Annotated in this window: 54 protein-coding genes (2 of these 54 only partly in view); 20 read left to right on the top strand and 34 right to left on the bottom strand. The window is 41.1% G+C overall.

The annotated features are described in order from the left end of the window. Both MKS83_RS15905 and MKS83_RS15900 read right to left on the bottom strand, forming a co-directional pair. On the bottom strand, window positions 1-336 hold the 5' portion of the coding sequence (locus tag MKS83_RS15905) for a PolC-type DNA polymerase III (protein ID WP_240580405.1). 888 nt of this gene lie to the left of the window's left edge; the window shows 336 of its 1,224 coding nt (coding positions 1-336); the start codon lies at window positions 334-336; its stop codon lies off the left edge, out of view. A 132-nt stretch (window positions 337-468) separates the two neighbouring features. Further along, window positions 469-1,995 (bottom strand): helicase HerA-like domain-containing protein, encoded by a 1,527-nt coding sequence (locus MKS83_RS15900; protein ID WP_240580404.1) that lies wholly within the window; start codon window positions 1,993-1,995, stop codon window positions 469-471. A 269-nt stretch (window positions 1,996-2,264) separates the two neighbouring features. Between MKS83_RS15900 and MKS83_RS15895 the strand changes: the two genes are divergently transcribed. The 7 genes from MKS83_RS15895 (at window position 2,265) to MKS83_RS15865 (ending at window position 10,515) form a co-directional block, all read left to right on the top strand. Next, window positions 2,265-3,674, top strand: a complete 1,410-nt coding sequence (locus tag MKS83_RS15895) for an MBL fold metallo-hydrolase (protein ID WP_240580403.1) — start codon at window positions 2,265-2,267, stop codon at window positions 3,672-3,674. A 481-nt stretch (window positions 3,675-4,155) separates the two neighbouring features. Then, the gene (locus MKS83_RS15890) at window positions 4,156-5,004 is read left to right on the top strand and encodes an RteC domain-containing protein (protein ID WP_223711846.1); all 849 of its coding nucleotides are present in this window, start codon (window positions 4,156-4,158) and stop codon (window positions 5,002-5,004) included. 256 nt (window positions 5,005-5,260) lie between these two features. Further along, on the top strand, window positions 5,261-5,614 hold the full coding sequence (locus MKS83_RS15885; protein WP_223711847.1) for a helix-turn-helix domain-containing protein: 354 nt from the start codon (window positions 5,261-5,263) through the stop codon (window positions 5,612-5,614). Window positions 5,615-5,626: 12 nt separating this feature from the next. Continuing rightward, window positions 5,627-5,935, top strand: a complete 309-nt coding sequence (locus MKS83_RS15880; RefSeq protein ID WP_223711848.1) for a helix-turn-helix domain-containing protein — start codon at window positions 5,627-5,629, stop codon at window positions 5,933-5,935. Window positions 5,936-6,021: 86 nt separating this feature from the next. Then, window positions 6,022-7,539: a DUF3945 domain-containing protein gene (locus MKS83_RS15875; protein ID WP_223711849.1), complete on the top strand. Its 1,518-nt coding sequence runs from the start codon at window positions 6,022-6,024 to the stop codon at window positions 7,537-7,539. 19 nt (window positions 7,540-7,558) lie between these two features. After that, on the top strand, window positions 7,559-9,640 hold the full coding sequence (locus MKS83_RS15870; RefSeq protein ID WP_223711850.1) for a type IA DNA topoisomerase: 2,082 nt from the start codon (window positions 7,559-7,561) through the stop codon (window positions 9,638-9,640). Continuing rightward, window positions 9,637-10,515 carry an ORF6N domain-containing protein gene (locus MKS83_RS15865; protein ID WP_223711851.1) on the top strand — a complete coding sequence of 293 codons (879 nt, stop codon included), beginning with the start codon at window positions 9,637-9,639 and terminating at the stop codon, window positions 10,513-10,515. Before MKS83_RS15870 ends, MKS83_RS15865 begins: the two co-directional genes overlap by 4 nt. Before the next feature lie 10 nt (window positions 10,516-10,525). Here the strand turns inward: MKS83_RS15865 and MKS83_RS15860 are convergent, their stop codons facing one another. Continuing rightward, the gene (locus MKS83_RS15860; RefSeq protein WP_223711852.1) at window positions 10,526-11,293 is read right to left on the bottom strand and encodes a methylamine utilization protein MauJ; all 768 of its coding nucleotides are present in this window, start codon (window positions 11,291-11,293) and stop codon (window positions 10,526-10,528) included. Continuing rightward, window positions 11,280-12,113, bottom strand: coding sequence for a hypothetical protein (locus MKS83_RS15855; RefSeq protein ID WP_223711853.1), 834 nt, complete (start codon window positions 12,111-12,113; stop codon window positions 11,280-11,282). The genes MKS83_RS15860 and MKS83_RS15855 overlap by 14 nt, the downstream gene beginning before the upstream one ends. 146 nt (window positions 12,114-12,259) lie before the next feature. Between MKS83_RS15855 and MKS83_RS15850 the strand changes: the two genes are divergently transcribed. The 5 genes from MKS83_RS15850 (at window position 12,260) to MKS83_RS15830 (ending at window position 20,328) form a co-directional block, all read left to right on the top strand. After that, window positions 12,260-12,694 carry a DUF1896 domain-containing protein gene (locus MKS83_RS15850; RefSeq protein WP_223711854.1) on the top strand — a complete coding sequence of 145 codons (435 nt, stop codon included), beginning with the start codon at window positions 12,260-12,262 and terminating at the stop codon, window positions 12,692-12,694. Beyond that, the gene (locus tag MKS83_RS15845) at window positions 12,684-18,194 is read left to right on the top strand and encodes an N-6 DNA methylase (protein ID WP_223711855.1); all 5,511 of its coding nucleotides are present in this window, start codon (window positions 12,684-12,686) and stop codon (window positions 18,192-18,194) included. The genes MKS83_RS15850 and MKS83_RS15845 overlap by 11 nt, the downstream gene beginning before the upstream one ends. A 205-nt stretch (window positions 18,195-18,399) precedes the next feature. Beyond that, entirely contained in the window at window positions 18,400-19,341 is a 942-nt protein-coding gene (locus tag MKS83_RS15840; protein WP_223711856.1) for an AraC family transcriptional regulator, read from the top strand. A 47-nt stretch (window positions 19,342-19,388) separates the two neighbouring features. Further along, a complete protein-coding gene (locus MKS83_RS15835) occupies window positions 19,389-20,012 on the top strand; it encodes a MauE/DoxX family redox-associated membrane protein (protein WP_240580402.1) in 624 nt (207 codons plus the stop codon). Window positions 20,013-20,088: 76 nt separating this feature from the next. Further along, window positions 20,089-20,328: a hypothetical protein gene (locus MKS83_RS15830; RefSeq protein WP_240580401.1), complete on the top strand. Its 240-nt coding sequence runs from the start codon at window positions 20,089-20,091 to the stop codon at window positions 20,326-20,328. A 44-nt stretch (window positions 20,329-20,372) separates the two neighbouring features. Here MKS83_RS15830 and MKS83_RS15825 read toward each other — a convergent pair whose 3' ends face one another. From MKS83_RS15825 to MKS83_RS15815, 3 genes are read right to left on the bottom strand one after another with little or no spacing between them, the layout of a single operon-like run. After that, window positions 20,373-21,722 carry a RagB/SusD family nutrient uptake outer membrane protein gene (locus MKS83_RS15825; RefSeq protein ID WP_223711859.1) on the bottom strand — a complete coding sequence of 450 codons (1,350 nt, stop codon included), beginning with the start codon at window positions 21,720-21,722 and terminating at the stop codon, window positions 20,373-20,375. Between the two features lie 11 nt (window positions 21,723-21,733). Next, window positions 21,734-24,934, bottom strand: a complete 3,201-nt coding sequence (locus MKS83_RS15820) for a SusC/RagA family TonB-linked outer membrane protein (RefSeq protein ID WP_223711860.1) — start codon at window positions 24,932-24,934, stop codon at window positions 21,734-21,736. Between the two features lie 15 nt (window positions 24,935-24,949). Next, complete coding sequence (locus MKS83_RS15815) at window positions 24,950-26,278, bottom strand: TlpA family protein disulfide reductase (protein WP_223711861.1); 1,329 nt, start codon at window positions 26,276-26,278, stop codon at window positions 24,950-24,952. A gap of 311 nt (window positions 26,279-26,589) precedes the next feature. Here MKS83_RS15815 and MKS83_RS15810 point away from each other — a divergent pair, with 311 nt between their 5' ends. The 3 genes from MKS83_RS15810 to MKS83_RS15800 are packed head-to-tail and all read left to right on the top strand — an operon-like array spanning window position 26,590 to window position 28,176. Then, window positions 26,590-27,012, top strand: a complete 423-nt coding sequence (locus MKS83_RS15810) for a helix-turn-helix domain-containing protein (protein ID WP_223711862.1) — start codon at window positions 26,590-26,592, stop codon at window positions 27,010-27,012. An 11-nt stretch (window positions 27,013-27,023) separates the two neighbouring features. After that, on the top strand, window positions 27,024-27,440 hold the full coding sequence (locus tag MKS83_RS15805) for a helix-turn-helix domain-containing protein (protein ID WP_223711863.1): 417 nt from the start codon (window positions 27,024-27,026) through the stop codon (window positions 27,438-27,440). Between the two features lie 10 nt (window positions 27,441-27,450). Next, a complete protein-coding gene (locus MKS83_RS15800) occupies window positions 27,451-28,176 on the top strand; it encodes a hypothetical protein (protein ID WP_223711864.1) in 726 nt (241 codons plus the stop codon). Window positions 28,177-28,296: 120 nt separating this feature from the next. On the opposite strand, the gene MKS83_RS15795 is transcribed toward MKS83_RS15800, so the two are convergent. From MKS83_RS15795 to mobC, 25 genes are all read right to left on the bottom strand, one after another. Beyond that, window positions 28,297-29,136: an RteC domain-containing protein gene (locus MKS83_RS15795; RefSeq protein WP_223711865.1), complete on the bottom strand. Its 840-nt coding sequence runs from the start codon at window positions 29,134-29,136 to the stop codon at window positions 28,297-28,299. A 77-nt stretch (window positions 29,137-29,213) separates the two neighbouring features. Continuing rightward, a complete protein-coding gene (locus tag MKS83_RS15790; protein ID WP_223711866.1) occupies window positions 29,214-30,629 on the bottom strand; it encodes a bifunctional metallophosphatase/5'-nucleotidase in 1,416 nt (471 codons plus the stop codon). Window positions 30,630-30,662: 33 nt separating this feature from the next. Then, on the bottom strand, window positions 30,663-31,121 hold the full coding sequence (locus tag MKS83_RS15785) for a DsrE family protein (RefSeq protein WP_223711867.1): 459 nt from the start codon (window positions 31,119-31,121) through the stop codon (window positions 30,663-30,665). An 18-nt stretch (window positions 31,122-31,139) separates the two neighbouring features. Beyond that, window positions 31,140-31,766 carry a TlpA family protein disulfide reductase gene (locus MKS83_RS15780; RefSeq protein WP_223711868.1) on the bottom strand — a complete coding sequence of 209 codons (627 nt, stop codon included), beginning with the start codon at window positions 31,764-31,766 and terminating at the stop codon, window positions 31,140-31,142. Between the two features lie 18 nt (window positions 31,767-31,784). Continuing rightward, window positions 31,785-32,363, bottom strand: a complete 579-nt coding sequence (locus tag MKS83_RS15775; protein ID WP_223711869.1) for a TlpA family protein disulfide reductase — start codon at window positions 32,361-32,363, stop codon at window positions 31,785-31,787. 17 nt (window positions 32,364-32,380) lie between these two features. Beyond that, on the bottom strand, window positions 32,381-34,063 hold the full coding sequence (locus MKS83_RS15770) for a protein-disulfide reductase DsbD family protein (protein WP_223711870.1): 1,683 nt from the start codon (window positions 34,061-34,063) through the stop codon (window positions 32,381-32,383). Between the two features lie 10 nt (window positions 34,064-34,073). Next, the gene (locus MKS83_RS15765) at window positions 34,074-34,520 is read right to left on the bottom strand and encodes a protein-disulfide reductase DsbD N-terminal domain-containing protein (RefSeq protein ID WP_223711871.1); all 447 of its coding nucleotides are present in this window, start codon (window positions 34,518-34,520) and stop codon (window positions 34,074-34,076) included. Window positions 34,521-34,544: 24 nt separating this feature from the next. Next, window positions 34,545-35,111, bottom strand: coding sequence for a TlpA family protein disulfide reductase (locus MKS83_RS15760; protein ID WP_223711872.1), 567 nt, complete (start codon window positions 35,109-35,111; stop codon window positions 34,545-34,547). A 4-nt stretch (window positions 35,112-35,115) separates the two neighbouring features. After that, window positions 35,116-36,225, bottom strand: a complete 1,110-nt coding sequence (locus tag MKS83_RS15755) for an efflux RND transporter periplasmic adaptor subunit (protein WP_223711873.1) — start codon at window positions 36,223-36,225, stop codon at window positions 35,116-35,118. A 23-nt stretch (window positions 36,226-36,248) separates the two neighbouring features. After that, the gene (locus MKS83_RS15750) at window positions 36,249-39,425 is read right to left on the bottom strand and encodes an efflux RND transporter permease subunit (protein WP_223711874.1); all 3,177 of its coding nucleotides are present in this window, start codon (window positions 39,423-39,425) and stop codon (window positions 36,249-36,251) included. Between the two features lie 10 nt (window positions 39,426-39,435). Beyond that, window positions 39,436-40,806 (bottom strand): TolC family protein, encoded by a 1,371-nt coding sequence (locus MKS83_RS15745; RefSeq protein ID WP_240583200.1) that lies wholly within the window; start codon window positions 40,804-40,806, stop codon window positions 39,436-39,438. 127 nt (window positions 40,807-40,933) lie between these two features. Further along, window positions 40,934-41,353, bottom strand: a complete 420-nt coding sequence (locus tag MKS83_RS15740) for a hypothetical protein (RefSeq protein WP_223711876.1) — start codon at window positions 41,351-41,353, stop codon at window positions 40,934-40,936. 430 nt (window positions 41,354-41,783) lie between these two features. Further along, entirely contained in the window at window positions 41,784-43,256 is a 1,473-nt protein-coding gene (locus MKS83_RS15735) for an MBL fold metallo-hydrolase (protein WP_223711878.1), read from the bottom strand. A 131-nt stretch (window positions 43,257-43,387) separates the two neighbouring features. Continuing rightward, window positions 43,388-43,888 (bottom strand): DUF6691 family protein, encoded by a 501-nt coding sequence (locus MKS83_RS15730; RefSeq protein WP_223711879.1) that lies wholly within the window; start codon window positions 43,886-43,888, stop codon window positions 43,388-43,390. An 11-nt stretch (window positions 43,889-43,899) separates the two neighbouring features. After that, entirely contained in the window at window positions 43,900-44,463 is a 564-nt protein-coding gene (locus tag MKS83_RS15725) for a YeeE/YedE family protein (protein WP_223711880.1), read from the bottom strand. A gap of 8 nt (window positions 44,464-44,471) precedes the next feature. Then, the gene (gene trxA, locus MKS83_RS15720; protein ID WP_223711881.1) at window positions 44,472-44,765 is read right to left on the bottom strand and encodes a thioredoxin; all 294 of its coding nucleotides are present in this window, start codon (window positions 44,763-44,765) and stop codon (window positions 44,472-44,474) included. Next, window positions 44,740-44,964 carry a DUF6132 family protein gene (locus tag MKS83_RS15715; protein ID WP_223711882.1) on the bottom strand — a complete coding sequence of 75 codons (225 nt, stop codon included), beginning with the start codon at window positions 44,962-44,964 and terminating at the stop codon, window positions 44,740-44,742. The genes trxA and MKS83_RS15715 overlap by 26 nt, the downstream gene beginning before the upstream one ends. Beyond that, window positions 44,948-45,151, bottom strand: a complete 204-nt coding sequence (locus MKS83_RS15710) for a hypothetical protein (RefSeq protein ID WP_240580400.1) — start codon at window positions 45,149-45,151, stop codon at window positions 44,948-44,950. The genes MKS83_RS15715 and MKS83_RS15710 overlap by 17 nt, the downstream gene beginning before the upstream one ends. A 26-nt stretch (window positions 45,152-45,177) precedes the next feature. Then, window positions 45,178-45,507 (bottom strand): rhodanese-like domain-containing protein, encoded by a 330-nt coding sequence (locus MKS83_RS15705; RefSeq protein ID WP_223711884.1) that lies wholly within the window; start codon window positions 45,505-45,507, stop codon window positions 45,178-45,180. Between the two features lie 11 nt (window positions 45,508-45,518). Further along, on the bottom strand, window positions 45,519-46,937 hold the full coding sequence (locus MKS83_RS15700) for an MBL fold metallo-hydrolase (RefSeq protein ID WP_223711885.1): 1,419 nt from the start codon (window positions 46,935-46,937) through the stop codon (window positions 45,519-45,521). A gap of 97 nt (window positions 46,938-47,034) precedes the next feature. Next, the gene (locus tag MKS83_RS15695; RefSeq protein ID WP_240580399.1) at window positions 47,035-48,294 is read right to left on the bottom strand and encodes an FAD/NAD(P)-binding oxidoreductase; all 1,260 of its coding nucleotides are present in this window, start codon (window positions 48,292-48,294) and stop codon (window positions 47,035-47,037) included. Between the two features lie 12 nt (window positions 48,295-48,306). Continuing rightward, window positions 48,307-49,104 carry a sulfite exporter TauE/SafE family protein gene (locus MKS83_RS15690; RefSeq protein WP_223711887.1) on the bottom strand — a complete coding sequence of 266 codons (798 nt, stop codon included), beginning with the start codon at window positions 49,102-49,104 and terminating at the stop codon, window positions 48,307-48,309. 60 nt (window positions 49,105-49,164) lie between these two features. Next, window positions 49,165-49,788 (bottom strand): Crp/Fnr family transcriptional regulator, encoded by a 624-nt coding sequence (locus MKS83_RS15685; protein WP_223711888.1) that lies wholly within the window; start codon window positions 49,786-49,788, stop codon window positions 49,165-49,167. 18 nt (window positions 49,789-49,806) lie between these two features. Next, entirely contained in the window at window positions 49,807-50,730 is a 924-nt protein-coding gene (locus tag MKS83_RS15680; RefSeq protein WP_223711889.1) for a ketopantoate reductase family protein, read from the bottom strand. A 53-nt stretch (window positions 50,731-50,783) separates the two neighbouring features. Further along, window positions 50,784-52,784 (bottom strand): conjugal transfer protein MobC, encoded by a 2,001-nt coding sequence (gene mobC, locus MKS83_RS15675; RefSeq protein WP_240580397.1) that lies wholly within the window; start codon window positions 52,782-52,784, stop codon window positions 50,784-50,786. A 196-nt stretch (window positions 52,785-52,980) separates the two neighbouring features. Here mobC and MKS83_RS15670 point away from each other — a divergent pair, with 196 nt between their 5' ends. The 4 genes from MKS83_RS15670 to MKS83_RS15655 all read left to right on the top strand — a co-directional run bounded on the left by MKS83_RS15670 (window position 52,981) and on the right by MKS83_RS15655 (window position 55,680). Next, entirely contained in the window at window positions 52,981-53,859 is an 879-nt protein-coding gene (locus MKS83_RS15670) for an AraC family transcriptional regulator (protein ID WP_223711890.1), read from the top strand. 102 nt (window positions 53,860-53,961) lie between these two features. Further along, complete coding sequence (locus tag MKS83_RS15665) at window positions 53,962-54,471, top strand: OsmC family protein (RefSeq protein WP_240580396.1); 510 nt, start codon at window positions 53,962-53,964, stop codon at window positions 54,469-54,471. A 32-nt stretch (window positions 54,472-54,503) separates the two neighbouring features. Then, on the top strand, window positions 54,504-54,917 hold the full coding sequence (locus tag MKS83_RS15660) for an OsmC family protein (protein WP_223711892.1): 414 nt from the start codon (window positions 54,504-54,506) through the stop codon (window positions 54,915-54,917). Window positions 54,918-54,978: 61 nt separating this feature from the next. Continuing rightward, window positions 54,979-55,680 carry a DsbA family protein gene (locus MKS83_RS15655; protein WP_223711893.1) on the top strand — a complete coding sequence of 234 codons (702 nt, stop codon included), beginning with the start codon at window positions 54,979-54,981 and terminating at the stop codon, window positions 55,678-55,680. 62 nt (window positions 55,681-55,742) lie between these two features. On the opposite strand, the gene MKS83_RS15650 is transcribed toward MKS83_RS15655, so the two are convergent. Together MKS83_RS15650 and MKS83_RS15645 are read right to left on the bottom strand one after the other, a co-directional pair. Beyond that, window positions 55,743-56,951, bottom strand: coding sequence for a MalY/PatB family protein (locus MKS83_RS15650; RefSeq protein WP_223711894.1), 1,209 nt, complete (start codon window positions 56,949-56,951; stop codon window positions 55,743-55,745). A gap of 29 nt (window positions 56,952-56,980) precedes the next feature. After that, window positions 56,981-57,364, bottom strand: a complete 384-nt coding sequence (locus MKS83_RS15645; RefSeq protein ID WP_223711895.1) for a Rid family detoxifying hydrolase — start codon at window positions 57,362-57,364, stop codon at window positions 56,981-56,983. A gap of 166 nt (window positions 57,365-57,530) precedes the next feature. Between MKS83_RS15645 and MKS83_RS15640 the strand changes: the two genes are divergently transcribed. Beyond that, window positions 57,531-57,671, top strand: the start of a protein-coding gene (locus MKS83_RS15640; RefSeq protein WP_223711896.1) for an Lrp/AsnC family transcriptional regulator. 330 nt of this gene lie beyond the right edge of the window; the window shows 141 of its 471 coding nt (coding positions 1-141); it begins with the start codon at window positions 57,531-57,533; its stop codon lies beyond the right edge, outside the window.

The following is a 57,671-nucleotide window of genomic DNA, read 5'->3' as shown; positions in this document are numbered from 1 at the left end:
ATCCAGTGTATTGATTTTAAAATCATATCCCAGCCTCTGAAAAGACTGACGCAGCATCCTGTAATCAAAATCGATATTATGCCCTACCAAGGTTGTATTTTCGGTAATTTCAACAATTCTCCGGGCAATTTCATGAAATTTCGGAGCCGTTTTAACCATTTTCGGAGTAATACTGGTCAGTTTCTGAACAAAAGGAGTAATATCACTTTCCGGATTCACCAATGAGATAAACTGATCTACAATCTTCTGCCCATCATATCTGTAAACAGCTATATCTATAATGCATTCTTTTCTATAACCTGCACCATTACTCTCTATGTCAATAATTGAATACATTTAAATTTTATACACTTTCTTTTAAGATTATTATTAAGTCCTAAACTTTATCATAAAACAACAGAATTTGTGCCATTTTAATCAAATTTAAGATACTGAAATCCCGCTAAAATACTAAAATTTATTAATTTCTTATCTTCTTCTCCCTCCTAATCCGAGCATTCCCAAGATCGCTTTAGCACCTTCTCTCAGCAAAGTATTCGTAAAAGTTCTTCCCTGCCTGCTGTTAAGAACCTGTTCAAACATTCCCGGCTCTTCTTTTACTGGTTTTGTTTTCTGAGTCGGAGCCGCATTTTGGGCCGCCTGTTCCATTCTGGTTACCAATATTTCATAAGCGGATTCACTGTTGATTGCATTTTGGTATTTCGCTACTAAAGCCGAATTATTGGTCAGCTCAGAAATTTCCGCATCGTCCAAGACATCCATTCTTGATTCCGGAGAAATTAAATAGGTATGAACCAAAGGCGTAGGAATTCCTTTTTCATCCAAAGCTGTGACAAAAGCTTCTCCAATTCCTAAATTTTGAATCAGTGTAGCAGCATCATAAAACTCCGTTGTCGGATAATTTTCCACCGCTTTTGAAATTTCCTTTTTATCTTTCGCCGTAAAGCCTCTTAATGCGTGCTGGATTTTTAATCCTAACTGAGAAAGAACCGTTTCAGGAACATCTCCAGGAATCTGGGTAATAAAATAAATCCCGACTCCCTTGGAACGGATCAGCTTTACCATAGTTTCAATTTGCGAAACCAATGCCTTTGAAGATTCATCAAAAATCAGATGGGCTTCATCTATGAAAAGAACCAGTTTTGGTTTTCCGCTGTCTCCTTCTTCAGGAAAAGTCATATAAATTTCTGCAAATAACGAAAGCATAAAAGTTGAAAACAGCTGCGGCTTACTTTGAATATCGGCAACCCTCAAAATATTGACAACCCCTTTCCCGTCTCTGGTTTGCAATAAATCATGAACATCGAAACTTAATTCTCCAAAGAAACTGGAAGCGCCCTGCTGCTCCAAAGCAACAATGGATCTTAAAATAGCTCCTAAAGATGCCGGAGCAATGGAGCCGTAATTAGCTGCCAATTCCGCTTTACCCTGCGCATTATCTGTTACGTATTGCAGTACTTTTTTTAAATCATTAAGATCAATTAAAGGCAATCCTTTATCATCACAATACTTGAATACTATTGCCATAATACTCTGTTGCGTCTCATTCAGCTCCAGGATTTTACTTAATAAAACGGGACCAAATTCTGTAACCGTAGCTCTTAATTTCACTCCTCTCTCTCCGGAAATCGTCATTAACTCCACCGGGAAAGCCTGTGGATTGTAAGGAAGCTGGGTTTTTGCATACCTTTCCTGAATTGCAGGATTTTCCGTTCCTGCTTCTGCAATTCCTGAAAAATCTCCTTTAATATCCAATACCAAAGATGGAATTCCCTGATGAGACAATTGCTCTGCAAAAACCTGCAATGTCTTGGTTTTTCCCGTTCCTGTTGCTCCCGCAATAAGTCCGTGACGATTGATTGTTTTCAGAGGGATGGTAACATTTACTTCAGGAATCACCTCTCCGTCAAGCATTCCTTTTCCTAATATAATATGTTCTCCTTTTGGAGTATATCTTGCATTTTGTTCTTCAATAAATTGTGCTTTGTCTGCCATTTGATTTTTTTATCTTATAAATATAAAATTTTTTAGAAAACATTTCAGCATTGAATTTAATCATGATTAATTTCATCTGAAAAAATTCAGAAAACCCTTATTTTAGTGATAAAAAACTGATTTATTGCAATTTAAAAGAGAAGCAAACTAAAAACACATAACTTTATAGATTTATTCTATCGATATAGATTCTTTATTTTTGATAAGTATTAAAAAAATAAAGTCGATTTTTGTACTTAAATAAACATTAAAGCTTTTACAATCAGATAATGAAAGTTGAACAAATATATACAGGATGTCTTGCTCAGGGAGCATATTACATCGTATCCGAAAATGAAGCAGCAATTATTGATCCTTTAAGAGAGATAAAGCCCTATCTTGATCGTTTGGAAAAAGACGGGGTAACCTTAAAATATATTTTTGAAACCCACTTCCATGCAGATTTTGTCTCGGGGCATTTGGATTTAAGCAAAAACACAGGTGCTTCCATTGTGTATGGACCTACTGCACAGCCACAGTTTGAAACAATCGTTGCTGAAGACAACCAGATTTTTGAAATCGGAAAAGTAAAGATAAAAGCTTTACACACTCCCGGTCATACCATGGAAAGTACCACTTACCTTTTGATTGACGAAAATGGTGTGGAAACAGCAATTTTCACAGGAGACACTTTATTTTTAGGAGATGTGGGAAGACCTGATCTTGCTCAGAAAGCGGGAAGCGTTACTCAAGAGGATCTTGCGGGCATTTTATATGATAGCCTTCAGACGAAAATCATGCCTTTGGATGACAGCATTACCGTTTACCCGGCTCATGGAGCAGGTTCTGCCTGCGGAAAAAACATGCAGAAAGAGACTGTTGATATTCTAGGTAATCAAAAAAGGACCAATTACGCTCTTAACCAACCTAATAAGGAATCTTTCATAAGAGAAGTATTAGACGGATTAACAGCTCCGCCAAAGTATTTCGGGATGAATGTTGCCATGAACAAGGGAGGTTATGAAAGCTTTGAAACCGTAATGGATAAAGGATTAACTCCAGTTTTCGTTGAAGACTTTGAAGCTTTTGCAGAAGAGACTGGCGCATTAATCTTAGATACGAGAGGTGCTGCAGATTTCCACAAAGGATTTATTCCCAATTCTATAAATATTGGCTTAAAAGGTGATTTTGCTCCGTGGGTAGGAACTTTGATCGTTGATGTAAAGCATCCGATATTATTAGTTTGTGAAGAAGGAACGGAAGAGGAAGCAATTACCAGATTAAGCCGTGTTGGATTCGATCATGTTGTAGGATATTTAAAGGGAGGCTTTGAAGCATGGAAAAATGCAGGAAAAGAAACTGACGAAGTGAAAAGAATCTCCCCTTCTGAATTTGCAGAAGTGTTCAACGAAGATTCTAAAGTAATTGATGTAAGGAAACTGACAGAATATTCTGCTGAACATATTGATAACGCCTACAACAAACCATTGGATACAATCAGTGATTGGATTACATCTATTGACGATTCTGAACATTTTTTCCTTCATTGTGCGGGAGGTTACAGAAGCATGGTTGCAGCAAGCATCCTTAATTCGCACGGAATCAGAAATTTTACTGAAATCGAAGGAGGATTCAATGGTATCAAAAAAACGGAAAAATTCCCAACTTCAGATTTCGTGTGTCAGTCAAAAACGATATAATTTTGGAATTATTTTTGCAATAAATCTAATTACATAACAAATTCATAACACTTTAGTTTATTGAACAATAAGTATTAAAAACACAAAGTTTAGACTGTACTATTCAATTATTCTTTTAAGTGATTTTAAAATTTACATCTGATAAACTAAAGTGTTTTTTTAATAAAAATAACGGGAATGCTAAAAATAGCTTACAATGAGTAGTTTACGAGACGGTCTATCGTTGTCGGTAACGATTTAGTAATGGTGCTTATTGCATTCATCTTCACTCAATTTCCTTGTAAATCAATAGCAAATATAAAAAATTTATAGGTTGGTTTGACCATTTTTTCAATCTTTTTATATTGGCTTCCTATTTCATTTAACAGCCCCTATTTAAAAAAATCTTTCCAAAGGTGGGATTGTATCGTGATTGAACTTCATAGTTAAGGCTAATCTTTGTATGCAGATAGATATTGCCTGATTAAAAAAGACCGTAACTATGAGACATCCATTACAAAGCATCGTTGCTGAAATTCAAAAGCAGGAAAGAAAATTATCGTCCGAAGCGTCCAGCTTTATTGATGAGGCGTATAAAATGACGATTTATCTTCAGGAACTATTACACACAGTTAAAGAAGATATAGCGAAAGAGGGGTTTTCCAATGAAGCGGAGGAAATACACTTTTTCAAGCTGGTAAAGCCTAATATTCTCGGCAAGCTCATTTACTATAACAAAGTGTATCGTATTGAAACGGCTTGCCCGGCAGAAAACGGACACCTGCACCAGAGCTACTTCGCTTTACAGCTACGGGAACTAAAACAGGAGTATCAGGAGCATATTTGCAATTCCGAATTTTATAGATATTTCCGTTCCGGTAGAACCGACAAGGACAAACAGTATTACATGCTTGGTAATATCAATTATTATGATGGGTTGAGTAGCTACGTTTTTGAGATTGACCCAAACTTCTCCACTTACTACGATTATAAGGTGGCAAAAATCATCGCCAATGAACTTACCTATAATTACCTCACTACAAAATTAAGTCCCGAACAAAATCCCGATGTTTTACTGCAAAATGAAGAAACGAAAGATATTTTTTGGACACAAACAAAAAATGCCCTTATTGAATTGATTTATGCACTTCATGCCGTGGATGCCATTTCACACGGAAAATTGGGCATCCGCAAAATTAGCATGGTCTTTCAAATCCTGTTCCGTATTTCACTCAAAGACATTCATAACAGCTTCCATCGTATGAAAACCCGTGCTGGCTCACGGACTTTGTTTTTAGACCAGCTTAAATATAGTTTAGAAGAATACATGGATAAAGAAGATAGTTACTAATCTTCTTTCAAATAAGTGTTAAAGGACAGCATCATTTGGTGCTGTCCTTTTTTTGCCCGTTTGCCTATATGTGTGTATAGACAAATCCATTGTTATGAACACCGATTATGAACTTAAAAAATGAAAAAACGCTATAAGACAGCACTTTAAACGAATTGCAAAAAAAATGAAAAAAGTGCCTTTTTGATAGACACCTATCGGACGACAACCCCCGCCAAACACTTCAATTTTGTACAGGACATTAAGATACTGTGCAATGAATATAATAACCATTGAAGAAGAAGTATGGAAGCAGCTTAACGAGCGCATTAAATCCATTAACGAGTACATCCTCAAATTGGATAATACCAGCTACGATAGTCTTTGGCTCAATAACCACGAAGTCTGTCAATACCTCCACATCAGCGAAAAAACGCTTTGGCGTATGCGCTCCAAAGGGGAAATAGCCTATTCCAAAATGTACGGACAATATTACTACACCATAGGAGCCATTAAGGACATGCTCAATGCCCATGCCGTACAGACCAGTGAGGAATATATGCAGGAACTCATGGCTAAGGGCAAAAGCTATATCGAAAAAGGAAGAACCATAAAATCGGGAAATAAATAAAAACGTATTGCTATGAATATAGATAGAATGGAATTTTTTGCGTGGATGGAGCGGATAATGGAGCGTTTCGATGTTCTGAAACAACACATCTTGGACATACAGAGGCAACGCAATACCATAGACGGCGAAGAACTATTGGATAATCAAGACCTCTTGCAAATGCTGAAAATCAGCCACCGCTCATTACAGCGTTACCGTTCGTCCGGTAAGCTACCGTATTACACCATTAGCGGCAAGCTGTACTACAAATTATCAGATGTACACCAATTCATAAGGGATAGTTTCAACGTTCCCCTGCAACGCACAAAGGACAATCAGTGACAAACAATGCCACGTAAGGACAGGTACGGCTATGCCGTATCCACTTCAACTATTTTCGGACGGTAACAATTTAAAATATCAATATTATGAGCGAGCAAACAACAGAAACAGCGCAGCAAGAGCCGCAACAAAACACACAGCAAAACCAGCCGCAAGCCCCTGAACAGCTTTCGGATGTTTTGCTGGTCATGGATAAAGAAAAGAAAACTATCCAAGCGGTTACGGGCATTGACGAAAACGGCAACCTGAAAACCACAGATGCCAATAAGAAGAACCAAAACGAGTTTATGCGGGTGGATAAAAGTGGGGATATATTCTCCAACTTCTTTTCCAACTTTTGGAGGCAACTCAAAGACCCCACCCGCTTTACATTCTTCAAAGTTCCTGCAAAGGATGCCGTTGAAACAGCCGAAAAAATGCAACAACAGGTTAACGCCCCCACCAAAGAGGGCGAAGCTGTTATGGCTAAACATGAGGTCAAAGAGCCAAAGGAACAACAACAAGAAAATAAAAAAGATATGGAAACAGCACAAGAAACACAGGCAAAGCCTGAAACAGCACAGGCAACGCCCCAAGCAAACGACTATCGTTTTAAAGAAAATGATATTGATTGGAAAACGATGGAACAAATAGGCATAACCAAAGAGCGGCTTGTAAAAGACGGTACGATGGAAATGCTGTTAAAGGGCTATAAGACCAATAAGGTTTATCCGGTAGCTATCAATTTTGGTACTGCCGTAATCCGTTCGGAAGCAAGGTTAGGATTGCAAGCCGGAGAAGATGGAAAGCCCGTATTTGTAATGTATGGTGTCCGGCACGAACCCAACCTACATACACCTTTCTTCGGTCACGAGTTTACCAAAGAGGACAGGGATAACCTGCTCAAAACGGGAAATATGGGGCGTGTCGTGGATTTGACCTATCCCAAGACTGGCGAAGTAGTTCCGTCTATTATCAGTATTGACAAGCTGACAAATGAGGTTATAGCCTTACGACAGGATTGGATAAAAGTACCGGACGAAATTAACAAAGTGAAGCTCACTGACCAGCAAAAAATTGATTTATACGAGGGTAAGCAAATTTATTTAGAGAATATGGTTTCGCAGAAAGGGAAAACATTCAGCAGTGATGTTCAATACAATGCCGACAAACGTTACCCGGAATACCTTTTTGACAGAGGCGAAAACTACAAACAATCCCAAAACCACCAACAATCACAAGGTCAATCGCAGGAAAATCCAAGATTATTCAGGGGTAAGGAATTTAACGATGAGCAATATAAAAAGCTCACCGAGGGCAAGACGATTTATGTGGCGGATTTTAAGGACGGGAAAGGACAGCCTTATAAGGGGTACGTCACTTTGAATGCCGACACAGGCAATTATAATTTCAGTTTCAGGAACCCCGACAAACTGAAAGACAAAATTGTTCCGACAGAAACCCATAAAACGCAGGTTGCCGTCAATTCCGAGGGAAAAACCAATGAGGCAACCAAGAATATAAACGAGCCTTTAAAGCCCCAACAAAACGCCCCTATCAACAAACAGCAGCAGGAAAGGCAGCAGCCACCGAAAGAAAATAAATCAAGAGGCGTAAGAAGATAATCACTAAAAAGGAAAAGACATGAAAGCAATTATTGCAGAAAAACCAAGCGTAGCCCGTGAGATAGCCGCCTTGTTGGGAGCCACCGATAAAAAGGATGGCTATATAAAAGGCAACGGCTATCAGGTTACGTGGGCATTCGGGCATTTGGTAGGATTGGCTATGCCGGAAGATTATGGGTTATCGGGTTTCCAAAGGGAAGCCCTGCCCATATTGCCCAACCCTTTTTTACTGACGGTACGGAAAGTAAGAAAGGAAAAGTCTTATGTTCCCGATAGCGGAGCGGTAAAACAGTTGAAAACCATTGAGCAGGTTATCGGTCGCTGCGATAGCATTATCGTTGCTACCGATGCCGGACGTGAGGGTGAACTCATTTTCAGGTACATTTATGAATACCTGAAATGCAGCAAGCCCTTCCAACGCTTATGGATAAGTTCACTGACCGAAAAAGCCATAAAACAGGGGTTTGATAACCTGAAACCCGGAAGTGATTTTGACGGTCTGTATCGAGCCGGACAAGGACGGAGCCAAGCCGATTGGCTTGTCGGCATCAATGCTTCGCAGGCATTGAGCATTGCAGGGCGTGGCGTGTACTCGCTCGGACGTGTACAAACGCCCACGCTTGCCCTTATCTGCAAACGGTATTTGGAAAACAAAAACTTTACCGTCAAAAAATATTGGCAGGTGCAGTTAGAACACCGCAAAGAATTTGTGGATTTCAAAAGCCTTTCCAAAACCAAATGGGAAGATAAAAAGCTGGCAGACGATACGCTCAAATCCATTGAACGTGCCGGAACCGCTACCGTTACGGCAGTAGAAACCAAGACGGTTACAGAACAACCGCCATTACTTTTTGACCTGACAGGCTTGCAAAAGGAAGCGAACAAAAGGCTATTTCTAACAGCCGAAGAAACGCTGAACATTGCCCAAAGCCTGTACGAAAAGAAATTGATTACCTATCCACGCACCGGGAGCAAATATATCCCCGAAGATATTTGGGCAGAAATCCCCGCTTTGGTAAGGTCGTTGGAAGCAAGGGCATCTTGTAAAGAGGCGGTTGGGAAACTGAAATGGGGTCGTTTCAATAAACGTATCGTTAACGATGTAAAGGTAACAGACCATCACGGTCTGCTCATTACTGAAACCATCCCCTCCGCATTGCCCTCAAATGAAGAAGCTATATACGATATGATTGCCCTGCGCTTGCTGGAAGCCCTCTCACAAGCCTGTACCAAAGAAATAACGGACGTTACCTTACAGGCTTTGCATTATGATTTTGTCCTGAAAGGGACTAAAATTCTCGATGCGGGCTGGCGTGGTATCAAAAAACACTTTAATGAGGATGACAGTGAGCCAGTACAGGAATTGCCGCAATTAAAAACAGGCGATGAATTGAAAATAAAGAGTGCCGGGGTGCTGGAGAAGAAGACCAAGCCGCCCGTACTTTACACGGAAGCGGACTTGTTGTCTGCAATGGAAAATGCCGGAAAGGAAATAGCGAACGAAGATGAGCGTAAAGCCTTGCAAGGTATCGGCATCGGTACACCAGCCACAAGAGCCGCCATTATTGAAACCCTTTTTAAAAGGGATTATATCAAGCGTGAAAAAAAATCCCTCGTTCCCACTGAAAAGGGATTGCAGGTATATGAAGCCGTAAAGGACAAAAGGATTGCCGATGTTGCCATGACTGCCGAATGGGAAGTGGCTTTGCAAAAGATTGAGAACAACGAAGCGGATGCAATGGGCTTTCATCAATCTATGGAAGCCTATACCTCGTCCGTTACGCAGGAACTTTTGAGCATTAGCATTGCTGGCGAAAATCAGCCCGAATTGACCTGCCCCAAATGCAAGGCACAAAAGCTGCTCATTCGGGACAAGATTGTCAAATGTCCCGATGAGGCTTGCAGCTGGCTTCAATTCCGCAATGTGTGCCGGGTACAGTTGAGCCTTGCCGAAATAGAGAACCTCGTAAATAAAGGCAAAACCAGCCTAATCAAAGGCATGAAAAGCAAAGCAGGTAAAAAATTCGATGCCTATATCGTATTGAAAGAAAACTGCGAAAGCTCTTTTGAATTTGACAACAACACCCGCAAAAAGAAATGAACAGCGCAATCATAAGTCAAAAGGATATAGAAAACCTTATCTATACGGTACGGGGCAAACAGGTCATGGTTGACAAAGACCTGGCTGCGCTCTATCAGGTGGAAACCAAAATACTGAACAAAGCCGTAAAAAGGAATATCGAGCGTTTTCCCGAAACATTCTGCTTCCAATTGAATGATGAGGAAAGCGAAACTTTGAGGTTCCAAACTGGAACCTCAAACGCCGGACGTGGTGGACGGCGTTATTTAGCCTACGTGTTTACGGAACAAGGGGTCGCCATGCTGTCCGCAGTATTGCGCAGCGATACAGCCGTAAAGGTGAGCATTGAGATAATGAATGCCTTTGTGGAAATGCGAAAACTGTTACTGGATAATGCAGCATTGTTCTACCGCATGGATAAAATCGAACTCAAACAGATTGAAGCAGACAGCAAGTTTGAGGAAATATTTAAAGCATTGGATAGCGGGAAGCTGCACAGCGAAAAGGGCGTATTTTATGACGGGCAAATATTCGATGCCTATGCCTTTGTTTCGGATATTATACGGAGCGCCAAAAGGTCAATTATCCTAATTGACAACTATGTGGACGATACGGTGCTTACGCTACTCGGAAAGCGTGGGCAAACCGTATCTGCCACTATTTACACCAAAAGCATCAGCAATCAGTTACAACTCGATGTGCAACGCTACAACAGCCAATACCCGGCTATAACCGTTCACGCTTTTACCCATGCCCATGACCGTTTCCTCATTATTGACGGTACGGAACTGTACCACATCGGGGCATCATTAAAGGATTTGGGCAAGAAATGGTTTGCCTTTTCGAGAATGGATATTGAAGTAAGCAAAATGCTTCAAGTGCTTAGTCAGACTTAGGATAATTTAATTAGTGGATTTCCAAAGCTACATTATTGCCTAATCTTTCTGCCCATTGTCGTAAGAACTTGTAAGCCACGTTTTGCACAATGGGTAGCTGGCTAATTACGGCTTCCACATATTGTATATCCACTGTAACACCACCGTGCGCAATTTTATTCCGTATGTCGTTATTGTCATTTACCCATCTATCGTTCCCATTAATATATTCCCAATCGGCGCATTCACCCCAAAGGGTTATAAAGCAATCCCATATTTTATTTATTATCCCTTGTCGTGTTCGTGCGTTATCGTTACAATAACCATCGGATACTACGCTAATGGCATTCCAAAAAGCTAAAAATTTATCAAAAGGGTCTTCAGTATATAAACCCTTTCTATACCAGCTAAATGCTCTTAATAACTTATTCTCATTGAGGTTTAAATCACGGGCAACCCTAAAGCAATAGATAAATTCTTCACGATTTATTACAGCCCGGACATTATTTCCATTTTCAAGTTGTCTATATTGATTTAGACTTACATTAAGCGGAGAGTTGGTTCTAATTGCTAAAATGTCCAGCATTTTACCAATAAAAAGCAAAGCTACTTTGTAGGCTCGGTCTTGGTCTGCCGTAAATACAGTAGTAGAGATTATAAAACCCTGCTTATGTGGTTTAATTGAAATATCGCTGCGAAAAATATTTCCCAAATCAAGTTCTTTTTCGGTACTGAATTGGATTGCTCTTTTAACCGTTACACTACCATATACCAAAAGCTCTACGTCAAATATTCTCATTATTTTTCTTATTTAGATGTTCTTCCTGCAAAATAATTGTGTCCATGAATGGTACTATTTTACTAAAAGGCTTAACAAAAATTGATTTTGTTCCCTCATTCACGGAACATAAAACTCCTAAACATTTTCCGTCCTGATTTAATACTGGAGAACCGCTTAATCCTGCCCAATCCTCATAATCAGAAATCTCCTTATCAGTATTCAACAATAAATAGTCGCCATAGGAATTTATGTATTTTAACTCGTTCTTAAACGTTGTATCTCTGTGGAGAAATAATCCTTTAAAGTGAGGTCTAATCTTGCCAAAAATATAATAGGTATCTATTTCACTTGGCTCAATCATATGTTCTTCGAGAAACTCAAATTTTGGTTGATTTTTTGAAACAAGCGGTTTGCCCTCTTGGTCTGGTATCTCCTCGTCAGTAACAAATGGAGCTACAAACTTCGTACTATCGACCATGCTAATAGCAACATCCAATAACTGCATATTCAGGTCTTCTTTTGAAATATCAAAACTGCTCATATAGTAAAATCCTCCAACTGGCGTGATAACTGTGGAGAAATTATCTCTATTGCTAATATTATTGAATATGCCTACATAATTATCAACTCCTGTTCTCTCGTTTATTCTATGGTCTTCAATATGAATATTGTGGTCGGCGGTCAAAAAAAACAGCTTCTCTTTATAATTTATAAAGAACCCAGCACCAAATGCCAAAGGGTTACTTTGAAATGAGGGTTCTTTAGATATAACTATCTGATAGGTTGTTTTAACCAATATTTCCGTTAGCGGAAATTCTCTTTCTACTAATTCTTTCATTTAGCAAATTTAGAAATATATTCTTTGGGGATTGTTCATAAATCTGCCAAATCCTGCCACCCAAAGCCAACTCCTACCGCTTTGGGTATGGCAGCCTGCAACCATAATATTTTAGCTACTCATTGAAAATTTTAAACAAAATCAATATGAGTACACAGCAAAAAGACCTCTCTTATTTTACGCTAAGGTTACAGGAATTACTAAACACCAGCTTCCCGGAAAAAGCACACGACAAGAAATTTATCGAGCAACGCTCCAAGTGGGCGGCGAACGCCTATGAGGGCGCATTTCGTTCGGGAAACCCCGCCAGCCAGTGCGACCACATCGCAGATTATATACTCTTTGAGGGGCTTCACTATTCCAAATTCGACACCGTTTTTCAAGTGGTCTGCAATGAGTTTAGCAGCATCATGCTGGACGAGGAACTGCGCCCGTTCGCACTAAAGATGCTGCCCATCTGCGAACCCGTATTTGCCAAATACGTGCTTACGGATGACTTCGCCTACACTACTGACCACGACCTGCTCTATACGGAAATTACGGGAACCATAGCCATTCATATCGAGGACTATGGCATTTAATCAACGTGAACACCTGAAACAGAATATCGAGGCGTTACGGGTCATGTTCAGGTTGGAAAAGGAAAAACGCCAAGCTACCGAAGCCGAACGGCAGCAGCTTTTGCTATATAGTGGTTTCGGTGGGCTAAAATTCATCTTAAACCCCGCAGACAATCCAACAGATATAAAGCAATGGAAAGATTATGAGCGGACGTACTTTGAGGAAACGCAGGAACTGCACCGTGTGCTGAAAGAAAATGCCGGAGACGAAAGACAATACAAACATTACGTGGACAGTATGCGTAGTTCGGTGCTTACGGCATTCTATACCCCGCCCGAAATAATTAATACCCTATCCGATGCGCTCAAAGAAAACGGTATAGAAATACAGAAGTTTTTAGAACCATCGGCGGGTGTTGGTGGGTTTATCCGGTCTTTTACAGATAAGGGCGTATCGCAGGTTACGGCTTATGAAAAAGACCTGCTTACAGGTAAAATCCTCAAACAGCTATACCCCGACAGGAATGTGCGCATAAGCGGTTTTGAAGAAATACCCGAAAGGGAGCTGAACAGCTATGATGTGGTCGCCAGTAATATCCCGTTTGGTACAAGTTCGGTCTTTGACCTTTCGTATTCACGCGGCAGTGACCCGGCAAGAGCGCAGGCAGCAAGGGGCATCCACAATTACTTTTTCTTAAAGGGAACGGACACGCTACGGGATGGCGGTATGCTCGCTTTCATCACCTCACAGGGCGTTTTGGATAGCCCAAGCAATAAGCCTATACGGGAGGCATTGATGAAAGAGCATAACCTTGTTTCGGTGGTACGACTACCGAACAATCTGTTTATGGATTACGCCGGAACGGAAGTAGGAAGCGACCTTATCGTACTGCAAAAGAATACGGACAAGCAAGGTCTTTCCGAAAGGGAAAAAGACTTTTGCGATACGCTGTTAACAAAACACAATGACCATGTAAACGCCTATATGCATTACAATGGTACGGTCGTTTTCAATGAAATTATACAATCTACCGACCTGTACGGAAAACCCTATACTGTATATGTTCATAATGGCGGCGTGGAAGAAATTGCAAATGAAGCAAAGAAAATACTGGATGGAGATTTTAAAGAGTATCTGAATATAAATCTTTACAAAGGGCTTTCGCCCGATGAGCCTAACATACAGCCGGATATTACCCCGCCGCAAACACCGACACCCATACAGCCTGCTACCGGCATCGTAAGGGATGAAGTGCCGCAACCCTCTTTATTCAATTTTACACCTCCGGTGGCGGCTCAACCCGCAATGAACAATGCGCAGGATGGCATGACTGCGGTAGCAGATCTGCCATCCAAGCCGGAAGAAGTACAATTGAATTTATTCGACCTTTTTGGAGGTGCGCCACAGGCTACCGTTATTTCCCGACCGAAAAGGGCTAAGAGAAGAACGACCGTTACCAAGAAAAAAACGGGCAACGGTCCGCATCAGCCGGGGCTATTTGATTATATACCCCTGCGCACGCCAAAGGAGGAAACGCCAAAGCCTCCGACAACGCCACGAACAACCGGACAAGCAACCGGGATTGGCGATTTGTTTTCGCCTATCGGTATCAACAGTAAAGGGGAAATAGAGGAAAGACCGAAAAAAGAACCTGCTCCGGCAAATGATAACGTAATCCCTGAACCTGCCCCGTACTCCGGCGAACTGCAATCATTCCACCGGGATGATTGCCTTGTGATGGATAATGGTTTTGTAGGGCATTTGAGGGATGTGGATATATCTGATGGTAAAGCGGTTTTTCACCCGCTATCCCTGCCAGCCAATCAGAAAGCAAGAACCGAAGCGTATATAGGATTGCGGGATGCCTATCAGCAGTTATACAATGAGGAAGCGCAGCACCATACCGAATACAAGCAGGAACGGGAAACGCTGAACCGCCTCTATGATGATTTTCTAAAGAAATACGGCAACCTGAACAGTGCCGACAATATCAAATTGATTAAGACCGACACCGCTGGCAAAGAAGTACCCTATTTAGAGCGTGTTGTGGGCGGTGTGGTACATAAGGCAGATATATTCCACAAGCCTGTAAGTTTTTCAACGACCACACTTGCAACGGATAACCCGGACGAAGCGTTAGCGGCATCGCTCAACAAGTACGGCACGGTGGATTTGGGCTATATGTCAGAAATAAGCGGGATGTCTGCCGAAGATTTAAAAGATGCGCTGCATGGCCGCATCTTTTACAATCCTGTACAAAAGGAATACGAGATAGCCGAAAAATGGGTTTCGGGCAACGTAATTGAGAAAGCCGAAGATGTGCGGGCGTACATTTCCGGGCAACCGGAAGACAAGGAAGCTGCCGCAAGCCTCAAAGCCCTCGAAGAAGCCAAACCCCGCAGGATAGAGTTTGACGAACTTGATTTTAACCTCGGCGAACGCTGGATACCTACGGGCATTTATAACCGCTTTGCTTCGCACCTGTTTGATACGGATATACGCATCCATTACTCTGAAAGTTCCGATGACTTTTCCATCCATTGCGACCGTAAGAATATCCATATCACCGAAAAGTATGCTATCAAATCGGAAAGCCGAACGTTTGACGGCGTTACCCTGCTGAAACATGCCCTTGTCAATACCACGCCTGACATCACCAAAAAAGTAATCATAGATGACAGGGAAGTAAAGGTGCGGGACATGGAAGCCATACAAATGGCTAATAGCAAAATTGACGAGATACGCAGGGAATTTACGGATTGGCTCTTTGCGCAGAACGATGAGTTTAAGCAAAGGTTAACCGACAAATACAACGATACTTTTAACTGTTTTGTCCGTCCGCAGTATGACGGCAGCCATCAGGACTTTCCGGGGCTTGACCGCAAGGCTTTGGGCATTGAAGACCTGTACCCAAGCCAAAAGGATGCCGTTTGGATGATTAAGATGAACGGCGGTGCTATCTGCGACCACGAAGTCGGTGCAGGTAAAACGCTCATCATGTGTACGGCAGCGCAAGAAATGAAGCGTTTGGGGCTGGCACATAAACCGATAATCATCGGGTTAAAAGCCAATGTGCATGAGATAGCGGAAACCTACCGCAAAGCCTATCCCCATGCCAAAATATTATATCCCGGCAAGGAAGATTTTACCCCGAAGAAACGCCTGCGCATTTTCGGGGATATTAAAAACAACGATTGGGATTGCATCATCTTAACACATGACCAATTCGGGATGATACCACAATCTCCCGAAATGCAAAAGCAGATTTTAGAAGCGGAACTGGAAAGCGTGGAAGATAACCTTGCCGCTTTGAAAGCGCAGGGCAAAGAAGTTTCAAGGGGGATGCTCAAAGGGGTCATTGTCCGTAAACAGAATTTAGAGGTTAAGCTAAAAACACTGGAGCATGACATCGAAAACCGTAAGGACGATGTTGTGGACTTCAAAATGATGGGCATTGACCATATTTTTGTGGACGAAAGCCACCGTTTTAAAAACCTCATGTTCAACACAAGGCATGAGCGTGTAGCGGGTTTGGGCAATATGGCAGGTAGCCAAAAGGCGTTAAACCTGCTGTTTGCCCTGCGCACCATTCAGGAGCGCACAGGCAAAGACCTGGGCGCAACGTTCCTTTCGGGTACGACCATTAGCAACTCACTTACAGAACTGTATTTGCTCTTTAAATACCTGCGCCCTAAAGCAATGGAAAAACAGGGCATCAACTGTTTTGATGCGTGGGCAGCCATATACGCCCGTAAGACTACCGATTATGAATTTTCGGTAGCGAACAATATCGTTTCAAAAGAGCGTTTCCGCTTCTTTATCAAAGTGCCGGAACTGGCGCAGTTCTATTCGGAAATTACGGACTACCGGACGGCAAAGGATATAGGTATAGACCGCCCCGAAAAAAACGAAATACTGTATCATATCCCGCCCACGCCGGAGCAGGAGGTTTTTATTCAAAAGTTGATGGAGTTTGCCAAAACGGGAAATGCGGAACTTTTGGGCAGACCTCCACTAAGCGAAAGTGAAGAAAAAGCAAAGATGCTGATTGCGACAGACTACGCCCGAAAGATGTCGCTGGATATGCGGATGATTAGCCGGGCTTACGAAGACCACCCGGACAATAAAGCCTCGCACTGTGCGGCTAATATTGCCAAATACTACAACAAATATGATGCGCAGAAAGGAACGCAGTTCGTTTTCTCCGACCTCGGTACTTACAAGCCCGGAGAATGGAACATATACTCTGAAATCAAGCGCAAGCTGGTGGAAGACCACGGCATCCCTGCGCACGAAATACGGTTTATTCAGGAGGCTAAAAATGAGAAGCAGCGCAAGGAACTTATCAGGGATGTAAACGAGGGAAAAATACGGGTGCTGTTCGGCTCTACCGAAATGCTCGGTACGGGTGTAAATGCGCAAAAGCGGGCGGTTGCCGTTCACCATTTGGATATACCGTGGCGACCAAGCGACCTTGCCCAACGGGACGGCAGGGCTATCCGGAAAGGCAATGAGATTGCCAAATTCTTTGCCGATAACAAAGTAGATATTTTCATCTACGCCGTAGAAAAATCGCTGGATAGCTACAAATTCAATACCCTGTACAATAAGCAGGTATTTATCGAACAATTAAAGAGCAACAGCCTCGGCAAACGCACCATTGACGAGGGCGGCATGGACGAAAAAACAGGCATGAACTTTTCGGAATATGTGGCGATACTATCGGGCAATACAGACCTTTTGGAAAAAGCAAAGCTCGAAAAGCAGATTGCCGGACTGGAAAGCGAACGGCAGGCGCACAACCGTTCCAAATCATCTTCCAAATACAAGCTGGAAGATACCATTGTCTCACTGGAAAGTACGCAGGCACGGTTTGACCGTATGAGCCTCGATTGGCAAAACCTGCAACAGCGCATACAGAAAAACAAAGACGGGGAAATACTCAATCCAGTGCAGCTTACCGGGTTGCCACCCAATGCCGATGTAAAACAGATTGGGGCGAAACTTAACCAGCTTTCCGAAAAAGCCCGTACCGCAGGGCAGTATGAGGAAATCGGTACGCTGTACGGCTTTACGCTACTGGTCAAAACCGAACTTTCGGAAAAGGACAGCACTACGCTGGAAAGGGATAACCGTTTCTTTGTTCAGGGCGAGGGTAATATCAAGTACACGTTCAATAACGGTAAGATGGCGGGCGAAGCAAAAACGGCATCGCTCAATTTTCTGAATGCGCTCCAAAAGATACCGGGTATCTTAGAGCAGGAACAGAAGAAAATTGACGGGCTGCAAAAAGACCTCCCCATTCTTCAGGAAGTAGTGAACGGCACATGGAAGAAAGAGCAGACTTTGAGCGACCTTAAAACGGAACTGGCGGCGGTTGAAAGGAAAATACAATTATCCATAAAGCCGGAAACCGATACCGAAGCGGAGCAGCCGGAGCAGGTCGAAAAGCAGGCGCAGAACAATTCGGAAGCGATAGTACGTGTTAAGGGCATCCACTTACCCCGTGGAGTACTATAATTATACTTTTAACTCACCAATGATTAAATAAATTTTACCCAAGTTTCCCCCAACTTGGGTTTTTTATTCATTTATATGGGTAAGATTTGTATTACCAAATTAAATCCCATCCTTTCGGAAATAGAGATTATTATATAAAAATGGTCGTTTTGACATAAGGAGCAAGGGATTTAAAGGGTGTCCGATATGAAAATAAAAGCCACCTATGGAAATACCTTATATCCTAAAATTAGTAACCGGGTTTAGAAAGCAGAAACTAAGCCTCAACAATCTACCGGAGTGGAGTAAATTTCCGTTGCCCTTTGCCAGTGAAAGACAAGTCTTTACTTTGCCACAATTTGAGTTGTTAAGCCAGCAACTTAAAAACGTTCCTTTCTTTATAGATTTGGTTCAGCTTAACGTAACCGAACCCGCTTATATTCCCTTTGATATTAGCGAGCGGCAATTATACCTGTACTTTATGCTCAAAGGGAGCCTACTGTATATGACGGAAGAACACAAGCCGATTATAAGGACGCAGGCTAACACTTTCTTGATGTCTTATTACGATACGGGCAGGTATTTTGCCTATGCCGAGAAAGGGGTGCATATTTGCCTTGTGGTAAGCATCCTGCCCGAATGGATAGAAAGCATGTACCACAATTACCCTAACCTGCAATATATCCTGCACCGCTTTAAAAATGATACCCGTCCTTATGATACCATGTATCAATGCCGGATGGATAGAAAAATACACCGATGGCTGTATAAGATATACAGCTACTCGCAAAATAATATCGGTGCTTTGGATGGCAACCTCCGCAAGTACATCAGTTATCTGCTGGAATATTACGATAGCGTATTGGAACAACAAAAATCTGACCTTGCCTATAAAATCAAAACCCATATTCAGGAACATTATACCGATAATGCCCTAACTGTAAAATCCCTTTCAGAATACTTTTTTGTTACGGAACGTACCTTGCTCAACATCTTTAAACGTCAGTATCGTATGAGCGTACAGGATTTTATTACCGACCTCCGCATGACCCATGCCCTGTTATTAATGGAACAGGGAACGGGCATAAAAGACGTATATATGGCAGTTGGCTACACTAATGAAAGACCATTCCGTACGGCTTTGGAGCGATACCTTAAACGGAAGTAAGAGAATTTCCCATAAATTGATAAAATCGGAAAATTTCTTACACAAATTTGCTCGATTTTTACCGATTTTGTCTTTCCCACGCTTTCCGCTTTGATGAACTTTGTATCAAAGGATGGGATAAAACCCTCGTAACGGAAAAGGCAATGGAAACGACAGCTACACATCAGACCAAACAAAAGAGAAACCGGATAACGCTTCACATCGTTATTGTTCTCTTGCTGCTTCTATGGATACCTGTAAGTATAGATAAAGTATCAGACTTTGCAGCTTTTAAAAACAATATACTTAATCAGCCTTTTTCTGACGATTTAGGGTACATTCTTATTTACACGCTTCCGGGTTTGGAAATATTAATTGCTATTGCATTGGTTACTGAAAAATTCCGCAAAGCGGGTTTAATACTATCCACTTTATTAATGACTGCCTTTACAGGCTACATCGCTGCGGCTCTGTTGGGTGCATGGGAAGAATTGCCCTGCGGATGTGGCTCGGTGATTAGCGGCATGAACTGGACACAGCATTTTTTCTTTAACCTCCTTTTTCTGTCTTTAAGCATTTGGGGGCTTTACTTATGGTACAAATTACGAAGTAGCAACGCCGGAGGCGAAGCTATCGAGGGCGCGTCTGCCAAAAGACATATAAAAAAGTATTCTTTAACATCAAAATTTTGAAGCAATGAAAAGATTAAAAATGAACCTTTTTGCTATCGTAGCGTTAGCAATTGCCGCAGTAACTATGTCATTTAAAATGGCAGATAACTCCACCTTAGCAGGTGAGAAATGGTTTGAGTACACCGATGAAACCGGAGACGGAAACATCAACAATCCCGACAACTACGTGCTTGCCAATGGAAATGGCAACTCGCAGCCACCATGTCCCACTGGCGATGAAGAAAGGTGCGCTGTTCAGGCTCAACCACAAACAGGAGATACTGACCACCCCAATTTAAGTACTATTGTAGATACTAAGTTGAGAAAGCAGCAGTAAAAAGTAAAAAGCAATGATTTCAGAACGCTAAAGGGCTTAACTCTTTAGCGTTCATTTTGTTGCATACCATTGTTTAATATTACACTATTTGGTATAGGCAAAACATATTTTGGGCTATTTGGCTCCAAAGTATATATCTTTCCATCTATATCCCTTGTTATCGTTTTTGCGAAACGGCTGTCTTTGTTTAATCTTCTTAAATCAGACCATCGTAGCCCCCGCCATATCAATTCCTTTCTGCGCTCATCTAATACAAACCTTAATACAGCTTCATCATTATCTGAACTAAAAGGGACGAACGTACTGTTATAACGGTTTTTTAATAGTTCGTTTATCGTCTGCAAAGCAGTGGCTATATGCCCTGCTCTTGCTTCACATTCAGCTTTTATCAGATAGATTTCGTTGGTAGAAATTCCGGCAAACCACATACCCGAATTGCCGTCATAATTTCCTCTGAAAGAATAGTAGCCTGCTCTACTTCTAAAAAATGCTGTCTTTCTAAGGTCATTTGCTGCATAAGAATTGTACAACTCGTTATCAATTCTTCCGTTGGTTATGTTCATAACCTGCCGCCCTTGGTCATTTGCATGAAAAATAACCTCTACATTAAATCGGGGTATCGGGAATGAAGTAGCAGACCCCATTGTTAAGGTGTTGTAATCGAGCAATGAATTTGAGTAGCTTAAACAGCTATCTGCATAGGACAACGCTTTCTCATAATCTTCCATTGACAAATAGATACGTGCCAATAGCGCATAAGCAGCCTGTTTTGTAGGTGTTGTTTTATAGTCGCCTTTTACGGACAAAACGGAAGCTGCCCGGTTTAAGTCTGCAATAATTTTTGAATAAGTTTCCTCAACGGTTGAACGTTTAGATTTCTCATTAATATCCGGTTTTAAACGGAGCGGAATACCCAAATCTGTATGGGAAGTGTTCTTATCATAAGGCTTTGCCCATAGCTGCGCCACATTATAAAAAGCAAAAGAACGGAAAAACAAAGTCTCGCCCTCAATCTGACTTTTTTCTGCTGGTACAGGCGCAATTTTTTCCAATTGCTCCAATATTAGATTGCAATAGTAGATAGTGGAATACATCATTGACCATTCGTTGACCTCGCTATCATTAAAAACATCATCATTAAAAATGTAAATGTTCTTTGCAGTTAGCGATACAAAAGTGTTCCAATTGATCGTTTGTACAAATTGATTATCTGTAGCCGCATCCTGAAGTGATGGATACCAGCTATTCATCCGTTCTGTATTGTTCAGTAAAGCACGTAAATCAGCAACCGTGGCTGGCACAACAAGTGCTTTATCGGGCTTTACGTCTAAGTATTTTTCACAGCCTGTTAATGTAATTATGAAAAACAATAGTATAAATATATATCGTGTCATGGTTTTAAATTTTATAAGCCCGCTCTTAGACCAAATGAAAATGTTTTTAATGGTGACAAATTCCCAAATTCCGGGTCAACATTATGTTTGTCCGCTTTCCACAGTACGCCCAAATTAGTGGCATACATTATAACCTCCAGTCTTTTTAGATGCCACTTGTTTTCTAATGACTTTATTTGATAACTAAGATTGATGTCCTGTAAACGTATGTTATCCCCCTTTGAAATCAGTACTTCGGACTGTGGATAGAAAAAGCCGTCTCGATTGGTATTGAGCGGATATACCATTGATGGCACTTGGGTTGTTTTTTCATCGCCCGGCTTTTGCCATCTTAAATTGTAATCCGAATTGAAGCCTGTACCATTATAAAGTGCAGTATAAAACACACTATTTCTTTTAAAGAAGAAACCCAACTTATAGCTGATATTGAATGACAGGCTTAACCCTTTCCATGAAAACGTATTTCTTAGGGAACCAAAATGAGTAGGTGTAGCCGAACCGTAATAAATTAGTTCTTCGGGTGTGGTTTCATTGCGTATGGCAGCGTAATCTTTGCTTACATTGCCATGCAAATATCCCATAGGGTCACCCGTTTCGGGGTCAAGACCAGCCCATTGAAGCGCAAAAATGGAGTACACAGGTTTTCCAATAATGGGCGAAATTATTTGACCTCCGTTAAGATAGTTGTTAAGGTCATTAGTTTGTGATAAGTATTCAGTCACTTTGGTCTTTACGAAACTGTATAGAAAATCAGTTCGCCATTGGAGGGCTTTTTGGATATTAATACTATGCAATTGTATATCTAAACCCTTACCCGTCATAGATGCTGAATTTCCAAGATAATTGAACGTGCTTGTGACTGGATTTATCGCTCCGGTTGTTTGGTCAATGGGCATATACCCGATAAGGTCAGTGTTTTTCTTACGATAATATTCCAACGTTCCGCTCAACCTTTGTCCTTTTAGAGCAAAGTCAAGCCCTACGTTAAATTGCCCGTTTTTCTCCCACCTAAGATTTTCATTTGGTGGATTGCGTAAATCCCCAAAAGGGATATTAATGATTGGGTTATTAACGCTGCTATTGTATCGCATTATTGGAAGCGCAGAAACGTTCCTATTCAGGTTGCCACTAAAGCCATAGGTTGCCCGTAGCTTTAACAGGTCAAGCCAGCTAATATTTAAAAACCGCTCGTTGGTAAGAAACCAACTACCGCCAACAGACCAAAGCGGGGTAAATTTTTGATTGCTCCTTACGCCGAACAAATTAGAACCATCTTGCCTTGCGCTAACGTTTAAATTATATCGGTTGTCAAAAGTATAAGCCCAATTGGTATAAAGAGACACAAACCTATCGTTTAATTCGGAAGGGGAATTGATGTACGGTATTTTAGAAATTCCTCCGTTGGGACTGTATAAAGGATATTCTACATCATAATTTACGCCCGCTACTGTTAAAATATCCGCATTGTAACCAAATTGCTGTGATAGTGTTGAAGTGGTAGTAGCTTGTCGTGCTTCTGCTCCTGCAAGTCCTGTTAGTTGATGTTTATTCCAAGTTTTGGAATAATTTAACTGCAAGCGCAGGGATTGCGACGTAAGGCTACTTGCTGTTTCGTCTAAAATATCTCCCAATGGTACAGGGCGGTACAATTCCTCATTAGTACCTATTTGCGTATAGGTGTTTATCATGTTACGGGTATAATAAGAAGCCATGCTATGTAAGTCCTTACCCGTTCCCTGCGCATTTTCATACTGATATTTTAGTTCTGCATTCAGTCCCTTGCCAATGTTGTAATTAAGCCCTGTATTTATAAGGATGCTGTTTGTTGTTTGCTTATTATTGACAAGGTTTATCTCGTCCAATGGGCGGTACGTCCAATCTAACAAGCCCTTTTGCTCTGTTTCCTGTAAATATTGGGAGCGAAAGTATCTATCTATCGGTAACGCATTTCCGTTGTCGTCCGCAAAGCGGGCATAAGGATATATGGATGAAAAATTTGTAGTTCTTCCGGCTTCATTTAAAGTGTGGGTAAATAATAGCGCAGCATCCAAACTTAATTTTTGGGAAAGTTTGATGTTATTATCGGAGCGGAGACTATACCGTTTATATTTTCCATCTGTGGTACTAATGTTATCATCGTAGCCACCCGATAGGTAATAGCTTGTTCTATCATTCTGTCCGCTAACATTTAACGAATACTGTTGGTTTATTCCTTTCCGATAAACGTATTTATTCAACTCACGGCGAATATCATATTGTTCCAATTGGTTTAGACCTTGTTGCAAATCAGCATCACTAATAAGTCCGTTCTTATGCTGGTACATCAACTCCACTGCGGGGGATAAAGGAACGTAACCTAACTGCTCATTGGCATCGTAAAAGTTATTCCCAAATAGCATTTTTTCTACCCCAATATAATCCGCAGAAGACATATAAGGCAGTTGCATCATATCCGGCTTTTGGACTAAGGTCATATTGCTGTTAAAAGATATGGTAGTCGGCTGGTTACGTTTGGCTTTCTTGGTGGTAATTACAATTACACCATTTCCTGCTCTTACGCCCCATATAGATGCTGCCGTAGCATCTTTTAGAATGGTAATATCTTCTATATCGTTTGGATTGATGTTATTAATATCTCCCTCATAAGGAAAGTTGTTTAATATGATTAGTGGTTGCCTGTCAGAAAAGATTGTGCTTAACCCACGAATGCTTATTTCTCGTGTACCTCCGAGTGCCCTGTTATCAAACATGACCGAACTGGCTATACCATCTAATCTGCTCAATACATCGGTAGAAATTTGACGGTTAAAAAGTTGGTTGTCTATATGGTCAAATGACCCTGTGGCTCTTTCTTTGGGTATTTTCTGAATACCCGTAGAAACCACTACTTCGCTTAACGTATTACTTGCTGAATGCAGGTAAATTGTTAACGGTTGTCGTGGCGCCGTATTGAGTGTAAAAGTTGTATCTTTTAATCCAACATAGCTAATACCAACGATTAATGGAAAGCTGACATTTAACGCCTGAAAATTTCCCTCATCATCGCTGTACACGACCTTTTCCTGCCCGTTATTGGATAATCTAATCGTTGCGCCTGCTATTGGCAGCCCATTATCATTGTGAATGACCTTGCCCTGAACATTCGTTGAGTTTTGCGCTAAAGTGGTTAACGCTGAAAACAGTAATAGTATAATAGTAATTGTTCTGTTCATGGATGTTATTATGGTTTATAGTTCAGAAATGACAAATAAGTCCAGCAATCTTTCGTCTTCCACTACGGCTACACCAAATGGTTTTAGTTTTTCGTTGATGGATTTAATGTCGTTGGTATTTGGGGGAATGTTCGGGATTGCTATTTTCTGTCCCGCAAAATCATTTATAAATGGCGGTTGATGTATGTCTCTATTGGTTTTGTTTACCCATGCAGAAAGGTATTGCAATCCGTTTTCGGGCTTGTCGGAAACAAGTGTTGTTTTCCCAATAATCTTAATGGCATGGCATTTTGTATTACGCTTTTCCATGCGCCCGTTTATACCGAAATAAAAATTAAGGTCTGCCTGTATTTTTTGCGATGCGTATTTTAATGCGGATAATGGTGCAATCCATTCGTAGCAATACAAATCATGCAAAAATCTTTTCTCTGCTATGTATGGGGCTTCTTGTGTTTCTAATTTCACCCTGTTGTTGGGCAAAGTGTCTAAGGCTTTAAAAGCAAGTGAATAGATAGTTTGAATTGTGGCATTCGTAGCGATTGTCCGAAAGGTGCTATCTGCTTCATTAACTCTTGGCTTGGTAACATTTGAAGATATGCCGTCTATACTTGTTGTAATGATGCTGCGATTAAGAAAAAAACTCTCATTAGCACCGTTGTTATTTAGCAATAGCGGTTGAGTTCTGTCGTATGTTAGGTTATCTTGCTTTTGTTTTATAGTGCTTTGCTGTCCAGCCAAAGCCAATGTTATATTTTCCTTTGTAACATCGGACGAATACGTAAAGGCATATACCTTTCCTGATTGGTCAATCCATACCTCATGCGGCAGCATGGTATAAGGAAAGATGGATTTATAAACCGTGTCTTCAACAACGGAAAAAAGGTTGAGTGATGATAATATGCTGTTCCTTTTCAAAAAGCCTAAGATGTCTTTTGTTTTTTGGTCGGTAATTGGCAATATGACTGCATCTTTTTTTATCTCCTTTTCTAATTGGTGCAGTCTTGGCAAAGCTGCGACACAGGTTCCGCACCACGTACTCCAAAAATCCAGTATTATCAGCTTGCCTTTGTAATCGGCAAGGGTAACGGTCTGCTTGCCCTGCGGGTGGTTTACTACCTGCAAAGGGGCATTCCAAAGCGCATCGGGAATTTGGTCGCCTATGGCAAGTGCTTTTGATTGTTGGGATAAAGATGCCGGGGCAGGTGTCTGTGCCAACACCCGTTGCCCGGCTACTAAACCTATGAAACAAAAAAGAATTATAAAACACCTGCCGCCCGTTACCAGTATCGGGCATTGGCAGGCTATAAAAGATATTATCCTGTTACGAATTGGTTTATTCGCCATTGGTCATTTACGTTAAGGTTATGGAAAAAGTAAAATGCTTCGTGTATGATTGCTGAATTGCTACACGGGCTTTTTTATAATGACACGTAGGCTAAACTTTTTTGAGAAGAACAACACGATACATTCTGCCAATTTTATTAAAGATTGGAGAAAATATTTATTATCATTGTTTGTAAATCTTCTCATAATGAGGTAATGGATTTTCCGCTCAATATCGTTAGATAGCACGGCCTACAAAAGAATTTTTAGTTGTCTTTTATGTATTTTTGGTTGTCTTTTATTACATTTACGCTATCAAATGCAGTAGAAATATGGAAGAGAAAGAAAATGTAGAGGTTCTCGAAACATTGGAAGAGAACCATCAGGGTAGAAATGCGCAGCGCATACGCATTTATTTGGGTATCAAACAGGAGGTTCTTGCCAGCGAATTGGGGTTATCTCAACCGCAGGTATCAGAAATTGAGCGGCAAGCTGTTATTGAACCGGAGGTTTTAAACAGGATAGCCATTGTCTTGGGCGTTACGCCTGACCTGATTAAAAAGTTTGATGTTGAAAGAGCAATCTACAATATCAATAGCTATAAAGACACAACAATTAACGGCAATAATAATGGTAGTGGTACTGCTCATCAAAGCATCAACCCATTAGATAAAGTGGTTGAATTATACGAACGCTTATTGCAAAGTGAGCGTGAGAAATTAGAATTATTTTTGAGCCACAAAAATCAACAGTAACAAAATAAAATATGGAAAAAGAGAAAGATACCGTGTATATGGAGGGTAATAAGCACATGGGTATAAAAATCGGCAGTGCAAGGCGATTGGTTGGTATTACGCAAAAGGATTTGGCAGACCGCATGGGCGTAACCAAACAGGCAGTTTCTAAACTGGAACAAACCGAAAATGTAGACGATGAGCGATTGGAAAAAGTGGCTATTGCACTTGGTGTGAGCATTGAGGGTTTAAAGAAATTTGACGTTGGACAGGTGCTTTACCACACTAACAATTTTTATGAGAAAGTTGAACCGACAAATGGTGCTATGGTTGGTACTGTAACAATTGAACACAATCATCAATTTTCAATAGAGCAGGCAACAAAGTTGTTTGAGGAATTATTGAAAATGGAGCGACAGCATTTTCAAAATGCACAAGGCAATAAATAACTAAAGTAAAATGGCAAACGAGCAATTCAACGGTTTACAAAATACGCCATTCGGCGAGCCGGATAATCGAATAGACTTTAAGGCTGAAGCGAGTACCCGGTACGCTATGGAAAGCGAAAACTTTGTATTTGTAATTACCGTTGAAGTAAATAAGCACAACCAAATAAGCCCATTCTTTGGCATACAGCCCAAAGCGATTACCAAAATGGGGACGTTTAAGACACACAACTTTAAAAAAATTGCTCCACAGGATTGCGAATTGACAATAATGCTTATACCATCCCTTAAACAACCGTTTTGGAATGTAGCAAAAGGTAGTGCGGCGAATAAAAAAGTAGCCCTTGATATATTTGCATTCTTAGAAAGAGAAGTTGTACCAATTATAAATATCTACGCAAATGACCCTGACCTGTTTGATGCGATAGAGCCATCAGACCTTAGCGACAAAAATATGATGCACGAAAAGCTGTACGGGATGCACCCGGCTGGTATGCCGAGCCGTACCGCATGGATGCTGGCAATGTACTACGAAAATACCGACCTTGCCCGTGCAAAAGCCTTTGCCCGTTACGGACTGGAGAACTTGGGTGCGCCTACTATCAAAATCACACCGGAGATACAAAAGATGTTGGATGAGGGTTTAGTATATGGAAGTGTTTTTGGGAGCGACCCCGAAGAAGATACCTTTTTTGGGATTGATGATATGAAACGGATTGATAAAATGGAATTGAATTAACGCCAATTTTATAGGCTACTTAAAGAGCCGGGTGACGATGAATTTTAATTATTGGGTAGGCTAAATAGGGCGATGGTTGTTAAAAAGTAAAAGCGGATCTGCAAAGTCCGCTTTTTACTTTTAAGGCTGTTTATCATCTTGTTCGTCCATCTTTTTCATAAGGGCATCCCGGAGGGCGTCAAGAAACTTGGTGCGGTTAATCTTCCGGTTTCTTATTTCGAGATAGGTATGGTAAAAGTTGCCCAAATCCACATTAAAAACAGTCTCGAAATATTCGGCTATCAGCCGAATATCGGTATTGCCATTGTCAAAATCACCATGAGAATGCAGCGAATAAATAAGTTCAATAAGCGCAGCTTTGCTGCCTGTCCAATTAAGCCCGTCAGCAAAAGGCTGTTTTATCAATAGCAGTTTATTTACAGAATGAAGCTGGTCTTCGATATAGCACTGTACCAAATCGTTTGCCATTATCTTGGCTACCTTGTAATCGTGGGAGGTAGAAAATGTTTGGTCTGATTGGAGATAGTACGTATCTAACCACAGCTTAATATCGTGCTTTCCCCGTAAGAACAGCTTGTCGTCAAGATAGGTATTGTTGCTACGGTAGTACTTGTAAAAATCAAGATTTTCATCAAAAAACCTTTTTAGCTTTTTCAGCTCTTTATTAAGGTGCTTCCTGATTGGCTTTGCTCCGTAAGGCTTTTTAGTTTCGATTTTGTAGATGGCATTGTAGTAAATCAGTTTTGCAACGATAACTGGCTTCTGAAATTTGAAAAAACGTATTTCGTCACTTTGGGTTCTAAACCCCTTTTGTAAGACCTGTTCCCTAAGTTCTGATAAGGAACTAATGATGAGGTGTATTATAGCCTCCATAAGTTCTACTGAACAATCGGTCTTATTTTCCAATTCGATGATTGCTGTCTCCAGTTTAAGCAACGCTTCGTTATAATATTTTTCCATAGCATTTAGATTAACGTTAAAAACCAATATGAGTAAAGTCCCATTTCACTATTACTATATGCTCACCTGGACAAATGCTATTCTTCTTTAGAAAAGGCTTTTGCACCGTTGTTGGTATCGCTCAAATAATTAATCAGAGCCTGTACCGTAGTAGTTTCCAAATCACTTTTATTGCTGCCGTACTTGTCGGGAACACCTTGTTGGGTGATGTAAGCTGTCTTGTACATTTTCTTTTTATCCAATCGGACGCCTTTATGGTAGATTTCCTCTATTCGGTGACCACAAGGATTTTCAATATGATATTTGACCTCTAACCCGATATGTCTCTTGCAATAGCCGCCCATTTGCTGCATCGGGTTAGCAGAAAAGGTGCGCTCAAAGTTTTCTTCAAGCATGTCGATAATTTCCTGTCCGGTCATATCTGCCATAGAAATGACAGGGTTCATCGGAACCATATTGTATAAATCCATGATGGAAATGTTGCCTTTATCAATCGGGCTGCCATAACGCCAGCCATTTGAAAAGGCTATCTCAACCCCAGCAGCTTTGCTGATAGCAGCCAGTAAGAGGTCGTCCATCGAAGATGAAAAGGTAGAATACCTGTGTAATATTTTATCAGTTGTGCCTACAATCTGCTTTTGCAGAGTTCGGTACGAAGCCATAGCCCCATTTACCAACTGCTCCATTTCCGGATTGCTGTCAATATCTTCGGTAACTTCTATAAGTTTATATTGGTGAGCAATTTTTCCGCCCTCGATGGTCAGTTTCAGATGACCGACAAAGGACCCGTGGCAACCGCACTGGATGACGATGGTGTCATTTACTTTTACGGGTTCATAAATTCTATTGTGCGTGTGTGCGCTAAGGCAAACGTCTATGCCGTTGGTCTGCTTCAGCAATTCTAAATCCTGCGGATACCCATTGTGCGAAAGCAGGATAACAAGCGATGCGCCCAGGTCTTTGACTTCCCTTACATAGCGGTCTATTTCCTTTAAACCATCGGTCACGTAAATACCCTCGGTGAATGGTTTACCCATTGTTTTATCAATGATATTGGCGCAGATGCCAATTACAGCTACTTTCTGCCCGCCAACTTCTATCATGGTGTAAGGTTCAAGAAAAAGCGTACCGTTTTCTTTAAACACGTTGATGGCTAATACAGGGTAATTCAAATGCTTATCCAAAGCCAACAGGTGTTGGGGCGTATAGGCAAAGTCCCAATGCCCGACCATTGCGCTTAAACCCAATTTGTTTAAAATGGGAAGTAAAATCTCACCCTTAGAAGATACTACGGGCAGTGTGCCGTGAAAGGTATCGCCACCGTCAAAAAACAGGGTGTTTTCACTCTCGTTTTTTATTTGCTCGAAAATAGAAGCAATCTTAGCATATCCTCCAGCCGCTTTTATATATTCTCCATCCTTACCGTAAAATAATTCGGGATGGGGTTCGAGGTAACCGTGTACGTCATTTATAAATCCGATTGATAATTCCATATTATGAAAATTTAAAAGTTTGTACTTATTGAATTAAGGATGAACTACCGCCCAGCCCTCGTATTGTCTTAAAATAATTTCTCCGTTACCGCTCGGAACGTAATGCACAAAATCAAACAATTCTTTCTTTTCTATTTTTCGTTCCTCCAGTGTTTTTGAGCATTGGGCAAATACTACCCCCTTATCTTTTAGCGCAGCAAGTAACTCGTAATAGGCATTTTTTTTCTTGTACATTTCCACACCGTCCGAAAATGCAATTACTTCTATATGCAGTTTGCCTTTGAGCCGTTCGTCACTCAATACATTATTGATATTGCGTAGTATGCCTCTTATTTTTTTATCATCTGCTTCATTAAGGATATAAAGCGCATCGTAATGTTTCTTATGGGCTTTTGCAGGTTCAAAAATTATCTCTGTTTTCTGTTGTTGAGCCAATACGCTAAAGGAGGTTAGGCACAATAGCATAAGGAGCAAGCTGTTTAATTTTTTCATGTTTAAGGTTTTAAATTGTTATTCATTTATTAATTCTTCCATTTGCTGTACAAATTTTTCCGATGCGTAATTGGCAAATCCGGTATGATGCAATCTTACTTTCCCGTTTTTATCCAACACAACGGTAGTGGGCAGTGCGCCGGAATAAATTTCTTCCGGGATGAAGCCACTGGACTGATACATGGGAACTGAAAACTTTTCTTTATCTAAATACGCCTTTCCGGTAGCTGGGTCGTTATCCTGATTGATAGTCAGGAAAAATACGTTCGGATTGTCTTTGAACTTAGCATAAAGTGCTTCAATAGATGGAAATTCAGCCCGGCATGGCGGACACCACGAAGCCCAAAAATTGATAAATACGACCTTGCCTCTTAATGATGAAGTATTTTGAGCACTTCCTTTACCGTCTGAAAAATCAAAATCTGTGTTAACCTGGTTCGCTGCTCCGGCATCTTTTTTATCCATACTTGCATTAAAAAGTCCTGTTGCCATTAACTGCCGCAGCATAAATGATTTAGCATCCGGGCTGATAATGAGTATTCCCAAAATAGCTACCATGATTATGGTAAACGCATTCTTTTTTATATACCGCCAATATTTATTGGCAGGTGGTTTATTCTTTGAAACCTCTTTATTGTTTAACATAATTGCCGTTTTTATGGATTAATTGCTTTCGACCAATTCATTCAGGGCTTTGATTATATCAGGGCTATTATAATCCCTGCCGCCCTCCATACGGGCTATCATATCTCCGCTCTTGTCAAGAATTACCGTAGTGGGAATAGAACCACCTAAATAGTCGGATGGTATTTCACTTGCAGGAACATACACTGGCAAATCGTATTTCTTTTCTTTCATAAAGGCGGTGGACTTTTGGATGTCGTTATCCACGTCCACCATCAGGAACACGATATCGTCATTGCCTTTGTACGATTTTTTCAGCTCGTTGATAGAAGGCATTTCGTGAATGCAGGGCGGACACCATGTCGCCCAAAAGTTGATGAAAACCACCTTGCCTTTTAAGGAACTTAATGCTACGGTTTTCCCGGCTTCATCCTTAAAGGTGATGCCCGCTGTTGTTGCAACAAGAGCTTCCTTTTCTGCCACTTCTCCAGTCGGAGCATTTACGTCCGCTGCCGTGTTTTCCTTGTTCCTATCCGTGTTACCACACGCTGCCAATGATAGGGCTGTGATAATGAAAATCCCGGAGCGAACCGCCAAATTTTTAAATTGCATTTTCATATTGAATAATTTTACTGTTATCTAATCTTTTTATTCTTGTATTTGTCTATCGCCGATTGAAGAAAGCTGTAATAGCTTTTCGGGTCGTAATCCGCTCCGATGGGATTTACCAATATTTCTTCGCTGGCAGGGTCTAAAAGCACATAGTAAGGCTGTGAATTGGAGTTGTATTTACTTGCCTGAAAATCGCTCCATTTATTACCTATACTGCGGATATTTTTGCCACTGAATGCCGATACAAATTGTTCTGATTGTGGCAAGGCTGTTTTGTCGTCAACATATAGCTGTATAATGACGAGTTCTTCGTTCAATAGTCTTAGCACGTCTTTATCAGACCATACCGAGGCTTCCATCTTGCGGCAGTTCACACAGGCGTGTCCTGTAAAATCGAGCATCACGGGCTTACCTGCTTCTTTCGCATATTCCAACCCCTGGTCATAATCAAAGAATACATTGAGGTTTAGTGGAGCATGGAATATGTCGCCATATTTTCGTGGTTCGTTGTGCGTGGATTGCTTTGCCAGCGTGCCGCCCAAAGAAGATGTGTACAAATCAAAATCCTGCGTTGCCTGCGGAGGCAAAAACGCTGAAATGGATTTGAGGGGTGCGCCCCACAGCCCCGGAACCATGTATAGGGTAAAGGCGAGTACCACCATTGACAGCACCATTCTTGGCAGGCTTATATTTATCGCAGGGCTGTCGCCGGGAAAGCGCAGCTTACCCAATAAGTAAAAGCCTAAATAACCGAAAATGATAATCCACAGTGCTAAAAATACCTCCCTGTCAAACCAATTCCAATGATAGGCAAGGTCAACATTACTTAAAAACTTTAATGCAAGAGCCAGTTCCAAAAAGCCGAGCGTAATCTTTACGCTGTTGAGCCAGCCACCCGAAGACGGCAGACTTTTTAAAAGGCTTGGGAACATAGCAAAGAGCGTAAACGGGATTGCCAATGCCAGCGCAAATCCGAGCATCCCAATAGCGGGACCTAAAAGCTCACCCATTGTAGCAGCCTGCACCAGCAAGGTTCCGATAATCGGACCCGTGCAGGAAAACGACACGACCGCTAATGTTGCTGCCATAAAGAATAGCCCCAACAATCCGCCACGGTCTGCCTTACTGTCTAATTTATTGGCAAGTGAGGCAGGTAATGAGATTTCAAAAGCACCGAAAAATGAAAAGGCGAATACGACTAAAAGCAGGAAGAAAGCGAAATTAAATATTCCGTTTGTGGACAGGCTATTGAGCGCATCAGCGCCGAAAATTACTGTAATCAGGATGCCCAATAATACATAAATAAGTATAATGGACAACCCGTATATCATAGCCTGCATGACCGCTTTACCTTTGGTGTGTGCGCTTTTGGTAAAGAAACTTACAGTCAAGGGCAGCATCGGGAAAATGCAAGGCATTAGCAATGCTGCAAACCCGCCGATGAAACCCGCAATGAATATTGCCCATAATGAACTCTTATCGGCTGGGGCATCCTTTTTTTGTATTGCTGCCCCATCTTCATTTACAACCGAAGTTTGCGGATCTGCGGATGCTGCAAGACTGTCCTGCTGGTCAGGTGGCTGCTCCGTAATGTCCGTAAACTCCACATCATCAAACGATACAAGGCTGTCAGTCTGCGCATGGGCAGTAACAGCCATCAATCCGGTAAGGATTAGTATCGTAAGTATTTTTGTTATTAATCTCATAGTTCATTCTTTATTTTACAGGAATGCTGAACGCCACTTCTTCAGGCGGTAAGCATTGCTTATCATTACAGACCATGTAGGTAAGCGTACCTTTTACCGTAGGTGATTGGTCTGTTAGTTTGACCTTTTGCTGGAACACGACAGATTTTTCGTAATAACCTACTTGCATATCAAAAGTCGGGTCGTGTTTAACAATCGGTTTTGCCGCCAGTACTTTTCCGTTCAATTGGTAGCTTTTGGATGACTGGAACGAAAAACTTGTGGGCTGCGGACCATCTTTAGGAACCGAAAGTGAATAGATGTGCCAACCGTTTTCAATTGTTGCTTTTAAAAGCAGTACGGCTTCTTTATCGCTGGTACGTTTTGCAGCATAAGACCATTTGACAGGCTTTAATATCTGTCCGAAAGATGTGGCACTTAGGAATACAAATGCCACAAAAAATATTATCTTTTTCATTGTATTACATTTTAGGGTTCATTATTATTTTTCATCCAGCAGTTTCTTCATCAGGTCAAGCACTTCCTGCGACATGTAGTCTGCACCGCCGACCTGCCTGCCGATGATATTATTTTTCTTGTCTACTATTATAGTTGTGGGGATAGAACCTGTGAATAAGTCACGGGGTATATCGCCATCGGGAATATAAACAGGTAAGTCAAACTTTTTACCTTGCATCCATTTTTTGGACTTTTCTATATTTCCATCTACATCCACCATAAGGAATACTAAATCTTTGTTATCCTTAAAGTTCTTCCGCAGTTCGTTGATGGATGGCATTTCGTGTATGCAGGGCGGACACCATGTAGCCCAAAGATTGATAAAGACCACTTTTCCTTTTAAGGAATGCAACGAAACGGATTTACCATTCTCGTCCTTAAACTTTAAGTCAGGCGTTTCCTGCGCCTCGGACACTAATGGCCGTCCGCCATTAGTGTTCTGATTTGCGTTCAATTTTCTATCAATACTATTTCCATTCATTGATGCGTATGCTAATCCCGTAATGACTATCAGGGGAAGTAAGGCTAATTTTTTGATATTCATTTTCATGCTCTTATTTTTTTATTTTACCCTCTTTGATTTCTTCCGATGGTTTCAAGATGATTTTATCCTCCGGCGCAAGATTGCCGTAAACCTCTGTCAGCGTATCTAAACGGATGCCCTCTTTTACAGCTATACGTTTTACTTCATCGTTGTTCATTGTTAATACATACATTCCCGATTGGGTATTCAAAACGGATTTATTGTTTACCCAATAGGATGGACTTTTACGCTGCAATTTCAATTTGACCTGTGCGTAATCGCCCCCCTGTAATTCGCCTACTGGATTGCTCACGTCAAACTCCAGTGTAAGGGAACGGTCTTTCTGGTCGAGCAATCCTGATGTACGGGAAAGTTTGGCATCGAATGTTTTACCCGGTTGTGAACTGACTGTAAATGTTGCGGGCATTCCCTGTTTTACAGATGCTGCGTGTTTTTCCGGCAGTGATAAGGTTAAGCGTAGCTTATTGCCCTGTGCCATCATGAATAAAGGCATGTTGCCCCCTGTTCCTGCCAAAGCACCAACCGAAACATTACGCTCTGTAATAATCCCATCAAATGGTGCTGTGATGCGCAGGTACTGTTGCAACTGTGAAGAATGTGCTGTACCTGCTTTTGAGGCATCATAAGAAGATTTGGCACTTTCCATTGCACTTTTTGCCCTGTCCAGTTCAATATCCGCAACGGCTCCCGTTGTTTTGGAAGCGGTAACCAATCGGTCATACGCTTGTTTAGCATAGAGGTAATCACTATATACTTTTTGCTCCGATGATTTACTTGACAGGTATTCCTGTTGCATTTCCGGTGCTTCCAATACCGCTAAAAGCTGCCCTTTGCGCACCCGGTCACCACGGTCAACGTACATTTTTTGAACAAAGCCCGTAACCTTAGCAAATACGGCTACCTGCTCGTAGGGTTTCAGTTCTGCCGGTACAGAAATTTCATATTCGGGATTGATAAACTGTACCGGAGCCGTTTTATAATTTACCGCCCTGGGCTGTTCGGTTTTAACTTGTTCTTTTTCCTTTTCTTTGTGGGAGCAAGCCGAAAGCAGTAATACCAGCGATGCAGTCAGTGCCAATACTACTGTCGATTTTCTATTGATTGAAATGCTATGATACATTGTGATGATTATTTTAAAGTTTATTATATCGTTTGTTTACCGGATTGTTCTGCATAATACCTGCTCTCACAATCGTCAGGGTCTAATGACGGGCTAATTACTTTCGTTCTTGACATCATAGATGAAAAGAAATGCGGAACCAATAACAGGATGGTTACGGTAGAGGCAATCAGTCCACCAATAACAGCCCTGCCCAATGGTGCTACCTGCTCTGCGCCATCGCCTAAGCCCAATGCCATCGGCAGCATCCCGGCAAGCATCGCTGCGGCAGTCATCAATACAGGTCTTAACCTTGACGAAGCTGCCAGCCTTGCGGCATTAATAGGTCTTAACGCCATTTTTGTACGGTAATATTCAGCTTGATTAACCAATAAAACCGCATTGGAAACCGATACCCCAAGCGACATAATAATACCCATATAGGACTGGAGGTTAAGCGTGCTACCTGTCAGGAATAGAATAATAAGGCTTCCCGCAATCACAGCAGGTAATACCGATAGGATAATCAAAGGCACTTTGAACGATTGGTAGTAAGCCGATAGCATCAGGAATATAGCGATAATCGCCACTCCTAAACCTGCCAATAAACTCCCTAATGTATCATCCAACAATTGTAACGTTCCCTCTGTCCATACAACCGTGCCACGGGGTGCTTCGCCTGCATCTTTAATCGCCTGCTTTACTGCCCTTGAAGCCGTACCCAAATCCTTATCATACAGATTGGCTACAATGGTCACGTATCGGTTCGGACCTTTACGGTTGACCTGTGCCGGAGCCGTTACCCTGCGGATAGTTGCCACATCTTCCAGTACCGGGCGAAGACTTCCCGCTTTCAACGGAAGTGAGCGCAATCTTTCCTCCGACATAATACCCTCCGGTATCTGTACCTGTGTTTGGAATACTAATCCCGATTTCGGGTCTATCCAAAGGTTTTTATCGGTAAAGCGGGTAGATGAGGTAGCCGTAACAAGACTGCGGGTAATATCCTGCATCGTCAGCCCGAACTGCCCGGCAAGGTCACGGTTTACCTCGATTTCCATACTCGGATAGGCAACAGGTTCCGCAATGCGTACATCACGCAGATAAGGAACTTTTTTGAGGTTTGCCTCAATCTTTGATGCGTGGGCATAAGCACCTTTTACCTGACCTGCTCCGACTTTAACCTCAATAGGTGTCATCGCTCCCTGACCCATGATTTTTTCGGTCAGTTCCATCGGCTCAAAATTGAAAGCAACTTCGGGATGCTTCTTGATAATCTTTTGACGGACTTTCTCTTTAAAATCTTCCATCGAACCGCCGTACACCTCTTTATTGACCGAAATTTGCAGCACGGCTTCGTGAGAAGCATTACTAAAAAGGAATATCGGGTTGATAGGTGAACCTGCGGGGTGCATCCCTACAAATGCGGAGGTAATGTTCAATCCGTTTTCAGGGAGTTCAGCCTTAATATCCTCCGTAATATCTTTGACAATCTGCTCGGTCTTTTCGAGCCTGCTTCCTGACGGAGCATCTATTCGTATCTGAAAATCGCCGTTATTGGAAACGGGCATTACGTCCGTGCCTACAACAGTCAATAATAAGCCTGAAATTGCACCAGCAACCAATACATAGACCACGAAAAGCGGTATGGCTTTGGTTGACCATTTACGCATTTTAAACGAATAGTTTACCCGGAACTTATCGAAAAAAGCCCGCTTTCTCGGTGTGTTGGCTTCCGTGTTGTGCTTGTTTTTCATCATCCAGTTTGCCAGTATCGGGACAAAGGTCTGTGACGCCAAAAAGGATGCAATCATCGCAAAGGCAACCGCCATAGACAAAGGCATAAACATATCTTTCGGAATACCTGCCATAATAAATGCAGGGGTCAATACCGCAAGGATACACAGCAATATCAGCAATTTGGGGATAGAGATTTCAAGCAAAGCATCTATAATGGCTCGCTGTTTCTTTTTACCCATTTCCATGTGCTGGTGAATGTTCTCTATCGTTACCGTGGCTTCATCGACCAGGATACCGATGGACAGGGCAAGCCCGCTCAATGTCATAATATTAATGGTCTGCCCGAAAAGGTACAATGTGGTCACGGCTGCAAGAATGGCAATCGGTATGGTCAGTACCACAATGATAGCCCCACGGGTATCGCCTAAGAACAATAATATCATCAACCCTGTAAATACCGCTCCCAAAATTCCCTCGTGTATCAGATTGGAAAGGGAACGCTCGATATAATTGGATTGGTCAAACTCATAGCTGACCTTTACATCTTCCGGTAGCTGGTCTTTCAGCATCGGGATAGCTGCCTTTAGGTTTTCCACTGCATCCAAAGTAGAGGCATCCGCTTTTTTGATAATAGGCAAGTAAACCGAACGTTTACCATTTACCAAAGCGTAGCCCACGGTTTGGTCGGCTCCGTCCTCCACACGAGCAACATCGCCCACATATACAGTACGGTTATCGCTTGTTCTTACAGGGGTTTTCAACAATTCTTCGGGTCCTTTGGCAATGGAGTTAATGGGAGCCATCAGGTTCTCATTATCAATGCGGATATTTCCGGCAGGTGACGGAAGACTGTTCTTGGTAATGGCTACCGTAATATCTTCGGGGCTTAATCCGTTCGCCTGCATCGCTTCGGGGTCAATGTTAATGACAATGGAACGGATGTTCCCGCCAAAAGGCGCAGGAGAAGTAATACCGGGAATTTGTACGAACATCGGTCTTATTTTGGTCAGTGCCAATGTCTGTATTTCATTTACGGAACGCTGGTCGCTTTCAAACACGAGGTTACCCACAGGGAGCGAACTACCGTCAAAGCGTACCACCATCGGGGGGACGGCTCCGGGCGGCAGGAAGCCCATTGCCCGTGAAACGGATGTTGATACCTCTCCGGCAGCCTGCGACATATCGGTTCCGGGATAAAAGGTCAGCTTCATCAGGGTCAAACCCTGTACGCTTTTAAAATCAATATTTTTTACGCCACTGACAAACAGGAGTACCTTTTGGAACTCGTTTGCCATAAAGCCATCCATATATGCTGGCGATAAACCGCCATAAGGCATGGCAACATACATCGCAGGCAATTCCACTTCAGGAAATATATCTACGTTAATTTTTTTTATGGTATTATACGAAAAGAATGCTATCGCCAGTACGACAACCATAATCGCAATGGGCTTTCTTAACGCAAATCTTATAATGTTCATATACGATTATTTAAAGGTTGTTAAACAAAAAGTCAAAATCAGCAGTTAGCTCTGCTTCGTAAGCGAGCAGTACCCAATACTCACGGGAAGCCTCGATGTGGGCGTTCTCTGCCTGTTCCAGCAAAATGCGTATCTGTAAAAGTTCGCTCAACGTGATTAAACCGCTTTTGTACCTTGCGAGGTACATATTGTAAGCATCCTGCGATTGCTGAACCGCAAGTTTTGTTTTCCTAAGTTGCTCATACTGCTGCATGATTTTTGCCTGCGAAGCGGACAAATCTGCCTGCATCGCCTGTTCGTATTGCGAATGCAGATACTTAGTGCTTTCCGCTTCTTTAAAAAGCTGTTCTCCTTTTTTACGATTGGTGTACAGACTTGTTAAATTCCAGGTGATACCGATACCCGCCAAAACGTTATTGGTGGTATTATTAAACCCGTCTTTCCATGCACCTGATACCCTACCGTTAGTTCCTATACCCGTACCACGGTACGCATAGCCACCTAATAGATTTATTGAGGGCAAAGAAGACCTTTTTTGTGCCTCACCACTCAATGTATAGTACTCGGATTGCTTATCTAAAGCATCTAAAATGGGATGTGAGGGATTGATGGTATTTAATTTGTTTAAATTGTTTTGGGCAGGATTGCCAAAACGGTCGGCAGATGCCGTATAATTAACCGTGTCATTGCCGTACAGTTCCAATAGTTTAATGTAAGAGGCACTTTTAAAACCGTTCCATTTATCGTGTTCGCCCATTGCCTGTACATAGGATGATGATGCAAGGAGGCTGTCTGCAGCAGGGCGTAAACCCGATGCAGATAAGCCGGACGTTATTTTGCGAATGTCGTCAAGACGTTCCGCATTCTTTTCCGTCCATTGCAGTTTGGCTTCGTTGTACAAAAGCGCAATGTACCTTTCGGATAAAGTCTTTTTCAGATTGAGCAGGTAAGCATCCTTATCGCTTACCGATTTATTATATAAAGCTCCAGCAGCTTCGTTCTGCTTACGGAGTTTTCCGAAAGAGAATAATTCCCATTCCACAGTAGCAGAACCAAAAGTATTGGCGGCGGTAGAACTACCATCCAATGGGACTGCTGAACCACTGACATTGAAAAAACCTGCCTGCGGAAAAAATGCGCCTGCGCTTCCCTCGTAGGTTCCGTAGGTATTCTGTGCTTGTGCTTTTACCTGTGGGAGCATTTTGCCCTTAACCGCCTCTTGATTGAGTTTTGCGGCATCAATGGCAGATGTTTTTGCGCCAATGCCCGGATAATTTTCTTCTACCTTAGACCATAAGCTGCCTAACGTATTTTCCTTTTGCTGCTGCGCATAGATTGGAAATGCAGCAACAACGGCAATCCACAATAATGTGGTCGCCATAATATGTTTTATCATATTACTTTACAAATTTTGGATAGGTCGTAAAGCACGACCTTAAATTATTTTAAAATGAAATCAATAGAAATTCGACCCATTGAACAGGTACGGTCAACAGGGAAAAAAGGAATTAGCTGGCGTAATGGATAATGAGTTTCCGGTATTCCAAGAAGATAGGAATTGAACTGCGGATTTTACCACTGCCACTGTAAAGGGGGTGTTTGTTTTCTTTGTTTACTGGACGTAAACCGAAAATAAATAGGAATGCAGCCGTGAGAATAACGGCTGGCAATAAATCGTTCGCATGAAATGAAACCTTTTGAACGATTGAAATATCAGCAGTATTAAGCTGGGTACAGTTTTCAAATGTATTTGAAGAATAGGATTGGCTGCCTTTAGGTATGCTCCGTTCGGTCTTGGTAGGAATACCAGCCAAATTTTTGAGACTTGTCTTGACCGCACAGGACGTAAGTAATACCAAAAGCATTGCAGCGAACACAAAAAAGTATCGCTTACAACTTGCTAAAATATTTGATATATTCTTATCCATCAATTCACAAAAATAGTTTTATTTAATTAAGGGTACAAACAATTCTGTCCATTTTATGCTTTTTTAACACGAAAATTGGTGAAATACGTTTAAGTATGCCAATAAAGCTGCACGTTTTTATTATTATTCCTGCGCCATAGGTGTCGATGAAATTATGTATAAAATCGTATGGCATAAACTTTGCGCCAACTTTAGAGGAACATTTCTTAATTCTTTTAGCTATGAGACGTAAGCGAACCATTGATATTATTTGTATTTTATTAGCTATTACAGCAGTGGTAATGATATATTTAGGGATATCCGCAGGAATATTACCGCCAACAGTAACAGGGATAGGCTTTTTCTTAATTATCTGGGCTTTTCAGATTTTCAGAAAAGACTTACGCTGATAATTTCCTTGCAATGAAAGTATGCAACTGCTCGTCATTCACTACTTAACCAATTCTTTATTTTTTTCCGACCATTCATTAATCCCTCCTAAGTACATGCGTAGGTTTTTTATGCCTTTTCTTTTCAGTAAAGAGTAAGCCATCGCAGCACGTAATCCGCTTTGACAATGTACAATAACAGGTTTGTCAGTATTGATTTTATCCAAGTTATTTTCCAACGAGGTTAGTACTATATGATTGACCCCTTTGATATGCCCGCTTTCATATTCGCTATCGCTTCTTACGTCTATGATTTGAATATCGTTTTTACCTATATGCTTTTCGAGTTCTTCCGCACTCACGAGGTCAGATTGCTCCAGCTTGATATTCATGTTATCTAAGTCGGTGACAAAACCATAGATATTATCCATTCCGATACGCATTAGTTTCCGGGTTAAATCTTCTGTTTTGCTTTCCTCTGTTATCAATACCAGCTGCTGCTGATAATCGGCTAAAGAACCCAGCCAAGTGCTGATTGATTTGCCATTTTCTATATGCAGGCTATTCGGGATATTCCCTTTCGCTACCACTTCTTTATTGCGTGTATCAATAATGAGCAGGTTATCATCTATTGATTGCCTAAATGCCTTAGCATCCAATTTCGGATATATCGGAACTTGTATCAGCAACGGACGTTCTGCCTTGTTTAATTGCTTCATTACCGCAAAATATTTCGGCGGTGCTGGTTGCCCGTCTAAAATATATTTTACAAAGCCATTTTCATCATTTTTAAACTGAAAGGCTTTGCTATTCTGCTTTTCTTCCTTTAATGTAGAATGCGGAATAGTACTTAGGCTCTTTCCACAAAATGAACCTGCTCCGTGTCCAGCCCATATTTCCAACTCATCCGGTAATTTGGAAAATTTTTGAATGGAAGCATAAAGCTGCCTGGCTCCTTGCTCTTGTGACCCGATTTGACCTGCTGCCTTTTCCAATAAGTCGGGACGTCCAACGTTACCCACGAAAATGAAATCACCTGTAATGGCTCTTTGAGGCGTAGCGGGTACTTTTGTATCGCTTACCAAAAAAGTAATACTTTCAGGCGTATGACCAGGTGTGTGCATTACTTTCAGTTCTACCTGACCGATTGAGATAATGCTACCGTCTTTTAGTCCTGTGTGCTGAAACTGATATTGCCAGTCTGTTCCACCCTCATCAGAAAGTAACAATTCGGCTTTGGTGGCGGCTGCCAACTCACGGGAACCGCTTAAAAAATCGGCATGAATGTGGGTTTCAGTTACTTTAGTAATGGTGAGATTGTTGGTTTTAGCAATTTCCAAATAGGTATCTATATCCCGTTTGGGGTCAACCACAATAGCTTCTTTGGTTTTTAAATCGCCTATCACAAAACTTGCCTGTGACAGTGTTTCATCATATACACGCTCGAAAAAATAGCTTTGGGCATGCAATTTATTAACTTGTCCTAACAACGTAAACAGAAAAATAATCGTTGTTAATCTTATTGTGTGCAACATAAGTCATCATTCTTTTTAAATTTGTAACCCACAAATTTAGCCTATCTGTATGCCACGTACTGTAACTTTTGTTACATAAGATGACTTATAAGTATTTAAACAGGGTTTTTGACCATTTAATACTCGTTGCTTTAATGAGGTAGTTTCTCCCTTAACAAGCCGTAAACCCATGTGCCAGCAATGGCGCTCAACAAGGTAACGGCGACAACGGTAGCCCCTGTTCCAATTTGAGCAAAAAGCGGACCCGGACAGGCTCCGGTCATAGCCCATCCAAAGCCAAAAATTAAGCCTCCAATGATTTGCCCTTTATTGAATTTTTTAGGTGCAATTTTAATAGGCTCCCCGTATATGGTTTTGATGTTGAACTTTTTTATCAGGAAAACGGAAATCATTCCTGTAATAACCGCACTTCCGATAATGCCGTACATGTGAAATGATTGCAGGCGAAACATTTCCTGTATGCGGAACCAGCTTATTACCTCTGATTTTACGAATACGATACCGAAAAGCACGCCTACTATCAGATATTTGAGGTTATGATACCATTTATGTTCTAAACGGCTTTCGTTGACGCACATTGCATCCGTTTCACGAAGCTGTAAATCTTTTTCTGTATCTCTATGTAATTGCATAATTTGTCAGGTTATAATGAAAGTATAAGCGGTAATATGAGGTTCGCCATAATGAAGCCACCAACCATAAAACAAATGGTAGCAATTAACGAGGGCAACTGTAAATTCGATAAGCCCATGATGGCATGTCCGCTTGTGCAGCCACCTGCGTAACGTGTGCCAAAACCGACTAAAAAACCACCGACAACCATTAGAATAAAACCCTTTGGGGTTAATAAGGATTGCCAGTTGATAATATCTTGAGGAATTAGGTTGTTATAGTTTGTAATGCCGTACCCTGACAACTCCTGCGCTAACTTTGGGTTGACCTCGATGGGCGCGGGATCTGACAGCAGGTTAATGGCAATTACCCCACCTAAAAATATCCCGAATACAAAAAACAGGTTCCACGCTTCTTTTTTCCAGTCGTATTTAAAGAATGAAATATTTGCGGGCATACATGAGGCGCATATATGTCTTAACGAAGAACTGATACCAAAGGATTTGTTACCAATTATTAAAAGCAATGGTACGGTCAGCCCGACCAACGGGCCAGCAACGTACCAAGCCCAGGGTTGTTTCAAAAATTCTAACATTTTCTGTTTTATATGTTTTCGTTAATCAATCTTTCTAATTCATTTGCTGGAAAAACGCCGGATTGCCGCCAGCGTATTTCTCCCTTTTTAAATATAATAAGGGTAGGTACGCCCCGAACCTGATAAGCGGCTGCCGCCTGCGGGTTCTTGTCCACATCAATTTTAATAATACTCGCATTTTCACCTATGCGTTGCTTTAATTCCTCCAGTACAGGAGCCATCATTTTGCAGGGTCCGCACCATTCCGCAAAAAAATCAACCAATACAGGTTTTTCGCTATTTATTATTTCCTGAAACGTCATATTCTTTTTTGTCTTTTTTAAAGGTTGATAAGAGTAACCCAGCCATTGCAGCCCCATAAAGTGTACTGTTAATGGGATTGGATGTAATGGCACAACTACCTGTACTGCACCCTATAAAGCACCAGTATAAATAGCCTGCAATTGCGCCGATAGCTATTCCTATTAAGGTGAGAAAATGTTTTTTAGCGAACTTCTTCATACGATATATCTTCTATTTTTTTAGCACCTCTCGGAGCAGTTGTTTTACAACCCGATACGCCACAGCAACCGATATTCATTAATGGCATCAAAGAGAATAAAGCGCCTAACCCCACGAGCAGCCATTCATTATCCATAATGCCCTGTACAATAACAATAATACCTAATGCGAAGCGTAGTACACGCATAAAGTTCCAGTTTCTTAAATATCCTTTCATGATTGCTCGCTTTCTTGATTTACCACCTGATTTACATTTTGCCAAGTTCCACCGTTGATAACCTGTTCAAAGCCGTTTTGCTCTAAAATATTCTTTGCCTGACCGCTTCTGTTTCCACTACGGCAAAATACCACAATGTTCTTCCTTGCTATGAACTTTGATAACTGTTCCGGCAATTTATCCAACGGAATATTTACTGCTCCTTTTACGCTACCACCCGCAAATTCAGAAGGTGTGCGTACATCAACTAAGAATGCACCGTTTTTAATTGCTTCCGTGAGCTGGCTGTTGTCTGTGCTTCCGAATAAGGCTGAAAAAAATCCCATAACATTAAATTTTAAGCGTTTGTGCAAGATGCTCCATTGCACCTAATTGTTTTACCCTCTGCTGCCAACCATGCTTTCATGCCGCCTGAAAAATTCTTTACGTTTTCAAACCCGTTTTTGGCAAGTATAGAATAAGCTATGGATGAACGGTCGCCCGACTGACAATGAATAACTACTTGTTTGTCTTTACTTATTTTATCCAAGTTGTCCGGCAAGGTTCCTACAAAAACATTATCCGCTCCCTCAATATGTCCTGCCTCGTATTCTGTCGCTCCACGGACATCAACTATCTGTGTATTGTCTTTGCCAATGTAAGTTTTAAACTCGTCTAATGAAATGACATCTGCGGTCTGAAGCTCCATGCCTAAATCGTCTATATCGGAAATGAAACCATACATATTATCCATCCCAATACGCATCAGTTTACGGGTCAAATCTTCCATTTGGTTTTCATCGGCTATTAGGATAAACTGCTCCCGATAGTTGAGCAGCCAGCCGCACCACGTAGAAAAGGCGTTATTGCCCTGTATGTTGAGGCTGCCGGGGATAAAGCCTTTGGCAAAATCCGCTTTATTACGGGTGTCAATAACCTTGATACCTTTTTCGTAGGCAGATATAAACTGCACTTTGGATAGCTTCGGATGTTTCGGAACTTCAATCAGCAATGGACGGTTCACTTTGTTCAGATGCTTCATCATCGCAAAATATTTCGGTGGTTCGGGCTGGTCTGCCAAAAGGTTTTCGATAAACCCCTTTTCATCGTCCCCGTACTGCAATGCCCAATTGCGGATTTTTTCATAGCCCACGGTAGAACTTGGGACAGCACCCAAAGCCTTGCCACAGGCAGAGCCTGCACCATGTGCCGACCATACCTGAACGTATTCGGGAAGCGCAGCAAACTTTTTCAGTGACCGGAACATCTGTTCTGCCCCGGCTTCTTTTGTTCCGATAAGCCCTGCGGCTTTTTCCAGTAAATCGGGGCGACCTATATCGCCGACAAAAACAAAATCACCTGTGAACACCATTACGGGTTTATCCGTAGCCGGGTGGTCAGTCAGTAAAAAGCTGATGCTTTCCGGCGTGTGACCAGGTGTGTGCATTATTTCCAATGTGAGGTTACCGACCCTGATAATATCACCGTCTTTCAGTCCATTGTGCGGGAACTGATATTGCCAATCTTCGCCGCCCTCGTCCGAGAGGTACATTGTTGCCCCGGTTACTGCCGCCAGTTCCCTTGACCCGCAAAGAAAATCTGCGTGTATATGGGTTTCGGCGATATGGGTAATACGTAGATTGTTCTGCTTTGCGATGTCGATATATATATCTGTATCTCTTTGGGCATCTATTACGATTGCTTCGCCCGTAGCCTGACAGCCTATTACATAACTGCCCTGTGCTAAACTCTTATCATAAACGTGTTGAAAAAACATACTGCTTTATTTTATCGTTATCATTCTTTTTGTTACTACAAATTTCCTCTATATATTATTCCTGAACAGCTACTTTAGTTACACAAGAACCGGAAGATTACATTTTGCCTTTCATCATCTTATTCCAGTACATATATGGCAGCATATATTTTTTGAGTAGCCACAAACGCCAATGCTCTTTAGCACTATTGAATACTAACATATACTTTAGCATCGGGTCGGGCGTAAACTCATTCTTATAATTAAATTCAGCCAATGTCATTTTACCATACCCCGTAACCAATGGGCATGAAGAATAGCCATCGTAAGACTTATTATCTGCTGGCTTATGGGCAAGTAATTTTAAAATATTATCCACCACCACCGGAGCCTGTTTGCGAATGGCTGCACCCGTCTTTGCTGTTGGCAATGCTGCTACATCTCCTAAGCCGAAAATGTTGGGGTACGTTTTGTGCTGCATGCTGTTAATATCGACATTGAGCCAACCTGCTTCGTTGCATAAGCCGGATGTTCGCACAAATTCAGGCGCAACCTGTGGCGGAGCCAAGTGGAGAAAATCAAAAGGTATCTCAATAACCGATTGCCCTTGTATCCGTTCGCCTAAAACGTTACCCTCATTTACCACACATTTGTTTTCATCGGGTGCTATATTTTGGAAGTAAGCAATCTTCTTATCCGGGTCAATCCGAACAGGCGCATAAAAAGGTTTAAAATGGACGTTATACCGATGAATAACTTTCATCAGGGTATCGGCGATTACCTTTACGCCGAAAATGACAGAACCCGGCGTAGCAAAGACCAAATTCGTTTTTTTATCCAGCCCTTTTCTCTTAAAATAGTCGGCTGCGAGGTACATAATCTTCTGTGGTGCGCCGCCGCATTTAATCGGTGTGGTGGGCTGGGTGAAAATGGCATTGCCACCTTTGAACTCCTGTAAACATTTCCATGTATATTCAGGGTCTATGTAGTTGCTGCAAACTACACCTTTATTTAAGGCTTCTTCCAAACCTGCAATCATTGATAGGTCATACACCAGCCCCGGAGCAACTACCAAATAATCATATCCGATACTTCCGCTTTTTTCGGTTTCTATTTTGTTTTCTTTGGGTAGAAATCCAGTAGCCTTATCTTTCATCCATTCCACGCCCGGAGGTATGAGCGATGCTTCCTGCCTTACGGTATTCTCCATCTTGTATGTGCCTGCACCTACTAATGTAAAGGCGGGTTGATAGTAATGCTTTTCGGAGGGTTCAATAATGCCAATAGTCAAACTGGATTGTTTTTTCTTTAATTGAGCAGCAACCATAATTCCTGCGGTTCCTCCGCCGATAATCAAGATTTGAAAATGCTTTTCCATATTACTATGATTTTAGTGTAACCATGTTTCCTTAATGATGATATATATACCCATGACGAGTACAAACCAGCCGAAAGCGGGTTTTAGCTTGTCTGCTTTAATTTTGGTAGAAAGGTAACTGCCTATCAAAATGCCGATGATGGCAATAGATGCTATGCTCAATAAAAATCCCCATTGTACCGATGTATGAGACAGGGAAAACAGAAATCCCATTAGAGAATTAATAGAGATAATTACCAATGATGTCCCTACGGCGGTTTTCATCGGCAATTTCAGCAGGTTTACCAAAGCAGGGATAATCAGGAAGCCGCCACCTGCGCCAATCAGCCCGGTTACAACTCCTATGAAAATGCCCTGTGTAAAAATTTGAAAAAAATCAAGTGGCAGATCTTGCCGTGGTTCACCAATGGCAAGCCTGTCATTCTTAATCATGCTGTAAGAAGCTGCAATCATCAATACAGCAAAAAGCAACATAAGTAGGATATTCTTGGATAGCGTGAAATTAGCGAACGTGAAGATATCCTGCGGAATAGCAGGAAGTAGGTATTGTCTGGTCAGAAAAATGGCGGCAATAGATGGGATACCGAAAACAATGGCTGTTTTGATATGAACCAATCCTTTTCTGAAATAAGAAAAGGAACCGACAACACTTGTTGCACCAACGATAAAAAGAGAATAAGCAGTAGCTAATACGGCATCGAGGTTAAATAGGTACACCAGCACCGGAACTGTAAGAATACTGCCACCTCCGCCGATTAGTCCTAAAGAAATACCAATAAAAATTGATGCCGAATAACCCGCTAAATCCATAGTTTTCTGAATTGATACTACAAATTTGCATCAATTCAAAAAACCGTTCAGTTACATTTGTTACATAAGGGTGATTTTGTTCCTGCCTAAGCGAACCGCTCCGTTTTCTTCCAACTGCTTCAGGAGCCGTGAAACCACAACACGGGCAGTGCCTAATTCATTGGCTAACTGCTCATGGGTGATGTTCAGGATATTATTGCCTGTAAGTTCTTGTTTTTTGTGCAGTAAGGATAACAGGCGTTCATCTATCTTTTTAAAAGTGATGGCATTGACAATCTCCAGTAGTTCTTCAAAACGCTTGTGGTATAGGCGGAATATATATTCCAGCCATTGCGGATATTCTTTGATAAACAAGGCTACTTTGTCCATTGGCAGGAAAAGGATTTCTGCATCTTCTTCTACTTCTGCTTTGACTTTGCTGGTTTCATTGTGCATACCACCCAAAAAAGACATTATGCAGCTTTCCCCGGCTTTGATATAATACAATAAAATTTCCCTTCCGTCTTCTTCTGTTCGTATAACTTTCAATGTTCCTTGTACGACAATAGGAATTGAACGTATGCAAGAGTTCTCATTTACGATAATACTCCCGGCTCCATATTCTTTTCGTATGCTGTATTCATACAATTTCCCGATTAATTCGGGAGAAGACTTAAATTCAGTTATTTGTTCTAATGGTTCCATTTACACATTTTTTAGGGTTTACCGATTGATAAGATGGTGATACATTTCCTGATAGGTAGGTACTTCGAGGTGATATTCCTTAGCTTGCTCTACTATATATCCTGTTAATGAATGTACTTCCGTTTCTTTCTTTCCCGATAAATAATCGGAGTGCATAGATGTTGTGGCATCAGGCAATAGGTTTAAAAATTTGTCCCATACACTTTCTTTTATATTGGCGGGCAGTTGAATGTTTTTACAATCAGCAATAGCGCAACATTCGTCAATAAGATGGCGCAAATCGGCACAAGCCTTTTCGTCTTGCTTTATTTCGCCAAAAGTTTTATTGTAATAGGATGTTATGGTAGCTGTCGATGAAATAAAAACGAATTTTTCCCAAATCTTAACGGCAATATCTTTGGTAAGGGTGGCATCAATCCCGGACTGTTTAAACAAACGGTACAGTAAGTTTAAGCGCTCGTCTTCGCAATCCTGAACACCAAAAGTAATAGTAGGCTTGTGTCCGTAATCACGGACATGACCAGGTGCAACCAACCTCGAAATAATATAGGCACACCCGCCTGCAACAAGGTTGTTTTGATACAATGTTTTTATCTTATTAGCACTGTCTACACCATTGAGCAATGGCAGAAATACTGTTTCTTCCTTAATGCAGGAGGCAATCTTGCTAACTGTTTCCTTTATATCGTAACTTTTGGTGCAAAGGATAATGTAATCCACCTTTCCAAAATCCGCCGGATTATCGGAAATTATATCGGGATACGCTATGAATTGTCTTTCGGGCGTAGTTATTTTTAATCCTGTATCTTTTATTATTTTTAGATTTTCACCTCTCGCCATAAAGCACATGGATATATTATCCTTGTCTTTGAAATTTTTAGCGAGCATGCCACCAAAATAACCACCGACCCCGCCAATGCCAACTATTAAGATTTTTGTCATCGTTTTTTTATGTTATAATATAACACAAAGTTACTCAAAACAAACGGGGTGTACTATCCCTGTTGTATCAAATGCTGTAAATCGGGGTCGTTTTTGATACGTTCCATTTCATTCTCAACGATTTTTATGACGTCCAGTTTTATCTGTTTGTAGTTATTCTCGATTTCCTTTTTCATATTGTCGGTTCCGCTTTCATCGGTAAAAGAAAGTATCTGCGGTATCTTTTTGTAACTTTTGGTTTCGGCAGCTACTTTATCTGTATCCACAACAATTTCAGCATGAAAGATTTTTTGCTCGATACGTTCATCGAAGTTGTCAGATACTGCCCCGACAAACATACCCTGTGTAAGCGTTGAGATTTTAGATGCTGGTATCAGGCTATCCATTTGGGTTGAAATAGAAGTGGATTTATCATTGCGGTTAATGGTCATGCTCTGCCGCTTCTGTAACACTTTTCCGAAACGCTCGCTTAGGCTCTTGGCGGTTTCGCCAACCACCTGACCACTGAAAATATTACCTACCGTATTCTGTATTACTTTGCTTTCCTTGTCGCCGTAATCACGGGTTAATTGACTAAAATCCTGAAAGCCTAAGCATACAGCCACCTTATTACTTCTCGCAGTTGCGATAAGGGTGTCCAAGCCCCTAAAATAAATTGTGGGCAGCTCATCTATGATAACCGAACTCTTTAATTGCCCTTTCTTGTTGATTAGTTTTACAATCCTCGAATTGTACAAACCCAAAGCTGCGGAGTAAATATTTTGTCGGTCGGGGTTGTTGCCTACACATAAAATTTTTGGTTCTTTTGGATTATTAATATCTAAAGAAAAATCGTCACCCGTCATCACCCAATACAGTTGCGGGCTTATCATTCTTGACAAAGGAATTTTAGCAGAAGCAATTTGTCCCTGTAATTGGTCTTGCGCCCCGCCTTGCCACGCATCCATGAAGGGCGACAAATAATTTTCCAGTTCCGGGTATGAAGTCAATATGGTGAATACGTCTGCGTATTTTTTATTCAGCAGTTCTATCGCATGGGGGAATGTACAATACTTGCCATCTTGGTAAATTCTCAAATACCAAATGATGGCAGCTAATAAGATAATTGGGCTATCCACAAAGAAATCCCCTTGTTTCAAAATCCAGCTTTTGTTAAGGTTCAGCATGATGGTATAAGCCGCCTCGTAAGCATCGGATATATCCGTCATGAAAGCAGGATTAAGCGGATTGCATCGGTGGCTCCGGCGTGGGTCGTCAAAGTTGATAACATAGAATTTGGGCTTAACCTTATACTTATCGGAATGTTTTAGTAAGTGATTGTAGGCAATGGTAGAAAGGTCATCAAACTTGAAATCGTAGATGTACATGCTGAACCCTTTCTCGATGTGCTGCTTAATGTAGCTGTTTACGATAGCAAACGATTTTCCACTGCCCGGAGTACCCAACACAATCGAGGCTCGAAAAGGGTTGACTACGTTCACCCACCCGTCATTCCATTTTCCCTTATAGTAGAACTTGGTCGGCAGGTTGACGGAGTATTCATTTTCCATCAACTTGGTTTCCTGCTGGAAACTTTCATTTTCATTATTAAATACGTCATCCATCAGGTTATTTCTCAATAGCCTGCTCATCCATACACCTGCCATCATCAGGGCGATATAACCTAATGAGGTCGTCAGGATGTATAGCGAAGTGGCAATGCCAGCGGATAATTTTAAAAGTGGTGTGTTCAGGAAGAACAGCACAAAGCCGATAACTAAAGCAACATAGATTTTGCCCCATGTTATCTTCTCATTCTTTACGCCCTTTGTTCCGAGGCAGCTTAACGCCAGCAGGACTAAAGCAAAAATTTTGGTGTACAGGGTATTTGAAAATAGCCCGGCGGTGCGGTTGAAATTGGTCAGTATCTTGGCTATAATTTCGAGTGTCCAGCCACGTTGGGCAAAGAACCCGAAACAGAACCAATAGAAATGCATCAATACGATGATGATGCTTACTGCTCTCATAAATGCCATTATTTTGGCAAGTCCTCTTAAATCGTCTTCTCCTTGCATAATTGAAATTTTTTGTGATGCAAGTGAATTTAGAGGCTCTGTATGGTGGCTCACCTAAAGCGGTGTCGGATGGCTTTTGGAGGCATTATTTGGCTTTTAAGTGCAGGTAATTGTCAGGCTTGTACAGGTTTTCTCTCCATAATAAACACTGTTGAATATGTTTTTAGTAATTTAGCCTTGTTTAGAATTGATTACGATGCAGGAATACCGCTCTATTGGAAACATAAGTGAAGATTTGCCCTTTGAGGTAATTCCATTAGCTGAATATCTCGAACAACAAAGAGAAAGGGTTACGCTACCCCATACGCAGGATTTTTATCAAATAATATGGTTTAAGTCTGGTAGCGGTGTGCATACCGTTGATTTCAACGAATATGAAGTGTTTGAAAACGCAATATTTTTCATAGCCAAAAATCAGGTGCATTGTTTTTCTTCTTTGAACAAAAGTGAGGGCTTTGTTATCAATTTCGATGAGGCTTTTTTGGTACAGAAAGATGGGGATGTCGATTTTTTCCTAAAATGCAACCTGTTTAACAATCCTTATCAAATGCCATCATGCTGCGTGGGTAGTGGCTGGGAATACAAGCTGGATGAGTACATTGCTCAAATGCGTGTAGAACTTTCGGAAAAGAAGTCCTACGGGAAAGAGGAATTATTAAGATTGTACTTAAAGGCGTTTCTAATACAGGTGCAGCGCAGAAAACACCAGCTTGAAGAAATAGAAAGCGGTATTAACCCTTTTCCCGTTGATGAAAAAAGGAATTTATTAGTGCAGTTCGTCAATGCGGTAGATGAGAATTTTAACCGTAACCTGACGGTGAGCCAGTATGCGGAATTATTACATATTTCTTCACGAACGTTATCTAATCTAACCCTGCAACTGTTGCAAAAGCGACCTATACAGGTTATACAGGAGCGGATAATCTTAGAAGCGAAAAGACTGCTTTTACATTCGGAGCTTTCGGTTAAGGAGATAGCTGACCGCATCGGGTTTGAAGACCCGGCTTATTTTGTCCGTTATTTCAAAAAGCATACTGCATTGTCTCCAACCAACTTCCGTAAAACAGTCAGATAAGTACAGTTTATTTTCAGTTTTGTCCACCCGTTTCTTTTCGGGTTCAAGGTAACTTTGTAAATAAAATTTTAAGTTATGTTGAACAATCTGAATTTAGAAGCATTGCAAGGCTACATAGACCTTGTAAAAAGTAACCCTGCCGAGGGTATTGCTACTTTTGGTGTTACTGCAAACTGGCAAAATGGTGTCAATACAGAAATCACTACCCATAGTAAAAATGTAGGTTCAAAAAGAGTTGCTACACAGTTTAAATATTCTATTGGCGAACCAGCTGAATTATTGGGTGATGATAAGAACCCTAACCCACAGGATTATATTCTTGGCGGTATGGCTGGCTGTATGATGGTTGGATTTGTTGCCGGAGCATCAGGAAAAGGAATAGAATTAAAAAGCGTGCAATTGGATATTGTTGGCGAATTAGACCTAAGAGGCTTTTTAGATTTAGACCCGAATGTTACTGTAGGTTTTGAAGAACTGCAATTCAATTTTAAAGTTGAGGGCAGCGGAACACAAGAGCAGTACGATGAAATCATAGAGCACGTGCGCAAGGTTTCTCCTGGTTATCAAACCATCCTGAAACCTGTCAAAATCTCTATCAATAAAGAGATATAGTATTTGTCCAATAGAATATTAAAAATCAGGGAATGAGTAAAATAATTAATGTAGATTATGTTGGTAAATATACCTCCAGCGTAAATACACCTTTAAATGAAGCCGCCATTAAAGTAAATGCCGTTGACTTTACACCGATGGACTTATTGGCGAGTGCTTATGCCTCCTGTTTAATGGGAACAGTGGACTACGAAGCAAGGAAAAAGGGCTTTGAAAGCACCGTTTCAAGATGCGAAATATCGTATGAGATGAATGAGGATGGTTCCAAAGTGAAATCTTACACTATCAATCTGTTTTTTGCCAATGACTTTGAACCGGAGCAGGCAAACGTATTGCAGACGGCAGCTAAAACAAAGTGCCATGTAGGGCAAAGCCTTTCTGCCGATATTGAAAAATCTTTCCGGTTTTTTTATAAGAGTATGTCCGAGGCATGTAACCGCAAATAGACCATTACGCTGGTAAATTTGACAAAGTGTAAAAGCCCTCAATTCAAATAACGATAATACAATGAAAGTACAAATATGGTCGGACGTGATGTGTCCGTTTTGCTATATCGCAAAAAACAATTTTGAAAAGGCTATAGAGCAACTTCCATTTGCTAACGATATTCAGGTCGAATGGAAAAGTTATCAGTTGGACCCGGAACTAAAAGAAAATTCCGGCAGTAAAACTTTTGGTCAGTATTTAATGGAAAGAAAAGGATTTTCAGCCCCACAAACAAAACAGTTTCTCCAGCAACTGACAGATATGGGTCAAAATTCAGGCGTGAATTTTAACCATGACAGAACATTTGTTGCTAACACTTTTCCGGCGCATAAACTACTGCATCTTGCCAAAAAAGCCGGAAAGGATAATGAAATGGAAGAACTGTTGTTCCGTGCATTGTTTGAGGACGGAAAGAACATAGCTGATACAGAACTCTTAGTGTCGTTGGCAGAACAGCTTGGCATTGAACGAGAAATGGCAAAAGACGTTCTTTCTTCAGATAAATTTGAGTACGAAGTAAAGCAGGATTTTATGGAAGCGAGAAACATGGGAATATCAGGTGTCCCATTCTTTGTACTCAATGACAAGTATTCCGTTTCAGGAGCGCAGCCAGTAGAAGCCTTTGTAAGTGCATTAACGCAAACCTATAAAGAAACCGTTAAGCCCTTAGAAAATCTTGGTGGCAATGATAAATCTTGTTCGGCAGACGGGTGTAGCCTTTAATGGTAGCAACCAAACCCATACATTTTAAACCCCGCATTTGCGGGGTTTATTTGTTTAATGATTTATAGGTTATTCAGCAATTTGGCAATCCTGCCAATACCCTCATCCAATACAGAACGTGGACACGCTACATTGATACGGATATAGCCATCACCATTGGATACAAACATTTTACCATCTTCTATTAAAACCCCATTGTTGGCAAAAAGCATTGTCAGGTTATTTTTGTCGGCAATCTGCGGCAGGTAATCCTCAATATTAATCCAAGCCAGATAAGTAGCTTCGGGAATGGAAAAACGGGCGTTGGGCAGTAGTTCTTTTAACCTTACTTTTAGAAAGGCAAAGTTTTCATCCAAATAGACTTTCAGTTGCTCCAGCCAATCTTCACAGTCCTGATAGGCAGCCTGCGTAGCCGCTACGCTCAACGGCGAAAGAAACTCCGTGTAGTAAAGTTCCCATTCTTCCCTTATCTCTTTGTTCGGAATAAAGATGTGTGACATCAGGTTGCCAGCAAGGTTGAAAGTTTTACTCGGTGCGGTACAGGTAATAATCCTGTCGCTATCGGGAAATAGCCTTGCCAGTGGGATATGTTGCTGACCATTGCGCAAAAGGTCGCAATGTATCTCGTCCGAAATTATCCAAATATCCCATTCTAAGCACAGCTTCCCAATCTTTAATAATTCTTCTTCCGTCCATACACGTCCGGTAGGATTGTGCGGGTTGCAAAGTATGAAAACCTTAATCTTGTTGGCAGGGTTGCTTAACTTTTGTTCTATATCCTCAAACGACATTATATAGTAGCCATCTTTTTCCTCCAAATCACTATAAAACACTTTCCGATTATTGTAGTCGCCTGCTTTTTTGAAAGGTGTGTAAGATGGTGTATTGATTAAAATAGCATCGTCTTTATCTGTCAGCAAACCGATAAGCCTGTTAAGAGCCGGAATAATGCCGGGAGAAATAACCATTTCATCAGCATTTATTTCCCATTGGTATCTTTTCAGGAACCAATCATACAATACCTTAAAATAGGTTTCGTCATAAACATAAGTGTAACCGAGTATCTTTCTGTCCAAACGTCTTTTTATGGCTTCAAGAATTTCGGGCGGGGTTGAAAAGTCCATATCCGCAACCCACATCCTTATGTAATCCTTATTTTCAAAAGGAAACTTTGTATCATTGTCTAAATTGAAAATATATTGCCGCCAGCCATCGTAGCTTAGACTATTAGTTCCCTCCCGGTCTATAATTTCATCAAAATTGTACTTCATATTATTTATTTTAGACCAACTTATCTGCATTATTGGTTTTTGTGTGCTATCATAGATATTTCAACGTTACATTCTTTTGGAAGACCTTTTACAGCGATTGTTTCCCGTGCCGGAAAATTATCATTAAAGTATGTGGCATAAATATCGTTAACCTGGGCAAACAGTTTCATATCAGATAAGAAAATAGAGGTTTTTACTACATCAGAAAACTGAAAGCCTGCTTCTTCAAGTATGAAAGCAAGATTATTCATAACCTGCTTTGTTTCCAATTCTATATTTTCTGTAACCATTTCTCCGGTTGTTGCATTAACTGGTATTTGACCTGATATGTATAAAAAGTTACCTGCAAGAACAGCTTGGTTATACGGACCTATCGGCGCAGGCGCATTAGATGTGTTGATAATTGTATTCATATCTATTATTTTTTTACAAATTTCTAAAATAATACATTTAAAAACCATAAGTCCAAACAACTTTAAAAAATATTTCTATTATTTTAATTACTTTTGGTCTATTATTATTTTTTGGTCTAATAAACTGAAAAGGTATAGAAAAAAAATTTTTTTAATTTGGATTGGAATGAGCAGCGATTATAAATTAGACGATACAGACAAAGGCATTTTAAGATTACTACAACAGAATGCCCGGATGACTAATAAGGAAATAGCGGACAGATTAAACAAAAGTATTACACCCATACATATAAGGGTCAAACGTCTT

The organism is Chryseobacterium sp. Y16C (assembly GCF_022488405.1).
Classification (GTDB): domain Bacteria; phylum Bacteroidota; class Bacteroidia; order Flavobacteriales; family Weeksellaceae; genus Chryseobacterium; species Chryseobacterium geocarposphaerae.
This window is presented reverse-complemented; position numbering and strand designations above follow the sequence as displayed.

Excerpts from the sequence above, each read along its gene's own strand:
- MKS83_RS15900 (WP_240580404.1), bottom strand. The coding sequence starts at position 1,995 with ATGGCAGACAAAGCACAATTTATTGAAGAACAAAATGCAAGATATACT.
- MKS83_RS15895 (WP_240580403.1), top strand. The coding sequence starts at position 2,265 with ATGAAAGTTGAACAAATATATACAGGATGTCTTGCTCAGGGAGCATAT.
- MKS83_RS15890 (WP_223711846.1), top strand. The coding sequence starts at position 4,156 with ATGAGACATCCATTACAAAGCATCGTTGCTGAAATTCAAAAGCAGGAA.
- MKS83_RS15885 (WP_223711847.1), top strand. The coding sequence starts at position 5,261 with ATGAATATAATAACCATTGAAGAAGAAGTATGGAAGCAGCTTAACGAG.
- MKS83_RS15880 (WP_223711848.1), top strand. The coding sequence starts at position 5,627 with ATGAATATAGATAGAATGGAATTTTTTGCGTGGATGGAGCGGATAATG.
- MKS83_RS15875 (WP_223711849.1), top strand. The coding sequence starts at position 6,022 with ATGAGCGAGCAAACAACAGAAACAGCGCAGCAAGAGCCGCAACAAAAC.
- MKS83_RS15870 (WP_223711850.1), top strand. The coding sequence starts at position 7,559 with ATGAAAGCAATTATTGCAGAAAAACCAAGCGTAGCCCGTGAGATAGCC.
- MKS83_RS15865 (WP_223711851.1), top strand. The coding sequence starts at position 9,637 with ATGAACAGCGCAATCATAAGTCAAAAGGATATAGAAAACCTTATCTAT.
- MKS83_RS15860 (WP_223711852.1), bottom strand. The coding sequence starts at position 11,293 with ATGAGAATATTTGACGTAGAGCTTTTGGTATATGGTAGTGTAACGGTT.
- MKS83_RS15855 (WP_223711853.1), bottom strand. The coding sequence starts at position 12,113 with ATGAAAGAATTAGTAGAAAGAGAATTTCCGCTAACGGAAATATTGGTT.
- MKS83_RS15850 (WP_223711854.1), top strand. The coding sequence starts at position 12,260 with ATGAGTACACAGCAAAAAGACCTCTCTTATTTTACGCTAAGGTTACAG.
- MKS83_RS15845 (WP_223711855.1), top strand. The coding sequence starts at position 12,684 with ATGGCATTTAATCAACGTGAACACCTGAAACAGAATATCGAGGCGTTA.
- MKS83_RS15840 (WP_223711856.1), top strand. The coding sequence starts at position 18,400 with ATGGAAATACCTTATATCCTAAAATTAGTAACCGGGTTTAGAAAGCAG.
- MKS83_RS15830 (WP_240580401.1), top strand. The coding sequence starts at position 20,089 with ATGGCAGATAACTCCACCTTAGCAGGTGAGAAATGGTTTGAGTACACC.
- MKS83_RS15825 (WP_223711859.1), bottom strand. The coding sequence starts at position 21,722 with ATGACACGATATATATTTATACTATTGTTTTTCATAATTACATTAACA.
- MKS83_RS15820 (WP_223711860.1), bottom strand. The coding sequence starts at position 24,934 with ATGAACAGAACAATTACTATTATACTATTACTGTTTTCAGCGTTAACC.
- MKS83_RS15815 (WP_223711861.1), bottom strand. The coding sequence starts at position 26,278 with ATGGCGAATAAACCAATTCGTAACAGGATAATATCTTTTATAGCCTGC.
- MKS83_RS15810 (WP_223711862.1), top strand. The coding sequence starts at position 26,590 with ATGGAAGAGAAAGAAAATGTAGAGGTTCTCGAAACATTGGAAGAGAAC.
- MKS83_RS15805 (WP_223711863.1), top strand. The coding sequence starts at position 27,024 with ATGGAAAAAGAGAAAGATACCGTGTATATGGAGGGTAATAAGCACATG.
- MKS83_RS15800 (WP_223711864.1), top strand. The coding sequence starts at position 27,451 with ATGGCAAACGAGCAATTCAACGGTTTACAAAATACGCCATTCGGCGAG.
- MKS83_RS15795 (WP_223711865.1), bottom strand. The coding sequence starts at position 29,136 with ATGGAAAAATATTATAACGAAGCGTTGCTTAAACTGGAGACAGCAATC.
- MKS83_RS15790 (WP_223711866.1), bottom strand. The coding sequence starts at position 30,629 with ATGGAATTATCAATCGGATTTATAAATGACGTACACGGTTACCTCGAA.
- MKS83_RS15785 (WP_223711867.1), bottom strand. The coding sequence starts at position 31,121 with ATGAAAAAATTAAACAGCTTGCTCCTTATGCTATTGTGCCTAACCTCC.
- MKS83_RS15780 (WP_223711868.1), bottom strand. The coding sequence starts at position 31,766 with ATGTTAAACAATAAAGAGGTTTCAAAGAATAAACCACCTGCCAATAAA.
- MKS83_RS15775 (WP_223711869.1), bottom strand. The coding sequence starts at position 32,363 with ATGAAAATGCAATTTAAAAATTTGGCGGTTCGCTCCGGGATTTTCATT.
- MKS83_RS15770 (WP_223711870.1), bottom strand. The coding sequence starts at position 34,063 with ATGAGATTAATAACAAAAATACTTACGATACTAATCCTTACCGGATTG.
- MKS83_RS15765 (WP_223711871.1), bottom strand. The coding sequence starts at position 34,520 with ATGAAAAAGATAATATTTTTTGTGGCATTTGTATTCCTAAGTGCCACA.
- MKS83_RS15760 (WP_223711872.1), bottom strand. The coding sequence starts at position 35,111 with ATGAAAATGAATATCAAAAAATTAGCCTTACTTCCCCTGATAGTCATT.
- MKS83_RS15755 (WP_223711873.1), bottom strand. The coding sequence starts at position 36,225 with ATGTATCATAGCATTTCAATCAATAGAAAATCGACAGTAGTATTGGCA.
- MKS83_RS15750 (WP_223711874.1), bottom strand. The coding sequence starts at position 39,425 with ATGAACATTATAAGATTTGCGTTAAGAAAGCCCATTGCGATTATGGTT.
- MKS83_RS15745 (WP_240583200.1), bottom strand. The coding sequence starts at position 40,806 with ATGGCGACCACATTATTGTGGATTGCCGTTGTTGCTGCATTTCCAATC.
- MKS83_RS15740 (WP_223711876.1), bottom strand. The coding sequence starts at position 41,353 with ATGGATAAGAATATATCAAATATTTTAGCAAGTTGTAAGCGATACTTT.
- MKS83_RS15735 (WP_223711878.1), bottom strand. The coding sequence starts at position 43,256 with ATGTTGCACACAATAAGATTAACAACGATTATTTTTCTGTTTACGTTG.
- MKS83_RS15730 (WP_223711879.1), bottom strand. The coding sequence starts at position 43,888 with ATGCAATTACATAGAGATACAGAAAAAGATTTACAGCTTCGTGAAACG.
- MKS83_RS15725 (WP_223711880.1), bottom strand. The coding sequence starts at position 44,463 with ATGTTAGAATTTTTGAAACAACCCTGGGCTTGGTACGTTGCTGGCCCG.
- trxA (WP_223711881.1), bottom strand. The coding sequence starts at position 44,765 with ATGACGTTTCAGGAAATAATAAATAGCGAAAAACCTGTATTGGTTGAT.
- MKS83_RS15715 (WP_223711882.1), bottom strand. The coding sequence starts at position 44,964 with ATGAAGAAGTTCGCTAAAAAACATTTTCTCACCTTAATAGGAATAGCT.
- MKS83_RS15710 (WP_240580400.1), bottom strand. The coding sequence starts at position 45,151 with ATGCGTGTACTACGCTTCGCATTAGGTATTATTGTTATTGTACAGGGC.
- MKS83_RS15705 (WP_223711884.1), bottom strand. The coding sequence starts at position 45,507 with ATGGGATTTTTTTCAGCCTTATTCGGAAGCACAGACAACAGCCAGCTC.
- MKS83_RS15700 (WP_223711885.1), bottom strand. The coding sequence starts at position 46,937 with ATGTTTTTTCAACACGTTTATGATAAGAGTTTAGCACAGGGCAGTTAT.
- MKS83_RS15695 (WP_240580399.1), bottom strand. The coding sequence starts at position 48,294 with ATGGAAAAGCATTTTCAAATCTTGATTATCGGCGGAGGAACCGCAGGA.
- MKS83_RS15690 (WP_223711887.1), bottom strand. The coding sequence starts at position 49,104 with ATGGATTTAGCGGGTTATTCGGCATCAATTTTTATTGGTATTTCTTTA.
- MKS83_RS15685 (WP_223711888.1), bottom strand. The coding sequence starts at position 49,788 with ATGGAACCATTAGAACAAATAACTGAATTTAAGTCTTCTCCCGAATTA.
- MKS83_RS15680 (WP_223711889.1), bottom strand. The coding sequence starts at position 50,730 with ATGACAAAAATCTTAATAGTTGGCATTGGCGGGGTCGGTGGTTATTTT.
- mobC (WP_240580397.1), bottom strand. The coding sequence starts at position 52,784 with ATGCAAGGAGAAGACGATTTAAGAGGACTTGCCAAAATAATGGCATTT.
- MKS83_RS15670 (WP_223711890.1), top strand. The coding sequence starts at position 52,981 with ATGCAGGAATACCGCTCTATTGGAAACATAAGTGAAGATTTGCCCTTT.
- MKS83_RS15660 (WP_223711892.1), top strand. The coding sequence starts at position 54,504 with ATGAGTAAAATAATTAATGTAGATTATGTTGGTAAATATACCTCCAGC.
- MKS83_RS15655 (WP_223711893.1), top strand. The coding sequence starts at position 54,979 with ATGAAAGTACAAATATGGTCGGACGTGATGTGTCCGTTTTGCTATATC.
- MKS83_RS15650 (WP_223711894.1), bottom strand. The coding sequence starts at position 56,951 with ATGAAGTACAATTTTGATGAAATTATAGACCGGGAGGGAACTAATAGT.
- MKS83_RS15645 (WP_223711895.1), bottom strand. The coding sequence starts at position 57,364 with ATGAATACAATTATCAACACATCTAATGCGCCTGCGCCGATAGGTCCG.